At 61.6% G+C, this 57671-nt stretch carries 48 protein-coding genes and 1 riboswitch (1 of these 49 running past the window's edge); of the genes, 23 read left to right on the forward strand and 25 right to left on the reverse strand.

The annotated features are described in order from the left end of the window. Positions 1-205 (reverse strand): citrate/2-methylcitrate synthase (locus tag C9I57_RS12950; protein ID WP_440130208.1); only part of this gene is annotated, 205 nt, incomplete at its 3' end. Between the two features lie 267 nt (positions 206-472). Between C9I57_RS12950 and prpR the strand changes: the two genes are divergently transcribed. Together prpR and C9I57_RS12960 are read left to right on the forward strand one after the other, a co-directional pair. Then, the gene (prpR, locus tag C9I57_RS12955; protein ID WP_107151092.1) at positions 473-2419 is read left to right on the forward strand and encodes a propionate catabolism operon regulatory protein PrpR; all 1947 of its coding nucleotides are present in this window, start codon (positions 473-475) and stop codon (positions 2417-2419) included. Positions 2420-2510: 91 nt separating this feature from the next. Beyond that, positions 2511-4328 carry a chloride channel protein gene (locus C9I57_RS12960; protein ID WP_107151093.1) on the forward strand — a complete coding sequence of 606 codons (1818 nt, stop codon included), beginning with the start codon at positions 2511-2513 and terminating at the stop codon, positions 4326-4328. An 8-nt stretch (positions 4329-4336) separates the two neighbouring features. Here the strand turns inward: C9I57_RS12960 and C9I57_RS12965 are convergent, their stop codons facing one another. From C9I57_RS12965 to C9I57_RS12990, 6 genes are all read right to left on the reverse strand, one after another. Then, entirely contained in the window at positions 4337-5245 is a 909-nt protein-coding gene (locus tag C9I57_RS12965) for a LysR family transcriptional regulator (RefSeq protein ID WP_107151094.1), read from the reverse strand. Positions 5246-5372: 127 nt separating this feature from the next. Next, positions 5373-6062 carry a haloacid dehalogenase type II gene (locus C9I57_RS12970; RefSeq protein WP_107151095.1) on the reverse strand — a complete coding sequence of 230 codons (690 nt, stop codon included), beginning with the start codon at positions 6060-6062 and terminating at the stop codon, positions 5373-5375. A 60-nt stretch (positions 6063-6122) separates the two neighbouring features. Then, positions 6123-7070, reverse strand: coding sequence for a ketopantoate reductase family protein (locus tag C9I57_RS12975; RefSeq protein ID WP_107151096.1), 948 nt, complete (start codon positions 7068-7070; stop codon positions 6123-6125). A 95-nt stretch (positions 7071-7165) separates the two neighbouring features. Further along, positions 7166-7726: a TetR/AcrR family transcriptional regulator gene (locus C9I57_RS12980; protein ID WP_107151097.1), complete on the reverse strand. Its 561-nt coding sequence runs from the start codon at positions 7724-7726 to the stop codon at positions 7166-7168. Positions 7727-7824: 98 nt separating this feature from the next. Further along, positions 7825-9345, reverse strand: coding sequence for a trypsin-like peptidase domain-containing protein (locus C9I57_RS12985; protein WP_107151098.1), 1521 nt, complete (start codon positions 9343-9345; stop codon positions 7825-7827). Between the two features lie 286 nt (positions 9346-9631). Next, positions 9632-11110, reverse strand: a complete 1479-nt coding sequence (locus C9I57_RS12990; RefSeq protein WP_258187621.1) for a cobyric acid synthase — start codon at positions 11108-11110, stop codon at positions 9632-9634. Between the two features lie 178 nt (positions 11111-11288). Here C9I57_RS12990 and C9I57_RS12995 point away from each other — a divergent pair, with 178 nt between their 5' ends. Both C9I57_RS12995 and cobD read left to right on the forward strand, forming a co-directional pair. Beyond that, positions 11289-12257, forward strand: a complete 969-nt coding sequence (locus C9I57_RS12995; protein WP_107151100.1) for a CobD/CbiB family cobalamin biosynthesis protein — start codon at positions 11289-11291, stop codon at positions 12255-12257. Between the two features lie 5 nt (positions 12258-12262). Then, positions 12263-13345, forward strand: a complete 1083-nt coding sequence (cobD, locus tag C9I57_RS13000; RefSeq protein WP_107151382.1) for a threonine-phosphate decarboxylase CobD — start codon at positions 12263-12265, stop codon at positions 13343-13345. Positions 13346-13366: 21 nt separating this feature from the next. Here cobD and bluB read toward each other — a convergent pair whose 3' ends face one another. The 3 genes from bluB to cobO are packed head-to-tail and all read right to left on the reverse strand — an operon-like array spanning position 13367 to position 15898. Then, entirely contained in the window at positions 13367-14011 is a 645-nt protein-coding gene (gene bluB / locus C9I57_RS13005) for a 5,6-dimethylbenzimidazole synthase (protein WP_107151101.1), read from the reverse strand. Further along, positions 13995-15293 (reverse strand): cobyrinate a,c-diamide synthase, encoded by a 1299-nt coding sequence (locus tag C9I57_RS13010; protein ID WP_107151102.1) that lies wholly within the window; start codon positions 15291-15293, stop codon positions 13995-13997. The genes bluB and C9I57_RS13010 overlap by 17 nt, the downstream gene beginning before the upstream one ends. A 2-nt stretch (positions 15294-15295) precedes the next feature. After that, complete coding sequence (gene cobO, locus C9I57_RS13015; protein ID WP_107151103.1) at positions 15296-15898, reverse strand: cob(I)yrinic acid a,c-diamide adenosyltransferase; 603 nt, start codon at positions 15896-15898, stop codon at positions 15296-15298. A 91-nt stretch (positions 15899-15989) separates the two neighbouring features. After that, positions 15990-16277: riboswitch (cobalamin riboswitch) on the forward strand. 185 nt (positions 16278-16462) lie between these two features. Here cobO and cobW point away from each other — a divergent pair. From cobW to C9I57_RS13035, 4 genes are all read left to right on the forward strand, one after another. Next, complete coding sequence (gene cobW, locus C9I57_RS13020) at positions 16463-17557, forward strand: cobalamin biosynthesis protein CobW (RefSeq protein ID WP_107151104.1); 1095 nt, start codon at positions 16463-16465, stop codon at positions 17555-17557. A gap of 16 nt (positions 17558-17573) precedes the next feature. Further along, positions 17574-21401 carry a cobaltochelatase subunit CobN gene (cobN, locus tag C9I57_RS13025; protein ID WP_107151105.1) on the forward strand — a complete coding sequence of 1276 codons (3828 nt, stop codon included), beginning with the start codon at positions 17574-17576 and terminating at the stop codon, positions 21399-21401. Further along, positions 21398-22513: an ATP-binding protein gene (locus tag C9I57_RS13030; protein WP_107151106.1), complete on the forward strand. Its 1116-nt coding sequence runs from the start codon at positions 21398-21400 to the stop codon at positions 22511-22513. The genes cobN and C9I57_RS13030 overlap by 4 nt, the downstream gene beginning before the upstream one ends. An 89-nt stretch (positions 22514-22602) precedes the next feature. Then, a complete protein-coding gene (locus C9I57_RS13035) occupies positions 22603-23196 on the forward strand; it encodes a vWA domain-containing protein (RefSeq protein WP_440130202.1) in 594 nt (197 codons plus the stop codon). An 86-nt stretch (positions 23197-23282) separates the two neighbouring features. On the opposite strand, the gene C9I57_RS13040 is transcribed toward C9I57_RS13035, so the two are convergent. Next, a complete protein-coding gene (locus C9I57_RS13040) occupies positions 23283-23957 on the reverse strand; it encodes an HD domain-containing protein (RefSeq protein ID WP_107151108.1) in 675 nt (224 codons plus the stop codon). Positions 23958-24344: 387 nt separating this feature from the next. On the opposite strand from C9I57_RS13040, the gene C9I57_RS13045 reads away from it, so the two are divergent. Continuing rightward, positions 24345-24896 carry a 4-hydroxylaminobenzoate lyase gene (locus tag C9I57_RS13045; protein WP_107151383.1) on the forward strand — a complete coding sequence of 184 codons (552 nt, stop codon included), beginning with the start codon at positions 24345-24347 and terminating at the stop codon, positions 24894-24896. A gap of 112 nt (positions 24897-25008) precedes the next feature. On the opposite strand, the gene C9I57_RS13050 is transcribed toward C9I57_RS13045, so the two are convergent. The 3 genes from C9I57_RS13050 to C9I57_RS13060 form a co-directional block, all read right to left on the reverse strand. Next, positions 25009-25716 (reverse strand): nitroreductase, encoded by a 708-nt coding sequence (locus C9I57_RS13050; RefSeq protein WP_107151109.1) that lies wholly within the window; start codon positions 25714-25716, stop codon positions 25009-25011. 98 nt (positions 25717-25814) lie between these two features. Beyond that, complete coding sequence (locus tag C9I57_RS13055; protein WP_258187622.1) at positions 25815-26954, reverse strand: LysR family transcriptional regulator; 1140 nt, start codon at positions 26952-26954, stop codon at positions 25815-25817. A 145-nt stretch (positions 26955-27099) separates the two neighbouring features. Continuing rightward, entirely contained in the window at positions 27100-29415 is a 2316-nt protein-coding gene (locus C9I57_RS13060) for a sialidase family protein (RefSeq protein WP_107151384.1), read from the reverse strand. Positions 29416-30481: 1066 nt separating this feature from the next. Between C9I57_RS13060 and C9I57_RS13065 the strand changes: the two genes are divergently transcribed. The 5 genes from C9I57_RS13065 to C9I57_RS13085 all read left to right on the forward strand — a co-directional run bounded on the left by C9I57_RS13065 (position 30482) and on the right by C9I57_RS13085 (position 34091). Further along, positions 30482-30868 carry a hypothetical protein gene (locus C9I57_RS13065; RefSeq protein ID WP_107151111.1) on the forward strand — a complete coding sequence of 129 codons (387 nt, stop codon included), beginning with the start codon at positions 30482-30484 and terminating at the stop codon, positions 30866-30868. After that, positions 30832-31278 carry a GreA/GreB family elongation factor gene (locus C9I57_RS13070; protein WP_181321821.1) on the forward strand — a complete coding sequence of 149 codons (447 nt, stop codon included), beginning with the start codon at positions 30832-30834 and terminating at the stop codon, positions 31276-31278. Before C9I57_RS13065 ends, C9I57_RS13070 begins: the two co-directional genes overlap by 37 nt. Before the next feature lie 246 nt (positions 31279-31524). After that, positions 31525-32757, forward strand: coding sequence for a molybdopterin-dependent oxidoreductase (locus tag C9I57_RS13075; protein WP_107151112.1), 1233 nt, complete (start codon positions 31525-31527; stop codon positions 32755-32757). A gap of 7 nt (positions 32758-32764) precedes the next feature. Continuing rightward, positions 32765-33106, forward strand: a complete 342-nt coding sequence (locus C9I57_RS13080) for a c-type cytochrome (RefSeq protein ID WP_107151113.1) — start codon at positions 32765-32767, stop codon at positions 33104-33106. A gap of 280 nt (positions 33107-33386) precedes the next feature. Then, positions 33387-34091, forward strand: a complete 705-nt coding sequence (locus tag C9I57_RS13085; protein ID WP_107151114.1) for a LuxR C-terminal-related transcriptional regulator — start codon at positions 33387-33389, stop codon at positions 34089-34091. 43 nt (positions 34092-34134) lie between these two features. On the opposite strand, the gene C9I57_RS13090 is transcribed toward C9I57_RS13085, so the two are convergent. Both C9I57_RS13090 and C9I57_RS13095 read right to left on the reverse strand, forming a co-directional pair. Continuing rightward, positions 34135-35961, reverse strand: a complete 1827-nt coding sequence (locus tag C9I57_RS13090) for an ATP-binding response regulator (RefSeq protein WP_181321822.1) — start codon at positions 35959-35961, stop codon at positions 34135-34137. A 62-nt stretch (positions 35962-36023) separates the two neighbouring features. Beyond that, on the reverse strand, positions 36024-37973 hold the full coding sequence (locus C9I57_RS13095; RefSeq protein ID WP_181321823.1) for an ATP-binding response regulator: 1950 nt from the start codon (positions 37971-37973) through the stop codon (positions 36024-36026). A 769-nt stretch (positions 37974-38742) separates the two neighbouring features. Here C9I57_RS13095 and C9I57_RS13100 point away from each other — a divergent pair. Both C9I57_RS13100 and C9I57_RS13105 read left to right on the forward strand, forming a co-directional pair. Continuing rightward, positions 38743-39096, forward strand: a complete 354-nt coding sequence (locus C9I57_RS13100) for a DUF4148 domain-containing protein (RefSeq protein ID WP_107151117.1) — start codon at positions 38743-38745, stop codon at positions 39094-39096. Positions 39097-39309: 213 nt separating this feature from the next. Then, a complete protein-coding gene (locus tag C9I57_RS13105; protein WP_107151118.1) occupies positions 39310-40536 on the forward strand; it encodes a hypothetical protein in 1227 nt (408 codons plus the stop codon). Between the two features lie 229 nt (positions 40537-40765). Here the strand turns inward: C9I57_RS13105 and C9I57_RS13110 are convergent, their stop codons facing one another. The 3 genes from C9I57_RS13110 to C9I57_RS13130 form a co-directional block, all read right to left on the reverse strand. Beyond that, a complete protein-coding gene (locus C9I57_RS13110; protein WP_146166212.1) occupies positions 40766-41629 on the reverse strand; it encodes a hypothetical protein in 864 nt (287 codons plus the stop codon). Between the two features lie 728 nt (positions 41630-42357). After that, positions 42358-42762 carry a VOC family protein gene (locus C9I57_RS13120; protein ID WP_107151121.1) on the reverse strand — a complete coding sequence of 135 codons (405 nt, stop codon included), beginning with the start codon at positions 42760-42762 and terminating at the stop codon, positions 42358-42360. Between the two features lie 885 nt (positions 42763-43647). After that, entirely contained in the window at positions 43648-44586 is a 939-nt protein-coding gene (locus C9I57_RS13130; RefSeq protein WP_107151123.1) for a LysR family transcriptional regulator, read from the reverse strand. A 106-nt stretch (positions 44587-44692) separates the two neighbouring features. Here C9I57_RS13130 and C9I57_RS13135 point away from each other — a divergent pair, with 106 nt between their 5' ends. Together C9I57_RS13135 and C9I57_RS13140 are read left to right on the forward strand one after the other, a co-directional pair. After that, the gene (locus C9I57_RS13135; RefSeq protein ID WP_107151386.1) at positions 44693-45427 is read left to right on the forward strand and encodes an SDR family NAD(P)-dependent oxidoreductase; all 735 of its coding nucleotides are present in this window, start codon (positions 44693-44695) and stop codon (positions 45425-45427) included. Between the two features lie 35 nt (positions 45428-45462). After that, positions 45463-46062, forward strand: coding sequence for an NADPH-dependent F420 reductase (locus C9I57_RS13140; protein ID WP_107151124.1), 600 nt, complete (start codon positions 45463-45465; stop codon positions 46060-46062). A gap of 215 nt (positions 46063-46277) precedes the next feature. Here the strand turns inward: C9I57_RS13140 and C9I57_RS13145 are convergent, their stop codons facing one another. Both C9I57_RS13145 and C9I57_RS13150 read right to left on the reverse strand, forming a co-directional pair. Continuing rightward, positions 46278-48443 (reverse strand): acetate--CoA ligase family protein, encoded by a 2166-nt coding sequence (locus C9I57_RS13145; protein WP_107151125.1) that lies wholly within the window; start codon positions 48441-48443, stop codon positions 46278-46280. 2 nt (positions 48444-48445) lie between these two features. Further along, positions 48446-49228, reverse strand: a complete 783-nt coding sequence (locus C9I57_RS13150; RefSeq protein WP_181321824.1) for an enoyl-CoA hydratase/isomerase family protein — start codon at positions 49226-49228, stop codon at positions 48446-48448. 335 nt (positions 49229-49563) lie between these two features. On the opposite strand from C9I57_RS13150, the gene C9I57_RS13155 reads away from it, so the two are divergent. The 5 genes from C9I57_RS13155 to C9I57_RS13175 all read left to right on the forward strand — a co-directional run bounded on the left by C9I57_RS13155 (position 49564) and on the right by C9I57_RS13175 (position 53951). After that, positions 49564-50424, forward strand: coding sequence for a MurR/RpiR family transcriptional regulator (locus tag C9I57_RS13155; RefSeq protein WP_107151127.1), 861 nt, complete (start codon positions 49564-49566; stop codon positions 50422-50424). Between the two features lie 232 nt (positions 50425-50656). Beyond that, positions 50657-51409, forward strand: a complete 753-nt coding sequence (gene glnH / locus C9I57_RS13160) for a glutamine ABC transporter substrate-binding protein GlnH (protein ID WP_107151128.1) — start codon at positions 50657-50659, stop codon at positions 51407-51409. A gap of 67 nt (positions 51410-51476) precedes the next feature. Next, entirely contained in the window at positions 51477-52133 is a 657-nt protein-coding gene (gene glnP / locus C9I57_RS13165; protein WP_107151129.1) for a glutamine ABC transporter permease GlnP, read from the forward strand. Then, the gene (gene glnQ, locus C9I57_RS13170; protein WP_181321825.1) at positions 52130-52858 is read left to right on the forward strand and encodes a glutamine ABC transporter ATP-binding protein GlnQ; all 729 of its coding nucleotides are present in this window, start codon (positions 52130-52132) and stop codon (positions 52856-52858) included. The genes glnP and glnQ overlap by 4 nt, the downstream gene beginning before the upstream one ends. 16 nt (positions 52859-52874) lie before the next feature. After that, on the forward strand, positions 52875-53951 hold the full coding sequence (locus C9I57_RS13175) for a C45 family autoproteolytic acyltransferase/hydolase (protein ID WP_107151130.1): 1077 nt from the start codon (positions 52875-52877) through the stop codon (positions 53949-53951). Here C9I57_RS13175 and cobJ read toward each other — a convergent pair. The 4 genes from cobJ to cobG form a co-directional block, all read right to left on the reverse strand. Beyond that, positions 53924-55624, reverse strand: a complete 1701-nt coding sequence (cobJ, locus tag C9I57_RS13180) for a precorrin-3B C(17)-methyltransferase (protein WP_107151131.1) — start codon at positions 55622-55624, stop codon at positions 53924-53926. The two genes, C9I57_RS13175 and cobJ, sit on opposite strands and share 28 nt — an antisense overlap. Further along, the gene (locus C9I57_RS13185; protein WP_107151132.1) at positions 55612-56346 is read right to left on the reverse strand and encodes a precorrin-2 C(20)-methyltransferase; all 735 of its coding nucleotides are present in this window, start codon (positions 56344-56346) and stop codon (positions 55612-55614) included. The genes cobJ and C9I57_RS13185 overlap by 13 nt, the downstream gene beginning before the upstream one ends. Before the next feature lie 63 nt (positions 56347-56409). Beyond that, on the reverse strand, positions 56410-57036 hold the full coding sequence (locus C9I57_RS13190) for a precorrin-8X methylmutase (protein WP_107151133.1): 627 nt from the start codon (positions 57034-57036) through the stop codon (positions 56410-56412). Continuing rightward, positions 57029-57671: the end of a precorrin-3B synthase gene (gene cobG / locus C9I57_RS13195; RefSeq protein ID WP_107151134.1), read on the reverse strand. 893 nt of this gene lie beyond the right edge of the window; the window shows 643 of its 1536 coding nt (coding positions 894-1536); its start codon lies beyond the right edge, outside the window; its stop codon occupies positions 57029-57031. Before cobG ends, C9I57_RS13190 begins: the two co-directional genes overlap by 8 nt.

Below are 57671 nucleotides of genomic sequence, written 5' to 3' on the forward strand. Positions count from 1 at the left end.
CGTGCACGAGCAGATAGGCAATCTCCTCGAACTCGCAGGTGGTGGCGATATCGAGGATGTCGTAGCCGCGATAGTGCAGATCGTTGCCCGTGCGCCCGACCGTGCAGAGCGCCGTGTTGCCGGCCGTTACGCCCGAAAGCGCGACGGATTTCTTTGGTTTGAAAGTGGGGGCCGTCGCCGGGGCCTCCTTCGTTGCTTCCATCATTGTTCCGTCTCCGAAGTGTCGAACTTGTTTCATTGCCGTGGTCGTTGCCGCCGGTGCTGCCGCGGGCCAGCTTTGGGCTAGCGAAGTCGCTCCGGCGTACGCAAGTGCTGGGCCAGTTTGCAAAATGCGCCGCAACTCCTTGATCTATAGGAAGAACTTTGATCCGGCGGTCAGTGGTCAAATTCATCAGTGAGATTTCAAATTTCACAAATGAAATGGAACGTTCATAATGAGGCATCCTTTCCTTAGCACCGGAACGCTCCCACCTTGAACGACCCTGATCGTGACGTCCGTGCGCGGCCCGTCGTCTGGGCATTCGGCATCAGCCGTTTGCGCGACCTTTTCTTTCAAATCGCCGGCGAATACGACGGTCGAGCCGATTTGCGCATCATTTCGCGCGCCTACGACGACGCGGTTCGCGAGATCGAGGCGGCTGAGCCGCATTCGCCCGACGTCGTGGTCGCCGGCGGGTCGAACGCGGCCTACCTGAAGACGCGCGTCGCCGTACCCGTCGTACAAATCGCGCCGACGGGGCTCGACGTCATGCATTCGCTCGCTCGCGCGCGACGTCAGGCGGAATCGATCGCGTTGGTGAGCCCGGGTGACACGCCACCCGAGATTCGCAACTTCGTCGCCGCCTACGGGCTCGATATCGTTTTTGCCTCGTACCGTTCGGTGCAGGACGCCGAGGCGTGCGTGCTCGAGCTCAAGGAGCGCGGCGTCGGGGTAGTCGTCGGGCCGGGTCTCGTCACCGATCTCGCGGCCGCGGCGGGCATGGGCGCGGTATTTCTGTACTCGCATGCTTCCATCCGTTCATCGTTCGAGACAGCGCTCGAAGTGGCCGAGGCGATGCGTGGCGAAGCGAAGCGTCGGCAGCAAATCGACAATCTGCTGCAGCATTTGCGCGATGGCGTCGTCGCGCTCGACACACAAGGCCGTGTCGAGGCGATCAATCGGCGTCTCGCCGAGGCGCTGGGCCTCGATTCCGCGCGTGCCGTCGGCAGACCCCTCGTGGAGGTCGCGCCCGATCTGATCGATGCGTTATCCGATGCGGATGGCGACGCGCTCGTCGCGATTCGCGGCGTCAGCTATGTCGTTCATCGCGGCCCGCTTGCCGGCCACGAAGGCCAAGGCGGCGCGGTATTGACGTTCCAGGAGTCGCGCGCCGTCGAGCGGCTCGATCGCACGCTGCGATCGAAGCAGCTTACGCATCAGTTTTCGGCGCGCTACAGCCTCGAGGACTTGATTGGAAGCAGTGCGCCCGTGGAGCGCGTGCGTACGCTCGTGCGGCGATACGCCAAATCCGATGCGACCGTATTGGTGCTCGGCGAAAGCGGTACCGGCAAGGAGATGGTCGCGCAGAGCATGCATCGGCTGAGTGCCCGGCGCAAATTTCCGTTCGTTGCGATCAACTGCGGGGCGTTTCCCGAAGCGCTGCTCGAGAGCGAGTTGTTCGGGTACGAAGAGGGGGCATTTACCGGGGCGCGCAAAGGCGGCAAAGCAGGGCTTCTTGAAGCCGCGCATCGGGGCACGCTCTTTCTCGATGAAATCGGCGAGATGCCGTTGCCGCTGCAGAGCCGGTTGCTGCGCGTATTGCAGGAGCGCGAAGTGGTGCGGCTGGGGTCGACACAGCCGACACGGATCGACGTACGCGTGATCGCGGCGACGCACAGGGCTTTGACGGACGGCATCGCGAATGGGACGTTCCGCGCGGATCTCTATTACCGGCTGAACATTCTCACCATCGCGCTGCCGCCGTTGCGCGAACGGCCGGCCGATGTCATGCCGCTCGCCGCCGAATTGTTGCTGCAGGCGATGGATCGCGAGCCTCGCTTGGCAAAGCGTGTGCTCGACGGTGAGGCGGCGACGCGGGTGCTCGCTGAAATCGAGGGCCCGTTGCGCGCGTACCGGTGGCCCGGGAACGTGCGCGAGCTGCAGAATGTGATCGCGCGGATTGTCGTCGAATTGGCCGATGCCGAAACCGCGGGAGCGGAATTTGCGCCGGTCAGTTCCGAAGTCGTGCGTTCGATTGCGCCTGAACTCTTCGATCGATCCGCGCCTTCTCCGGAACGCCGCCAAACGCTGCGTGAACGCAGTCGCAGCGTCGAAGCCGGCGAAGTGCGCGCGGTTCTGGCGGCATGCAATGGCGATCGCGACGCTGCCTGTCAGGCGCTCGGCATCAGCAAGACGACGCTGTGGCGGAAGTTGCGGTGAACGGCACGGGATTGGATTCGCTGATTACATCATGTTGTGATATATATACACCCCGGGCGCAATAGATTGTTGGCTGCAATCAAGGGGAACCATGAGCGAGCATGAGCACAAGGGCGATTTCGCGACGGATGTCCGACTCCTGCGCATTAGTGTCATCGCGGCGGTCGGTGGCGCGCTGAGCACGGTGGCCGCCGACTTTTTGTTGCATCTCATCCGCTTCTTCACGAATCTGTTCTTCTTCCAGACGTTTTCCACGGCGAACCATTCGCCGGCGGAGAACACGCTGGGGCAACTCGTCGTTTTAGCGCCCGTGATCGGCGGCCTGCTGGTGGGATTGATCGCGCGCTTCGGCTCCGAGCAAATTCGGGGGCACGGAATACCCGAGGCCATCGAGGCGATTCTGTTCGGAAAGAGCAAGATGTCGCCGAAAGTCGCGGTGCTCAAGCCGCTCGCTTCCGCGATCGCGATCGGCAGCGGCGGACCGTTCGGTGCCGAAGGCCCGATCATCATGACGGGTGGGGCGATCGGTTCGCTCGTCGCTCAATACTTTCATTTGTCGAGCGCGGAAAGGAAAACGCTCCTGGTGGCGGGCGCGGTGGCGGGTATGACGGCGGTCTTCGGGACGCCGGTCGCTGCCGTGCTGCTCGCCATCGAGCTTTTGCTGTTCGAGTTGCGGCCTCGCAGCCTCTTGCCCGTTGCCATCGCTTGTTCCGTTGCGGGGTTCACGCGGCCGCTGCTGCTCGGCAGCGGCCCGTTGTTTCCGTTGCAGACGATGCCGCTCGGCCCCATCGGCATCGTGTCATCGGCGTTCGCGGGACTGATTGCCGGCTCGCTCTCCTGGGGATTGTCGTCGTGGCTCTACAAGGTCGAGGATGCCTTCAACAAGCTGCCGATCCATTGGATGTGGTGGCCGGCGTTGGGGGCCATCGTCGTCGGTATCGGAGGATATTGTCAGCCGCGCACGCTCGGCGTCGGCTACGACGTCATCGCGGACTTGCTGCAAGGCCACCTCGCGATGCACGCCGTGGTCTCGATCGTCCTCGTCAAGGCCATCATCTGGGTCATTGCGCTGGCCTCGGGCACTTCCGGGGGCGTGCTGGCGCCTTTGCTCATGATGGGCGCGGGCGTAGGCGCCATTGCCGGCCCGTATATGCCGGGAGGCGAGCCAGCGGTTTGGCCGCTCATCTTTATGGCTGCCGCGCTCGGCGGCATGATGCGCGCGCCCGTGATGGCGTCGGTGTTCGCGTTCGAGTTGACGGGCGACGCAAACGCCTTGCTTCCGCTGCTCGCGGCCGCCGCGGTGGCGTACGGTTTTACGGTCTTGCTCATGCGCCGCTCGATTCTGACGGAGAAGATCGCTCGCCGCGGTTATCACATCTATCGGGAATACAGCATCGACCCGCTTGAGCGGCACTACGTCGACGAAGTGATGACGCGCAATGTGCTGACGATCGACGCCAAGGCGACGGTGGCCGATGTACTCCGAAATTATTTTGGGGCGCGGCAAAAGTATCGCGCTTATCCGGTCACCGACTCCGGGGTTCTCGTCGGAATGATGGACCGGGCACTGCTCGATCGAATTCCCCATGAGCAGGCGGATGCTCCGCTCGGAACCTTCTTTACGCAAACGCGGCCTGAAGTCGCGTTGCCCGGCGAGACTTGTAGAAATGTGGCCGCGCGTCTGGCCGTGAAGGGGCTCGACCGTGTACCGGTAGTCGACGACGAGAAGACGTTCCGGCTGATCGGAATCGTATCGCGGCACGACTTGCTCAAGCCGTCCATGTCGGTGTTCACCGAGGAGCGCGAACTCGAGCAGTTCCGCCGCGTATGGATTCCGAGAAGCACGCGCTTCGCGCCGACGAACAAGCCCGGACAAACGCGGAGCGAACAAGCCGACGTCAGCCGGTGAGGAATAGCTTAAACCCGCAAGTCGGCATGCCCCTCGGCGAGCTCCGTGAGCCATTCCATGAACGCCCTAACTCGCGAACTGACGTTCTGCCGATGCGGATAGAGAATCGAGAGCGGCGTGGACGGTGTCGGATACTCGACGAGTATCTCCTGCAGCTGCCCCTCGGCGATCAAATCCGCGACCATGAACCGCGAGGGCTGAATGATGCCGTAGCCGAGCACGCCAGCGGCAATATAGGCCGAACCGTCGTTGACGGATAGCACGCCGTTCATCGGAACGGCCACGGCTTCGCCGTCCACGATGAACTCGAACGGGAAGGTTCTCCCCGTGCGTGAAGACATGTAGTTCACGCCCTGATGTTTGCTCAATTCCTCGAGCGTCGTCGGCGTGCCGTGCGCCTTCAGATAAGCGGGCGAAGCGCACGTCGTCATGCGCGCGTCGCCGATTCGTCGTGCAACGAGGCTCGATTCCTCGAGATTGCCCATCCGGATCACGCAGTCGACGCCATCCTGGATGATATCGATATTGCGGTCGGTCAGGCCGAGCCGCAAATTGATGTGCGGATATTTGCGGTAAAAATCCTCGAATGCGGGCAACAGCAATGCTTTCGCGATCGTGCCCGACGTATCGACGCGCACGGTGCCGACCGGCCCGCTGCGCTTCTCGGAGAGCAGCGACTCCGCATCCGCGATCTCCGACAAGATGCGCACGCAACGTTCATAGTACAAAGCCCCGTCGTCGGTGAGGCTGACCTGGCGCGTCGTTCGATTCAACAAGCGCGCGCCGACGTACTCCTCGAGAGAACGGACGATATTGCTGACGGACCCGCGTGGCAGCTCGAGCATATCGGCCGCTTTCGAAAAACTGTTCGTCTCGACGACGCGGGTGAACACTTCCATTGCCTGCAGGCGATCCATGGCTGGGCTCCTCGGACAGGTAGCGCCGCCGCGGCGCCGTTCAGTCCGCGTGCGAAGATCGCAACCTCTTTTCCCGGCAGAAATTTAGCATAACGAATCGTCCGGCACCCGTTCGGTGTGTTTCGCGTCAATGAGACGATCGCAGCCAGTCGGGGAGCTCGTCGAGGCCCGACACGATGTGATCGGGCTTCTGCCCCAGCTCCTCGAACGTATTGCCCGCCCGGTTGATCCAGCAGACGGGGAACCCGAAGTGGCGAGCGCCCGATGCGTCCCAGGCGTTCGACGAAACGAAAAGGATCTCCGTGCGCGGCAGGTTTAGCTTGTGTTCGGCCACCGTGTAGACGGCGGGATGCGGTTTGAAGACTTTCACCTCTTGCGCATCTTCCACGCTGAGCAGATGCGCGAATCGCGATTCAAGTCCCGAGTGGGCCACGACGCCACGGATCGATCGCGCCGATCCGTTCGACAGGATCGCGAGCGGCAAACCCATCGCTTGAAGCTCGGCAAGCGCGGCGGGTACTTCGCGAAAAGGCTTGATCCGCGAGTATTCGTCGCTGAGTTCCACGAGCTCAGCCTCGGAGAGCATCAACTGAAGGCGATTGCATGTATAGCGCAACGCATGCTCGGTGATGTCCTCGAAAGGCGCATATGCCCCCATCAAGCTGCGTAGCCAGGTGTATTCGAGCTGCTTTTGTCGCCAGACGTTGCTGATTTCCTGACCACGCCCCGGAAACAGCGCGTCGCAGCGAGCGACGACTGAGTGGACGTCATAGAGCGTGCCATAGAGGTCGAAAACAACTGCCCTGATCGGATTCATCGAGCGTCTCCTGGTTGCCGCCGCTGGCGGCGTGATTGTCCGGGCGTAATGCCGTTGCGCTTACCGGGGCGAGGCGGGCTGGGCCGTTTCGCCGCCATCCGCATAGGGGCTGAGGATGTCGGCGATCACCCTGTTGCATGGCGTAGGCACGTTTAGCGCTTCGCCGAGCGACGCGACGCCGCCGCTCAACCAGGGCAACTCGAGCCGATTGCCGCGCTGAAGGTTGCTATACATGGACGAGATCATCGACGCGGGCAACGTATCGCAGAACGACAAACGATCTTGCGCGAAGTCATCGCGCAACGCGACACCTTTCGCCTTGCCGACGGCGACGACCTCTTGCATGACGTCGAGCAGAAGTGCGCGCGTCCTGGCGTGCTCGCGAATCGCGCCGATTGACTTGCGGACCGCACTCGTCATGCCCGACAGGCCTACCAGGAAGACAAATTTCTCCCAGATGAGGCGCTCGATGTCGTCACTGATCTCCGCTTCGATGCCGGCCTTTTGACAAGCGTCATATAGCGCGCCCACGCGGGCCGAGCGGCTGCCGTCGTATTCGCCGAATACGAGCTTCTGCATGGTACCGCTATGGACGATGACGCCCGGCTCGCCGATGACCGCCGCGATATAGGACACGCCGCCGATGATCGACGCTGGCGGAAGATACTTTCTCAACGTCTCGTCCTTTTGCACGCCGTTCTGAAACGAAACGACCGAAGCCCCTCGCTCGACGAGCGGGATCAACGCTTTGGCGGCATCATCGGTATCGCAGAGCTTGACCGTCACAAAGACGAGATCGACTTCGCCGGCTTCCGAACTGGTTCCGACCACCTTTACGTCTTTCAGCAGCATCAGATTGCCGAGTGGGCTCTCGATGCGCAGGCCGCGCTCCAGCATCGCCTCCCGATGTTTGCCTCGCGCGATGAACGTCACATCGCAACCGGCCGCCGCGAGGCGAGCCCCAAAGTATCCGCCGACACCGCCGGCTCCCAAGATCGCAATTCGCATCGGATTTCCTCAACGGAAAGGCAATGACGCTGGTCGTGCTTCACTGCCGGGTTTGTCTACATACTACTAGGTACAATTCCGGTCAAAAAAATGGCTCATGTGTTCAGCGCGAGCGCAAGCAGCGATTGCAGCGCAACGCGTAAGTCCGCGGTGCGCGACGTTTTCATCGCGCGGCTCACCGCGAAACCGCCTTGCACACTGGCGATGATCAACAGCGCTATCTGTTCCGCCGGCATTTTCAGCTTGATACGCCCATCCGCCTGCTCGGCCTTCAAAATCTGAATCAGCCGTTTCTCGAGATGCTTGAAATACCGATTCATCGGCTCGCGCAGTTCGTCGCTCTCGATCGCGGCGTCCCAGACCAGCCGGCCGATGCGGCAGCCGAGCATAGGGCGCTTGTTCTGGGCGAGATAGCTGATGAGGCGCTCGCCGAAGCCCCCGGGCCGCCCCATTGCCGCTTCGAAATCGGCAATCCGTTCGTCGACCATCTCGTCGATGGCCACACGCGCAAGGGCTTGCTTGCTCGAAAAGTGATGGTAGAAGCTTCCTTGGCCGGCGTGACTTCTATCCTGAATGTCGCGCGGGCTCGTTGCTTCGTAGCCCTTTTCCCAAAGCAACACCTTGGTTGCTTCGATGATGTCTTCTCTCTTTCCCATGTAGCGTCGATCTACTGTCGCGGTAGCGATGAGAGTACATACTAGTAGGTACAGAATGCCGGGTCAAGCCAGGATCGGTCGGCTTGACGGTTCCAACCTCACTTGACCTCGACCGATATGAAGCTGCGCACGCTGTCGCGCTGAATCAGCAATGCCACGTCCTTGCCCGCTTTTTCGATCAGCGTGCCGAGTTCTTCCCGCGACGTCACGGGCGTGCCGTTGACCGACAGCAGCAGGTCGCCCGGTTGTATGCCGGCGCTTGCCGCCGGCCCAGCCGTGCCGTCGACCATGAGGCCCGCTGAATTGCCGGTTGCGCGCCGCTCCGCATCGGTGAGCGCGTGAACGGTCAAGCCCAGCTTTTCGGCGCCGCCTCCACCGCCGGGACCGGGTCTGGCAGTCGGGATTTCGTCAGACGTTCCGATCGCGATGGTCACGATCATCGGCCGCTTGTTGCGCACGAGCCTGAGCGTCGCTTTCGTTCCGGCCGGCAGGTTTGCCGCGTAGTCGAGCAGCTCGGCGGAGCGGTCGATCGCTTTCCCGTTGATCTGCGTGATGACATCGCCCGGCTTCAACCCGCTCGCGGCACCGTTCGCCGCACCACGCGAATTCGGCGAGGACTGAGCCGGCGCGACGGAGGTAACGAGTGCGCCGCCCGGGCGCGGCAAGCCAAATGCGATTGCCAGACCCGGGTCGACATCCTGCACCTCGATGCCGAGACTGCCGTGCGACGCCTTGCCCGCCCCCTGCAATTGCCTGCGGAACGCTAGCGCCGCATTGATCGGGATGGCGAACGTGATCGTCTGATATCGCTCGCTATCCGAGTAAACCTGAACGTCGATGCCCACGACCTCACCGGCTCGGTTGAAGAGAGGGCCGCCCGAGTTGTCGGGATTCACGGCGATCTCGGTCTGGAGAAACGGGAATGATGTGCCATCGGCTAGCGTCCGCGGCATCGCGCTGACAAGACCGGCGCTGACGGTGTTGTCGGGACTGTCGGGCGCCCCGATCGCGAGCAATTGCTCGCCGACGCGCACGCGCGACGAGTCGCCGAGCTTGACGACGGGCAGCTTCGTTGCTCCCTCGATCTGCAATACGGCGACGTCGGTCTGCGGATCGGTTGCGACGACCTTCGCTTTGAATTCACGACGATCGGTGAGCCTGACCGAAACCTCCTCGGCGCGATTGACCACGTGCGCGGTCGTCAGCACGATCCCATCGGGACTGACAATGAAACCTGAGCCGCTGCCCCAGGTCACTCGCGGCGACCCTGGCTGACCGTCCTGCGACTGTTGAGTCACGCGTTTGAAATACGCAAGGATGGGATCGTCAGTCGCGATGGCGTCGAGGGACGGTCCCGAAGCTTGCTGATCGGTGTCAGCCGGCGCGGCGCCGATATTGACGACAGCCGGGCCGTAGCGCTCCACGATAGTAGGGAAATCGATCGGCCCCGCGGCCGCGCTGGGCAACGGACGCGCCGTTTTGGCGGACGGCAGCGCAGTGGCCGGCGAGGTCGCGGCGATAGCCGAGGGCAGGGCGCAGAGGGTGACGGCGAGCCATAGTGTCGTCGCCGTCGCGTCGCGCGCGGCTCGCGCGAACGCGTTCGAGGGCTGAGAGATCACGGCGCGTCTCCAGATAGCCGTTGTGCGGATAGCCGGGAGGGTGCGCAGCGCCGGAGGAACGGGCGTCGCACATATCGATCACCGGCCGATCGATTCTCGGCCACGGCGGCGGGAAGTGCTGTGATGCATCGCACAGATCGAAATCGAAATGGCGGAAGGCAAGTTCGTGCTGGCCTTGCCGCCAATTAATCACAACCTGGCGAATGCATTTTGCCGCGGGTCGTCAAGGCGCGGCGCGTATAATCGCGGTCGACTTGCCGCTCCGTTTTTTATCCATGTCCAACGTCTATTCGATCAAGCGCCACAACGCGTCCATGTCGACGTTTGCCGATACCGAGTCGGCGAGTCTGTCGATCGAAGCCAGCCGGCGCGCGTCGTGATCGATCCGTTCGGCGTCGTCGAGTCCGGCCCAGCGAAGCAGCGCCTGGCATGCATCGGGAGAATCGAAGAGACCGTGCAGATACGTCGCAAGAATCTGTCCGTCTTCAGACACCACGCCCTCGGCACGCTCAGCATCGCCGTCGCGCAATTGCATCGCGGGGCGCGCGAGCGCGGGGCCATCGGTGGCCCCCATATGAATCTCGTAGCCGCGCACGGGCACGCCGCCATCCATGAGCAGCGTCCCACCGGCATTGAGCAGGCGTTTTTCCGGTTCGAGCGTCGTCACGAAGTCGAGCAGCGCGAAGCCGCGCTCGCACGCGGCATTGCTTTCGAGGCCGAGCGGATCGCGCAACTCGCGACCGAGCATCTGCATTCCGCCGCATACGCCGATCAGTTTCCCTCCGTAGCGCAAATGCCTGCGCAGGTACGGCTCCCATCCGTTTGCGCGCAGCCACGACAAGTCGCGCTGCACGCTCTTGCTGCCGGGCAGGACCACGAGGTCGGCCGCGGGCAACGGCTCGCCCGCACGCACGTAGCGGAAGTCGACTTGCGGATGCGCGCGCAGCGGATCGAAGTCGGTATGGTTGCTGATGCGCGGCAGCGCGGGCACGACGACGCGCAACATGCGTTCGCGTGCCCCGGAGGCAGTCTTCGCGGTGGGCAGCATGTCTTCTGCGTCGATCCACAAGCCCGGGACGAACGGCACCACGCCGAAAACCGTTTTCCCGGACCGGGCTTCCACCCAATCGATCCCCGGTTTCAGCAGCGCGACGTCGCCTCGGAACTTGTTGATGATCACGCCCTTTACCCGCGCACGCTCCGCATCGTCGAGGCACGCGAGCGTTCCGAGAATCTGGGCGAAGACGCCGCCGCGGTCGATATCGGCCGCGAGCACCACCGGGCAATCGACGGCCTGCGCGAAGCCCATGTTCGCGATGTCGCCTGCGCGCAGATTGACTTCTGCGGGACTGCCCGCGCCTTCCACGAGCACGAGATCCGTCTTCGCGCGCAGTCTTTCGAACGACTCGAGCACGGCACGCATCGCCACCGGTTTGTAGGCGTGATACTCCCGTGCGTCGAGGTTGCCGCGTGCTTTGCCGTGAACGATGACTTGCGCGCCGATGTCGCTGTTCGGCTTCAACAGAACAGGGTTCATGTCGATTTCGGGCGCGATTCCGGCGGCGAGCGCCTGCCATGCCTGCGCACGGCCGATTTCGCCGCCGTCGACGGTGACGGCGCTGTTCAACGACATGTTCTGCGGCTTGAACGGCGCGACGCGAAAGCCCGCGCGCGCGGCGATCGCGCAAAGGGCACCGACGAGCGTGCTCTTTCCGCAGTCGGAGCTCGTGCCTTGAATCATCAACGTGCCGGCCATGGAGGACATCCTGAGCGCATGAGAAGACGAGCGCGCGCCAATGGGCGCGGGCGCGGGCGATGGGCCAGCATTATGTCATCGACGAGCGCCTTGTTGAAGGCAGCAAGCACGTGCGTGACGGATCGAGCGCACGCTCGGTCGTCATGAAGGGGCGCGCGAATTGATAGGACACCTATCTATTGGGGCGATGTGCGTGCTCGCCGTTGTTGGCGTCGCGCTCGATGCGTTTCTCGGTGAGCCGCGCCGGGCGCATCCTCTTATCGCGTTTGGGCGCTTGGCGATACGGCTCGAGCGAGCGATGAATCCCGATCACGACGCGATGTCATCATCCGGCGACGGGATTGGGCTACGACGCCGTTTTGATGGGCTCAAGCGCCGCGGCATCGGTCTCGCCGCGTGGATGGCCGCTGTCGTTCCCCCCGTTGCGCTTGCGGTGGTGCTGACGCGCTCGCTGCCTGCCGTGCTTGCGTGGCCATTGCACGCGTTGGCGCTGTGGTTCGCGCTCGGGGGGCGCAGCCTCGCCGACCACATCGCACCCGTGGAAGACGCGCTGCGCGCGCGCGATCTGGTGCGCGCAAGAGAGCTGACGTCGCGCGTCGTCACGCGCGATTTGTCCAACGCAGATGAGCCGGCCATCGCGCGCGCCGCGATCGAGTCGGCGCTCGAAAATGGCAACGACGCGGTTTTCGGCGCGCTATTCTGGTTCGCCGTTGCCGGAGGTCCCGGCGCATTGGCGTTTCGGCTCGCCAACACACTCGATGCTATGTGGGGCTATCGAACCGCGCGCTTCATCGATTTCGGATGGGCGGCGGCGCGGCTCGACGACGTCGCCAACTACCTGCCCGCCCGGCTGACGGCGTTCACCTACGCGCTATGCGGCGACATCCGCACCGCGATCGACTGCTGGCGAACGCAGGCGCATCGATGGGAGAGTCCGAACGCGGGCCCCGTGATGGCGAGCGGCGCGGGCAGCCTCAACGTATCGTGCGGCGGCGCGGCCCGGTACCATGGCGTCGACGAGCTTCGGCCCGTGCTCGGTGCCGGCTGCCCGCCCGGTGCGCGCGATGTGGGCCGCGCACTTCGCCTCGTGCGGCGCTCGCTCGCAGTGTGGCTCGTGGTGTTCGCACTGTCAGCCTTTGTTTCGATCATCGTTTGAATCCTGTGAAGACCTCGCCCAACATATTCGATTCCGATCTGCCGCCCCTCGTGCCGCATGGCGGCAATCTTGGCGATGCCGTTCGACGATACGGCATCGCGCGCGAGCGATGGATCGATCTGTCGACGGGGATCAACCCCCACGGCTATCCGGTGCCGGCGGTCGCGCAGCAGGCGTGGCTGCGCTTGCCTGACGACGAGGACGATCTCGAGACGATCGCCGCACTTCATTACGGCTCGCCGCGCGCGCTGGCGATGGCCGGGACGCAAGCGGCGATCCGCCTGTTGCCCGAGGTGCTGCCGAAAGGCCCTGTTGGCGTGGGCTTGCTCACGTATGGCGAATATGCGCCAGCGTTCGCGAGGGCAGGTTTCGACGTCGCGCGATTCGTCACCGGGCCGTTCGCCGATAGGCAAGGTCAAGCGGCTTTCGTGCTCGAGCCAGGGCATGCATTGCCGGAAAACCTCAAGCATCTTGTGCTCGTCAACCCCAACAACCCGACTACCGAGCGCTTCTCTCCCGACGTCGTGATGGATTGGTATCGCCAGCTCGCGGCGCGCGGCGGCACGCTCGTGGTCGACGAGGCGTTCGTCGAAGCGCTGCCGGAGCTTAGCGTCGCTTCGCGCGCGGATGGAGAGGGGCTCGTCGTGCTGCGATCGATCGGCAAGTTCTTCGGGCTGGCCGGTGCGCGTGTGGGCTTTGTGCTGGCTTCGGCGCCGATCGATCGCGCGATGCGGCGTTTGCGCGGGCCCTGGAGCGTGTCGGGCCCCGCGCGCGTCGTCGTGCGAGCCGCGCTGCTCGACGCGGCCTGGCAGACCGAGACTCGCGCGCGTCTCGCTGACGCGAGCAAACGCCTCGCCGAATTGCTGGGGGCGTCCGGCCTCGAGGCGAGTCACACACCGCTGTTCGCTTGGGTGCGACAGCCCAATGCGCTGCAGTGGCAGGACTGTCTTGCTCGTCAGGGGATATGGGTGCGTCGCTTCGAGACAGTGGCTGGGTTGCGTGTCGGTCTCCCTGCCTTTGACGAAGCGGCGTGGAGCCGCCTCGAAGCAGCGTTGCGAAACGTACGTTCTGAAATCGACGGCCGCTGAATCAGCGGCGATGGCGCGCGATCATTCCTCTGTCCATCGATTCTCGAACACGCAAGTTTCCAGCGGTCTGCGCGTTGCCCAATGTTCGGTCTCGAGCATCGGCGCATCGTAGAAGCGCTCGACATGACCGAGGCAAAGGATGGCGATCGGTTTTGCCCCGGCCGGCATGCCGAGCAATGTACGCACATCGTCGGGATCGAAGATCGAGACCCAACCCATGCCGAGCCCTTCCGCGCGCGCGGCGAGCCAGAGGTTTTGGATCGCGCATGCAACCGAAGCCAGGTCCATCTCCGGCATCGTGCGGCGGCCGAATACGTGGCGCTCGCGGCCGTCCATCAAGGCCATCACGAGCAGCTCGGCGCATTCGCGCATGCCTTCCACCTTCAGCTTCATGAACTCGTCGCGGCGTTGACCGAGTGCGTCGGCCGTATTCACTCGCTCGCGTTCGACCGCCTCGTGCAGCGCGGAGCGCAGCGCGCCATCGGTAATGCGAACGATGCGCCAGGGCTGCATATAGCCGACGCTCGGCGCATGGTGCGCGGCGTCGATGAGACGTTGCAGCACCTCGGGTTCGACGGGGGCGGCGACGAAATGACGCATGTCGCGTCGTTCGTAGATGGCGCGATAAACGGCCGCGCGCTCGGCTTCGCTAAAAGGATTCGCCATGGAAGAGTGCGGCCGTCAGCACGGGATTCGAAGGCCAGTAGCTGTGCATGTAGGTTGCGGTAATCGAGCCGCGACGAAACACCGGCTCACCGGCGGCGTTGCTCTTCGGATGAGTGGCATGACGCTCGGGCGCGAGCGCGGTCGTCATGCTGGAGTAGTGGAACGTGTGACCGGTCATCGTGCCGAGTCTCGTATCGAGCTGCTGCATGCCGAGTGCCGCAAGACGCGTTTGCATCGTCGCGTGTCCGGGCAAGAGGCCGAGCATCGGCGTCGAGCCGCCGTCGGTACCGGTCAGTTCATCGAGCAGATAGACCATGCCTCCGCATTCGGCGACGATGATCTTGTTCGCCGCCGCATGCGCGCAAATCGACTTTGCGCTGCGCGTCGAGCCAGCCAGCGTGGCGGCGTGCAGCTCGGGGTAACCGCCCGGCAGATACAGTGCATCGGCCGCGTCGGGAACAGGCTCGTCCGCGAGCGGCGAAAAGAAGCTGACGCGTGCGCCGAGCGATTCCAGCAGCGCTACGTTCGCGGGATAGATGAACGAGAAGGCGGCGTCACGCGCGATCGCGACATGCAGGCCCGCTAGCAGCGACGGCATCGTTCGTGCCGAAGCGTCCGGAAACTCGACCGGGGGAGGCGGCTCGGCCAGCGCAGTGGAGGCGAGCGCGTCGGCCGCGCGTTCGATACGTGCCTCGAGGTCCCCGATTTCCTCGGCTTGATGAAGTCCGAGGTGCCGGTCCGGCAATTCGATGCCTTCAGAGGGCGCGATAGTGCCGAGCCATCGAAGGCCGGACGGCAGCGACGTTTCGAGCATCTGCGCATGACGCGCCGAGCCGACATGATTGGCGAGCACGCCGTGAAACGGCACGTCGGGCCGGTATCGCGCGAGCCCGAAAGCCAGCGCCCCGAACGTCTGCGCCATCGCTTTTGCCGAGATCACGGCCGCGACGGGCACGCGGAACGTTGCGGCGAGGTCCGCGCTGCTCGGCGTGCCGTCGAAAAGACCCATCACGCCTTCTATGAGGATGAGGTCGGCTTCCCGCGCCGCCTCCGCCAGCATACGGCGGCAATCTTCGAGACCCACCATCCAGAGATCGAGCGAGAGCACGGGGGCGCCGCTCGCATGAGCAAGGATCATCGGATCGAGAAAATCGGGCCCCGTCTTGAAGACGCGCACGCGCCGGCCCTGCCGTCGATGGAGCCGCGCGAGGCCGGCCGTGATCGTCGTCTTGCCCTCGCCCGATGCGGGCGCACTGATGAAGAGCGCGGGACACGCCGGCATCGTCAGAACTCCACGCCTCGCTGCGCCTTCACGCCTTGCTCTCGGTAGGGATGCTTGACGAGCCGCATTTCCGTGACGAGATCGGCCGCATCGATGAGCGCGTCCGGCGCATGGCGCCCCGTTACGACGACGTGCAGCATCGGTTCGCGGGCTCGCAACACGGCGAGCACTTCATCCAGCGGCAGATATTCGTACTTGAGCACGGTGTTGAGCTCGTCGAGGATGACCATGCGGTATTCGCCGCTTCCGATCATCTTGACCGCTTCGTCCCAGCCCTTACGCGCCGTCGCCATGTCGGCCTCGCGGTTCTGCGTATTCCATGTGTACCCGTCGCCCATCGTGACGAAGTCGCACGCGGGGTGGCTGCCGAGAAAATCGCGCTCGGAAGTATGCAATGCGCCCTTGATGAACTGCACGACGCCGGTGCGCTCGCCGTGCCCGAGCATTCGCACCGCCATGCCGAAAGCCGCCGTGCTCTTGCCTTTGCCGTTGCCGGTGTGGACGATCAGCAAGCCTTTTTCGACCGTGGCCGCCGCCTGTTTTTTCTCGTGGCCTTCGCGGCGACGTTGTGTCATGCGCTGATGCGATTCGGGATCCGTCTTCATCGGAATATGATTTCGTGTAGATGTGCAATAGTATGAGCCCCGCGATACACGTTGGACAAGGCCGTTTCTTGACGCGGCGGGCCAAGGAACCTACACTCGCACGCAATCTGGTGCTCGCGCGCGCAACTCCTTTGCGCGCGCGGTTAAACGGGAAACAGAGACTCCACGCGGCGAATTTCGTCCGCGGCACGAGCCAATCTGTGCTGCCCCCGCAACGGTAGGCGAACGCATCGTGCCAAACGATGCAGAGCCGGCTTCGATGCATGCGCGCAAGGCCGCGTATGCAGGCAACCACTGCGCAAGAAATGACATGACTTGCGCGGGAAGGTGAAGCGGCGCTTTCGTCAGCCCGGATACCGGCCAGAGGAGAAGGGTGGGCGCTGCGGGTAGGCGGTGTCCCGGCCAAGGCTTTGTTGCGTCTCGCCGCAACGCGCGTCGGTATTGTCGCGCCATCGCCCACCTTTCTCTTCGTTCGTCCGCCGTGCGCCTCGCGTCGTGCTCCAAGCTCGTCAGCTCGGACCGAAGGGGCACGCGGCCCACTATCGACTGCGAGCGAGGAGCCGCATGCAATCACCAATGCGCAAAATACCCGTCACGATCATCACCGGTTTTCTCGGCAGCGGCAAGACCACCCTGCTGCGACACGTGCTCGCGCAGGCGAAAGGCTTGCGTATCGCCGTCATCGTCAACGAGTTCGGCGAGCTCGGCATCGATGGCGAGATTCTCCGTGGCTGCGGGATCGGCTGCGATGAGGCGGGCAGCGAGACCGACGGCCAATTGTATGAACTGGCGAACGGCTGCCTTTGCTGCACGGTGCAAGAAGAGTTCTTCCCCGTCATGGAAGCGCTCGTCGAGCGCCGTTCGCAGATCGACCACATCCTCATCGAGACGTCGGGTCTCGCCTTACCGAAGCCGCTCGTTCAGGCGTTCAACTGGCCTTCGATCAAGAACAGCTTCACGGTCGACGCCGTGGTGACCGTCGTCGACGGGCCGGCGGCCGCGAGCGGCCAGTTCGCGGCCGACCCGGATGCCGTCGACGAGCAGCGAAAGGCCGATCCGAATCTCGATCACGAGTCGCCGCTGCACGAGCTTTTCGAGGATCAACTGAGCGCGGCCGACCTCGTCGTGCTCAACAAGACCGACCTGCTCGACGAAGCGCAACGCGTGGCGGTCGAATCGCTGATCCGCGCGGAGATCCCGCCGCACGTCAAGATCGTGCCGGCCCAGCGGGGCGCGCTCGATCTTCATGCGCTCCTCGGGCTCGAAGCGGCGTCCGAAGAGACAATCGATCAACGTCCCGATCATCACGGATCGGCCAACGATCCCGATCACCATCATCACGACGAATTCGATTCTGTCGTCGTCGCGGGCTCGCCTCTTTCGCGCGAAGCCGCGATCGCGGCGTTGCAACGGCTCGTCGAGCATCACACCATCTACCGCGCGAAAGGATTCGCCGCATTGCCCGGCACGCCGATGCGGCTCGTGATTCAGGGCGTCGGCCGCCGCTTCGACAGCTACTTCGACCGACGCTGGCGCGAGGACGAATCGCCGGCGAGCCGGTTCGTGTTGATCGGCGAGAATCTCGATCGAGACACGCTGCAGCGCGCATTCGACGAGGCGTTGAGCGCGCAGTCCGGCATGCGCGTCGCGCAGGCCTGAGCGCGGCCGCTCCGCCATGCATTTGCTGCGCACCGTACCGGGCGGCTTCGTCGACGACACGGCCGGCGTCGTCCGCATCGACCAACGTCCCGCGGACATCATCGTGCTCAGTTCCGCCGACACGACGCTGTCTTTGCTAGCGAGCGTCGTCGATCGGCTCGGCCCCGGTTACCCAAGCGTTCGCCTCGCGAACGTCACCTATCTGCGGCAGCCCGCATCGGTCGATTTCTACGTCGACGACGTGTTGCAGCACGCGCGCGTCGTCGTGGTCGACCATCTCGGCGGAGAATCGTATTGGCCGTATGGCATCGAGCGTGTCGTCGCGCTCGCGAGGCGCAATGGGCAGATGCTCGCGATGTTCTCGGGCGATTTGCAGGAGGACGCCAACCTCATTGCCAAAAGCACGGCTGACGCCGCGCTTTGCACGCGATTGTGGCGATACCTGCGCGAGGGCGGCACCGCCAACGCCGAAGCGTTCATGCGCACGATTGCCTGGCATGCGTTCGGCTGGGACCGCGAACCGCCGCCGCCCGTGCCGCTGCCGGCGGCGACGCTCTATCATCCGCAGCGCGAGACGCCTACGGTCATGGACTGGCGCAGCCGCTGGGTCGACGGTGCCCCCGTCGTTGCGATTCTCTTTTATCGCGCCCATCTGCAGGCGGCGAACACGGCAGTATTCGATGCGCTGATCGATGCGCTCGAGGCGCGGCGGATGAATCCGCTGCCGATTGCCATCACCTCGCTAAAGGATGCGGTGAGCTTGGACGTGGTCGCGCAGCTTTGCGCGGAGCACGACGTCGCCCTCGTGCTCAACACCACGGCATTCGCGGCGTCGACGCTCAACTCTTCCGACCCGGTCGCGATCGCAGGGGATGCGCCTGTGATGCAAGTCATTCTGAGCGGCGGCAACCGGGAGGACTGGGTCGAGGACGACCAAGGCCTCAACTCGCGCGACATCGCGATGCATGTCGCATTGCCCGAAGTCGACGGCCGCATCATTACGCGTGCGGTCAGCTTCAAGGGGCTCGCCTATCGTTGTCCGCACACCGAAGTCGATGTCGTCCGTTATCGGCCTGACAATGAGCGGATCGGTTTCGTCGCCGAATTGAGCCGTCGCTGGTGTCGCCTGCGCAGCCTCGGCAACGAGGACAAGCGACTCGCGCTCGTCCTCGCGAACTATCCGACGAGCGAAGGGCGGATCGGCAATGGTGTGGGGCTCGATACTCCCGCATCGGTCGTGGCGATCCTCAAAATGCTGAGCGACGAAGGCTATTGCGTCGAGGACTTGCCCGAAGACGGCGCCTCGCTCATGGATCGGCTGACGCGGGGCGTGACGAACGACCCCGATGTGCGCGACCTTCGTCCCGCTTTGCAAAGCTTCGCCCTCGGCGATTATTTGCAATGCCTTGCCGCGCTGCCTGACGAGTTGCGCGACGCGCTCAATCAGCGCTGGGGACCTCCTGAGCGCGATCCGACCGTTCGGCGCGGTCGATTCATGATTTCGGGCTGGCGCTGCGGGCGGGTCTTAGTCGGCATTCAGCCCGCGCGCTCGCGCGAAGTGAACGACTACGCGAGCTATCACAATGCGGACCTCGTGCCGCCGCATGCCTATCTCGCGTTTTATTTCTGGGTGCGCCATGTCTACGGTGCCGATGCGGTCGTGCACGTCGGCAAGCATGGGAGTCTCGAATGGCTGCCGGGCAAGAGCGTCGCGCTCAGCGGGCGCTGCTGGCCCGATGTCGCCCTTGGGCCGATGCCGCATCTCTATCCCTTCATCGTGAACGATCCGGGCGAGGGCAGTCAGGCGAAACGGCGCGCACAGGCCGTCATCATCGATCACCTGATGCCGCCGCTGACGCGGGCGGAAACCTACGGCCCGCTGCAAGATCTGGAACGGCAAGTCGATGAGTACTACGAAGCATTGATGGTCGACGCGCGACGCGCGCGGCTGCTGCGCAGGACGATCCTCGAGACCATCGTCGAGCATCGGCTTCACGAGGAATTGAGTCTGGCGCAGCCAGCGAGCCAGGATGAGGAAGACGCATTGCTTACGCGCGTCGACGCTTGGCTATGCGAATTGAAGGAGGCACAAATCCGGGATGGCTTGCATACCTTCGGCCGCTCGCCCGAGGGCATTCAGCGGCGCGATACGCTGCTCGCGCTGGCTCGCTTCCCGGTCGGTGACGGACAAGGTGCCAACGCGGGCTTGATCGATGCACTCGCGAAAGATCTGCGGATCGATCATCTGTTCGACCCGCTCACGGCTGAATGGTCGACGCCGTGGACCGGGCCGCGCCCGGCTCTCCTGGAGCAAATCAGCGATGCGCCGTGGCGTCACAACGGCGATACGCGCGAACGTCTCGAAGGCTTGGCGGCGTTGCTGCTCGACGCATTTTGCCGTGGCCGTGACGGCTGCGATGCTCGGACGACGACGGCGTTTGCAATGCCGACGGCCGGCACGTTGCCGCATACCGAGCGCGTAATCGATCGCGTGCGCGACGACGTTCTGCCGCGCCTCGACGCCTGCGGCCCGGAGGAATTGCGCCAGTTGAAGCGCGGCCTCGAAGGCCGGTTCGTGCCGCCCGGGCCGAGTGGTTCTCCGTCGCGCGGGCGTCCGGATGTTTTGCCGACCGGGCGCAACTTCTATTCGGTCGATACACGCGCCATCCCGACGCAGGCGGCGTGGGCGCTCGGCCTCAAATCCGCACGACAGTTGATCGAACGTCACCTGCAAGACAACGGCGACTATCCGCGCGCGGTGGGCTTGTCGATATGGGGGACTGCAACGATGCGAACGGGCGGCGACGATATCGCTCAAGCGTTCGCGTTGCTCGGCGTACGGCCGAAATGGGCACCCGGCAGTCATCGCGTAACCGACTTCGAGATTCTTCCAGCCGGTGTGCTCGAGCGGCCGCGCATCGATGTGACGCTGCGCGTCTCGGGTTTCTTCCGCGATGCGTTCCCGAACGTCATGCACCTATTCGACGCGGCCGTGCAGGCCGTTGCCGAACTCGACGACGAGCCCGAGGACGTCAATCCGATCCGCGCGCGAGTGCTTCGCGAGCGCGACGCCTGGGTGGCTCGTGGCCTTGATGCGCAGGAGGCGCGCAAACGGGCCGGCTGGCGCGTCTTCAGCGCCAGGCCAGGTACGTACGGCGCCGGCTTGCAGCAGATGATCGATTCGCGGCAATGGCAGACCGACGAGGACCTCGCTGAAGCGTATCGCGCCTGGGGCGGCTTCGCCTATGCGCAGACGAGCGCGGGCGAAGCGGCGCGAGGGGTGTTTGCCACGCGCCTCGCGACGATCGACGTGGTGCTGCAGAATCAGGACAACCGCGAGCACGATTTGCTCGATTCGAACGACTATTACCAGTTCCAAGGTGGGATGGCGGCAGCGGTCCGGCATTTCGCCGGCGCTCAACCGCGGATTTATCACGCCGACCATAGCAATCCGGCCGCACCGCGCGTGCGCCCGCTCACCGAGGAAATCGCGCGCGTCATACGCTCGCGTGTCGTCAATCCGAAATGGCTGGAAGGCGTCAAGCGTCACGGCTACAAAGGTGCGGCCGAAATTGCCGCGACAGTCGACTATTTGTTCGGCTATGACGCGACGGCACGCGTGGTTGCCGATCATCAATACGCGCTCGTCACCGACGCCTACTTGAACGACGGCGAGACGCGCGCGTTCTTGCAACAACACAATCCCCATGCTTTGCGTTCAGTCTGCGAGCGATTGCTCGAGGCGATCGAGCGCGGCTTGTGGCAAGCGCCGGGCGCCTATCGCGCGCAAATCGAGTCGCATCTGCTCGCCAGCGAGCAGCAGATCGAAGAGAGATCATCGTGAACGAGCATTCATCCTCCTCCGGCGTTTTGTCGAGACCCTATCCATTCAGCGCGCTAATTGGTCAGGAGTCCTTACAACGAGCCTTGTTGCTTGTCGCTGTGGACCCGGGGATAGGCGGCGTGCTCGTCAGCGGACCACGCGGCACCGCGAAATCGACGGCGGCGCGGGCGCTGGCGGAGCTGCTGCCCGAAGGCCGGCTCGTGACGTTGCCGCTCGGCGCGAGCGAGGAGCGGCTCATCGGGACGCTCGACATCGACGAGGCGCTGCGTGGCGGATCGGTCAAGTTTTCGCCGGGATTGCTGGCCCTTGCTCACAATGGCGTGCTCTACGTCGATGAGGTCAATCTGCTTGCCGACACGCTGGCCGACGCTTTGCTCGATGCCGCCGCGAGCGGTGTCAACATCGTCGAGCGCGACGGCGTATCGCATAGTCACCCCGCGCGGTTCGTGTTGATCGGCACGATGAATCCCGAAGAGGGAGAGCTCAGGCCGCAGTTGCTCGACCGGTTCGGGCTGATGGTCGAGCTCGACAACTGTTTCAATTCGGAGGTGCGGCAGCGGATCGTCAGAGCGAGGCTCGCCTTCGACGCGGACCCCGATGCGTTTCGCCAGTCGTATGCGGATGAACAACAGTCGCTCGCGCGGCGAATTCGCGAAGCGCGCGAGAGGTTGCCCGCGCTTTCGTTCGATGATGCCGTTTACGCGGATGTTAGCGCGCGGTGTATCGAGGCGACGGTCGATGGAATGCGCGCGGACCTTGTCATGTTGCGGGCCGCACGGGCGCTCGCGGCCATCGATGGAGCAGCAAAGGTTACGACGCAGCATGTTGAGCGCGTAGCCGAAGCCGTGCTGAGGCACAGGCGGCGCGAACGACCGGATGAGCGCCCGAGTGAGGCGGGCGATGAGGTGCAGCGCCCGGCGTCGAATCGTGAGAACGGCGACGCCTTCGCGAACGAAGCCGGCGATGGGCAGACGCCGCATTTGCCAATGACGGCACGATCGCCCAACGATAAGCGCGGCCGCGACAACGAGGATTGGGGCTATCTCCCTCCCGAGCCGGCTGGTATGGTCGACGTGAAAGGGGTCATCCCGCTCGCCTCAAAAAAACGCTGAGCCATCGGAAAGGCGCCACTGCTGCCGATCCGCGCAGCGGTTTTCGATGGCCTGAGGGCGCGCTCGCGACTCGCGGCATGCGGGCCGGCGTGCGGCCTCGCTCCGGCAAACGCATCGCCTGGCCGGCCACGCTCGAGAGAAAGCGGCAAGACCGGTTGCGAGCCGAGCACCTGCGCTTTGTGCGCGAAGAATCGAGAACCGGCGTACTGCATTGCTTCCTGCTCGATTGCTCCGCATCGATGCTGGGTGGCGCGCGGCTCGCGACGGCGAAGGGGTTGCTTCTCGCGTGTTTCGATCGCGCCGCATCCGAGCGAGCCGAGGTGGCGCTCATATGCTTTGGCGGCGCGCGCGCCGATCTGCGTTTCGGACCTGCCGTTCCGCGCTGGTGGAACGAACGGTGGCTGCGGCCGATCGGCGGCGGCGGCGCAACGCCGTTCCAACTTGGCATGAACACCGCTACTCGTTTGCTCGAACGCGCTGCGCGAAACAAGCCGGGACAAGAACGCGTGCTTTGGGTGGTGACCGATGGCCGAAGCGGCGACTGCCCTGTGAAACCGTCTGCAGCCGATCGGGTTGTGCTCGTCGATTGCGAGAACGTCGCGCCTGCGCTCGGCCGCTGCCTTCAATTAGCGCGAGAATGGGACGCGATGTACGTGCGGGCGGAAGAAATCGCTGCTCGGTAGGACTTGCACTGTTTGCACCCCCGCGTTGAGGTTGTGGCGGAGAGATACTTCGAGATCGTCGAAACCGATCGGATGAGCCCGCGGGGCTAACGCCGGGAACTCTCAGCCCAGCTTGAGTTCAGCATGATGCTGCACACATTTACCCTGACGAAACCCGGGTCCTTGTGCGCAAGGAAGTCATCGTTGAACGTGCCGAACGTAGTCCCCGGGCGATGCTTCATGCCATCGTAAAAGGCATCGATCATCTTGCTGGCGAAATCGGGGCCGCGCGGATATGCCTCGATCACCGCGGCGCGTTGTTCGTCCGTGAACTCTTCAAAGCCGCGTCCCGCCACGTCCATTCCCGCTCCGGCTTGCACCAGCGCGATTTCGCCGTGCATATGCTCGGGAATGCCTGGCGTCGTATGGAGCGCAACGGCCGTCCAAACCTTTGGTACGTCTGCCTCGTCGATATGATGGCTCCGGAGAAAATCGCGCGCGGCGTTTGCGCCGTCCACTTCGAAGCGCAGGTGGCTTTCGCGAAAGACAGAGGTGAGGCCGATATCGTGGAACATGGCCGCGATGTAGAGCAGTTCGGGATCGAAGACGAGGTTCTGTTGTTTGCCGAGCAGCGCACCCCAAAGGTACACGCGCGTGGAGTGGTTGAACAGCAGTTCGCTTTCCGTGTCGCGAATGAGCTGGGTCGCCTCACGCGCCAGTTGGCTGTCGGGAATCACGATGCCGAGCATTCCGTTTGTCGGCACAGCTTTATCTTCAGTCATTTGGTAACTCGGTCTTCAGAGCGCTTACGTCCGATACGGTGCTGTTCGACCCAGAACCGCTTCGCGGCGTGACGGGATGTGCGCCAGCACTGATTGGGCACATTGCACCGAGGAGGTTACCTCTCTCACGGATCATGCAACAGGCCCAAGATCGGACAATCTGAATGTACCAGCGCGCATAGGGCGACTCTCGCTATGTGCCGATCGCTCCAGTCTTCGATGGAATCGATCGGGCGTCGCCGGCAATGCATGAGATGCATTTTGCTGCTGCAATACATTCGCTTCATCAAACAGTTTCAATATGGCATCCTGGAAATCGGTCAAGCACGCCGACCGTACGCAGCTGACAACGGTCGTCTGAACGGCGTCAAATCAAGGAGAAAGCAAATGTCCGAAGTCCAAGCTCTAACCTCAAAAGACCAACTGATCGCGCGTTGTCTGCCGTTTCTGAATGAAGTAAAGGACATGACGGCGGGTACGCAGGCTGAACAATGTCTTAATAAACACTACGGCATCGATAGCGAGCTATATAGGGACCTCGCACGTCTGATTAAGCTGGGCGTTGAAGAGGGCTGGGCCGCTGACGTCGAAATCGCCGGGCCGAAGTATCGCCGTGCGCGACTTGTCGCGCCAACCGCTGAAACGTTCTTTTTCAGCATCACCGCCGTGCTGATGGACAGCACAGGCAACAGGCAGGGCAATCCGGAAGGCGCGTTCCGGGGCGATTACCACTCGCATCCTTACGGCGAGTTCAATCTTGTCGTGCCGCTCAATGAGGGCGCGGCACTAGCGGGTCCGAACGGTTGGTGCTACGGTGGCTGGACCGCGCCCGCGCCGGGAAGTCATCATTTCCCGGAAGCGAAAGGCGGCGCGGTGATTGCATTGTTCTTCTTGCCCGCAGGGCGAATTGCCTACAACGTTAAGCCCTCCGCTCACTGAATTTCTGAGCACCGCAGGCCTCGCACGAGGCCCGCGGCAATCGACGCAGGGGCAACAAGCGCGCTAGCGCCGTTACGCCCCGGCAGTTCGCGAACCTCTTTCCGGCGCCGATTCAAAATCCGTGGAACGACGCGAACTCTTCGACGGGTGCCTTTGGCATTTGCGGGCGTCGCCGGGCCCAGTCCGGATCGCCATAACCCATCGCCATCGTGCATACCACCAATTCCTCAGGCCCGAGGGGCAGATTGGCGCGAATGACAGCGTGGTAGCGCGAAAGGAACTCTTGCGTACACGTGTCCAGGCCACGCGCCTTTGCCGCAAGCATGATGTTCTGAATGAACATCCCCAGGTCCAGCCAGCTGCCTTTCTCGAGGCGCCGATCGATCGTGAAGATCAGGGCGACTGGCGCGTCGAAGAAACGGCAATTTCGCGCGGTATTTGCTGCTCGGGCTGCAACGTCTTCCCGGGCGATACCCAGGGATCCGAAGAAAACCGCGCCGAACTCCCGTAGACGCGCGGCGAACGGTTCGGGCAAAGTCTCCGGAAAGTAGCGATACTCGGACGAGTGATCGCCTGCCGAAGTTTCGTGCGCCGCACTGAGCGCACTGATTAGCCGCTCTTTTGCGTCGCCCGTCGTGACGTGGACGCGCCAAGGTTGCACGTTCGCACCCGTCGCCGCATAACGTGCGGAATTAAGAATTCCCCGAACGACTGCAAGGTCGACTTCGCGATTCAAGTAAAACCGATTGGCAAATCGACTCATCATGATTTTTTCGAGTTCGGTCAATTCATGGGTCGTTTCGATATCGTCGATGAACATATTGGTAGCCCTTCAATGGATTGTTGGTGAAAGGCTACATCGGCGGTTCGCGTTCAGGAAGTGCATTTTTCGGACGAGCCAAATGCACGATATGCAGTTTAGTGTGCCCGCCTGCTTCCCATCCACTCCGCGCTTGCGGTCGCTAGATCCCGCGCGGCATCGGCCAGCATCGTCCGCAGCCATATATGGCCTTGATCGTGGGTGTGCCGCTCGTGCCAGATCATCTGCAGGGCGCGGGCCGGGGCCTTCCATGGCAATTCCGCCGCGTAGACTACGCCCGACTGGCTGAAAAGCCGTGCGAGAGATGCCGGCACAATCGCAGCCGTTTGCGTCCCGGCTAGCAGACTCGGGATGGCCAGGAAATGAGGTTGGACGATCCTGAACTCCGGCCTCTTGCCAATCGATTCCAATGCAGCCACCAGATGAGCGCGGTCGAACATCTCGGTCCTGCGCGTCAGCCCTCGCTCGGATAGGAAGCCATCCTCGGCCCCTCCCGTAGACACAACCAGCAGCGGCAAAGATGCGAACTCGGTCAAGCCGATTTTCCGCCGTGCGAGCGGGTGATTGGAAGCGATAACCATCATGTCCTGCTCTTCGAACAACGTCTGCTCGTGAATACGGGGCGGCACGTTAGAAAACGACCCGAGCGCAATCTCGACCCGGCCGACATCGATCTGTGTGGTCAAGTCGATCCTGCTCGCAGGTAATAGCGTGACACTGGCTCCCGGCGCTGCGATCGAAGTTGCACGGAAGAACTGCGGTAGCACGACGGCGGTCATGTAATCCGTCGCCGCGATGCAGAATTGCCGCTCCGCGCTGCCCGGGTCGAATTGCTTCGGTCCGATCGCACGGTCGATGATGACGAGCGCATCTCGTACGAGCGGCGCCATCTCCAGTGCTCGGGCCGTGGGCTCCATTCCGCTGACCGTTCGCACAAACAAGTCATCATTGAGAAACGCTCGCAGTCGCGACAGCGCATGACTGACTGCCGACGGGCTTAGGTTGATCGCCTCGCTTGCACGAAGAACGTTCCGCTCTCGGAGGATCGCGTCAAACACACGCAGCAAATTCAAATCGAGATTACTCATCGCAACCTTGCGCGTGCAATTTACTAGTATTGGATCGCCGATGTCATGAAGATCAGCGAGGTAAAGCTCGCAAATTGTGGACGATCTGGGGGCTACTGTCGAGCGGATGTCTGCTCGCCACTCCAATCGGCGCCTGTGGCGGAGCGCCATTCCCGCTCGGCATCAGCACGGCCGCTCGTGTGCTTGAACGCGCTTCGTCACGCTGTCCGCTCGCTGAAACTTGAGCACCGCAGACCTCGCACGAGGCCCACGGCAATCGACGCAGGGGCAAAAAGCGCGCTAGAACCGTTACGCCTCAATTGGTGAAGATCAGACCGCGGCCCTCACCGTTGACATAGATGCGTCCATAGGTGTTCCAATCGGCCGCGATGTGGTGGATGCCGCCGAACTGATGAGCGTCATCGTTGAAGCGCGACCAGGTCACACCGCCATCGTCGGAGCGATATACGCCCCACACGCCGTTCATCGCACCCACCACATAGATGGCGGCCGAGTATGAGCTGCCGTCCACCGCTTTGCCCAAGGCGATCAGGCTGGCTCCCGGTGCGCCGTTGGCGGACGCAAACCCGTTGAGCTTCGTCCAGGTCGCCCCCGAGTTCACCGAGTGATACACGCTGTTGCCGTCGGCCAGCCAGATGTCTCCTTCGGCGTTGGGGTTGACCACCATCGAGGTGTCCGCCCAGTCGTTCGGGGCCAGGTTCGCCGATACGGAGCCCTGACTCAGCGTGAACGTATGGCCGCCATCCGTCGAGACGTAGACCCTACCCGGCGAGGCCCATGATGCGCCGCCCGAATCGTAGGCGTAGACCTTGTTCGAATTCTGGCGATCAGCCGCCAGACGATAGCCGCGAGGCCAGCCTTGGCCGACGACGGCGAGCGTCGGCAGGTTGGTCGAGGTCCAGGTCGCGCCATTGTCCGTGGTGTACGACGGGACCGTGTTAGGCGGCGCCCAGACCACGTTGTTACGGGACGTAGCGACAAGGTTCCCTGTGTTCGCCGTGTTCGCTTGGGCCCCGGCCGGAAGCGTCGCGAAGTTCGCCCACGTGTTGCCGCCATCGCCGGACCAGAAGCCGAAGCCGCCGGCACCGGACCAGTTCGCGACACCGGCACCGACGATGTAGAGCGGATCTGACCAAGCCATATCAGCCGAGTTGCCGCTGCTCCAATTCGTGGTGGGCCCCAAGACCGGCTTCGTCGAGAGATCCGTAATGACCCACGTGCCGATATCGCCCGCGCTGTTGATCAGCTTGTATGGCGCACCGGCCGGCGGCGTGACGACGGACAACGTCGCGGTTTCCTCCAGGTTGTTCAGCTTGAGGTTCCAGGTCGGCGTGGCTGAGGAGGCGTTCGTGGTTTCCCAGATGCCGCCGCCGTAGATGTGCATGATGTGGTCGCGGTTGGCCGGATCGATCACGGTGTCTTCGTTCCAGCCCGAGTAGCTGTTGCCTGTCGTACCTGTGTGCGTCATATTGGCCTCGATCTCGCGCCAGGTAATGCCGCCGTCGTCGGATAGTTGGGTGACCTGGCCAGGGTTGTCGCCCCAGGTGCCGGTCACACCCAGCGCGATGCGGGCACTTGAGCCGACGCCGGAGACGGACAAGCCTCCATAGCCCCCGACGGTGCTGCTGCTGAGCAAGGTCCACGTGTTGTTGTCGCTCGCACCGAATCGATAGAGATAGCCAGGACCACCGGCGCCTTGGCCGGCGTTCTGGTTGAACAACACGTAAAACATGCCGTCGCCGGTACGCACAATGTGTGGGATGTAGTAGCCCGACACGCCAGCCGGGACCGGAACCGGAGCCCACGTCGCCCCGCCGTTGAAGGACTTATACAGCGTCGACGTCAGGCCCGCCGCGTTGGCGTAGTCCGGCGCGATGGAGGCCCACATGATCCAGGTTGGCTGGCCGCTACCCACGCTCGAGGTGTCGAATATGACCTGCTCGACACCGATCGGGGTGCCGGTCATCGTGGCGGACGACAGCCCCGTTACTTGGTACCAGGTATGGCCCGAATCCGAGCTCTTCCATAGGCCGGCCGTACGCGAGGCGTAGAACAGCGTCGACGGATTGTTGGGGTCGACCGCCAGGCGTTCGCCGACGGCCCGGCCGTTATCGTTGCCGCCTACCGGGAACGGCAGGGTGTACCACGACCAGGTGTTGCCGCGATCACTGGAGATGTAGATGCGACCATTGTTGCCCCAGTACGTGGTGTCGCCGGTGGCCATGTAGACGAGCTGGTCGTTGGTCGGGTCGAGGGCGAGGCTTTCGACACCGTGGTATCGGCTCTCGGTCGCGCCGAAACCCGGACCGTCGGTGAGCGGGATCCACGAGGATGTCGTCGGGTCCCAGCGGTAGGCGCCGCCGACGTCGGTGCGTGCATAAAGCAGGCTTGCGTTGGTCGGATGGTAGATCAGGCCGGTGACATAGCCGCCGCCGCCCCACTTGACGCTGGTCCAGCTCGTGGCCGGAACCGCCGCGGCCGCAATCGTTTGCGCGGACACGTGCGGTGCGCTGCCAGCCGTGCCGGACGATCCTCCGCCGCTGCACGAAACGAGTGGCAACACCGCAACGGTGGCCCAGAACCCTCGGTGAATTCGACCTTTCATCTTCATCTTGTTTCCTGTTCGGTCATACTGCGTTCGGCAGCCTGTTTCGACGCAATGCATCCCTTCTTGCGTCGATAGTGCAGCGCCCGGAGTCGATAGATTTAATTGGAGCAACGTCACAGGTATGTCATCGGCCACCTCGGTCAGCAGCGGGCCGGAAAGCGAGCGTGCGCGCGCTTTTCGGCTGACCTGCATCAGCGTAAGAAGCCTATTCAATTAGCAGTCCTAACCGGGTGGCCGCGCTAATCTTAATTGCCTTATTGTGAAAAAGCAGCGACTGCGGGGCGAAAAAAAGCGTAAGGAAATCCGTATTTTTTTGGGCGATTTCCTGGAATATGCGTAAGCGGGTAGGTAACGTCTTGACGCCGCCGTTGTTGCTTGGATCTGCCGATTGGCGCGCCGCGAAAGTTCGAAACCTAGGCTACCGAATGATGCACATACGCGATTCATCATCGCGGGATCGAAGCACCAGCTTGTCGGCCCCGGCTGCAAGCCAAGTGAAGGAACGATAGTGCTGCCTACCTTGGCGACGTCATCACGAGCAAATGGAAGTCGGAAGTCGCCGCGGCGCTGGCTCGCAACCGAGGATGATAGGGACAGTTGCGTCAAAGCTTGCAAATTGCTGACAATGAAGCTTTAATAAGGCTGTCTGCATCCCGAGTCGCTCATCGAGCCGCCCGATTGAGGCCATAGCCGTGCATTTCGTCCCGAATCCTCCTGTCCCTGCGTGTTTTCTTTTTCGGTGCTTGGCCGAAAAGAACGGCTGTGGGGTTCGAATTCCGGGGACTGAGAAACGCACACGGAGCCGCGCTATTCCCGCGGACAAGTCAGCACTTCCCTTTGCCCGGTTCTTCGCCTAACAGCGAAGAGCCGGGCCTCCCACCAGACCTGACGACCCACGACGACACGCTGTCGCGCCTCTCCTGAAGACGCGCGATGCAAACGTCGCGCGTGAGATGCGCGCGCTCGTCTGTCGCATACAACAGGATCCCCGTTGCGCTGCTGATGCGCGGCCATCTGCCGCGCTTGAAAAGCGGCGGGGCTGACTACGTGTACGGAAAACGGGAATGCCATGGCAACACAAGCGAAACATCCATTTGAGGCGCTGCCAGCCGAGCGGCGTCTGCGCTTCATCGTGCGGGATGCGACTCACTCAACGGCAGCATTGCTTTACTGGCTAGGGGCGGACAAACCATCGACGGACGCGAGCTTTGCTGAAGCCACGCAACGCTTTGCTCCGCTGATGCAGGTCGTCTTTGCCGAGGAGCGTCCCGGCGCGTTCGTCAACCGGTATGCCGTGCGGGAAGCGCATCGCTCCGGCACGGCCACGCGATTGATCTTTCTCGACGGGTCCTGGCTGGATGTATGGGATGACAGCCATTGCGCGGACATCTGCAATCTCTATCCTTGCCGGAGGCAATCATGCTGCGCTCGCAAATTCAATCTTCCCTGGATGTGAAGCGGCTCACGGAGGCCGAACGCATCGTGTCCGAAAGCGACTTGACTCAACTGAAGGCCTGTTTATCTCTGCCGACGGTGACGCCACAGCAGCGAGCGATGGTGGAAAATCTCGAAGCCACCGCTGTATTGGTCGACCCGGAGCAGATTCCGCCGGACGTTGTCACGATGAACACGACCATTGAGTGCACGGTCGTCGGCAGCGCCAACACGTATCATTGGACGCTGGTTTATCCCGATAAGGCGGACTATCTGATGGGGCGTCTGTCAGTCCTGTCGCCCGCAGGCATTTCGCTTTTGGGCGCGCGGTGTGGTCAGACGGTGGTATGCCGGCCGCCAAGCGGCGCGCAGATCCGTTACTTCATCAATGCAATACTGCTGCAGCCGGAGAGTCGCCACCTGGCGCTGTGACGTCGTGGGCTACCACCTGACTCGCGAGGTGGTAGCCAGACAACTGCGCCATTACGCGCGGCTTCTTGATACGGCGGCGCGTCATCGCGCGGTCGTGCGACGAATCAACTGTTCAAACGTGTCGGTCTCGCTCCCCGGGGCGTTTCCGGATAGAGCGCCCGCGGTCGGCGACCTATATTGAAAGCTGCCTCGCATCAACGCAGCGCAGCATTCATCAAAGGATTGGCCGACTCCGGGGGGACCACGATGAACGACGAATGCGGCCTCATGCGACGGCGTGTGCTTCATGCGCTCGCGGCAAGCGGCGTCGCGAGCGCCGCCGGCGGCTGGGCGAGCCTGACGCTCGCAGCCGACGCGATCACCTTTCCGTTCGAAAACGGCCTGCGGGAACTCACGTCAGCCTTCCCGCAAAAAGGCGAAATGGTACTCGTACGCAGCCGGCCACCGTTGCTCGAGACACCGTTTTCGGTCTTTGACGACGGCGTATTCACGCCGAACGACCGTTTTTTCGTGCGATGGCACCTCCCCAGCATTCCCGTCAGCGTCGATGCTCGCACTTTCCGGTTGAAGATTCACGGCTCAGTCTCGCGCGAACTGGATCTCGGACTCGCGGACATCATCAACGGCTTCGAGCACATAGAAGTCGCCGCCGTCAATCAGTGCGCGGGCAATTCGCGCGGCTTCTTCAAGCCGCGTGTCGCGGGCGGGGAGTGGGGCAATGGCGCGATGGGCAACGCGCTTTGGACGGGCGTTCGCCTCAAGGACGTCCTTGATCGCGCAGGCGTCAAGGCCGGCGCCGTGCAGGTCCGCTACCGGGGTCTCGACAAAGGGCTGCTGCCGGCTACGCCGGACTTTGTCAAGGCGCTCGACATCGATCACGCGCGCAATGGCGAAGTCATGCTCGCGTTCGGCATGAACGGCCAGCCTCTGCCGCTGTTGAATGGCTTCCCGCTGCGGCTCGTCGTGCCGGGATGGTACTCGACGTACTGGGTAAAGATGCTGAACGATATCGAGGTCATCGATACGCCCGATCAGAATTTCTGGATGGCAAAGGCTTATCAAATTCCCGATACGCCGGGTGCGAACATGTCGCCGCAGCAGACCGGCGTGAAGACGGTCGCGATCAATCGGATGGTGCCAAGATCATTCATCACCGATCTGAGCGACGGCTCGGTGCTCGACGCCGGCGCGCCGCGCCGGGTGCGCGGCATTGCGTTCGGCGGCGATACGGGGGTGAGCAAGGTGCTTTTTTCCGCGGACGGCGGCACGTCATGGACGCCGGCCCGCCTCGACCGCGATGTCGGCAGGTACAGTTTCCGCCGCTGGGAAGCGCGCTTTGTGCCACGGCACGCCGGTGAGTATGTGCTGAAGGTCAAGGCGATCAACGACAGAGGCGAAGCGCAGCCAAGCGAGCCGAATTGGAATCCTGGGGGGTATATGCGCAATGTCGTCGAATCGCTGAAGGTTGTCGCGGCGTGAGAGAGCCATGAGAGTCCCAGCGATCGTTCTGGCCTTGTCTGCTGCGATGGGCGGCACCGCATCGATCGCAGCGAATTCCGGCCAGCCAACGGCGAATACGGTCATGCGCGCAGTCGAGGTTTCGCTGCCGGCCGGCGCGTCGACGTTTCCGCCCGGACGAGGTGCCGATCTCGCCAATCAGCAGTGCGTGATGTGCCATTCGGTCGACATGGTGATGCGCCAACCGCCGCTTTCATTTGACACCTGGAAAGCGGAAGTTGCGAAGATGCGCACGGTTTACGGCGCGCCGCTACCGCCCGAACAGATTGACGACATTGCACGCTATCTGACGACGATCAATGGAAAATAGCCGGCTTTCCAGCATGCTGAACAATCGATGTGGCCGACGAAAGCGGAAGCTTTTCGTCGGACGATCGATCGATCTTCCCGATTCCGCCTCGAACTACCGTAGGCGACCCTAAGCGGCCTCCCGCGCTAGTGCAAGAACAGCCCCAGCAAAAGCAAAGCTGGCTATCCGTCTTTCAAGGTGCTGTGGCCTCGCCCGACCTGCTAAGCTGTCAAGCAGTGCTGCGCGCAAATTAGCGTGCGATCGATTGCTTTTCTCGGATGCGTGAGGAGGAGAGGCGACCATGAAAATTCTATGGGTCGATGACCACGAAATCCTTTGCGTTGCTCTTGCCGAATATGTCCAGACACACGCGTCCGAGCTGAGCGCAACTCCAATCGAGATCACGCCCGTCTTTACGCTCGCCAGCGCGCTCGAAGAAGTCAACAAGACACCTCCCCCGGACCTCGTATTCCTGGATCTTAATTTGGATGGTGAGAACCGCGGTGCGGCGACGCTCGAGCATTTCCAGGCCGGGAATCCATCCAATGTTCCCGTGGTCATCTGCACAGGACTTGCGCCTGGAAACGATCACGAAGTCGAAATTTTGCGAATGTGCATGCGTGACTACGCCGCTCGAGGAATCCTCTTGAAAGGAGGCGCGCACAAAAAAATGTTCATTGGACTGAGCAGGATCTTGGGAGGTGAGCTCTGGATTCCAGAAGAAGTCTTGCTCCGCTTTGCCTGCGCGACACACGCGCCCTCTGCTAGCCGCAATCAGCATCATCTTGGGCTCTCTCCGCGAGAGTGGGACTTGGCGCGTTGTATTGCACGTGGCCTATCAGGGAAGCAAATCGCAAGAGAGCTTGGCGTCTCCGAAGGGCATGTCAGACAGGTTTCTTGTGTTATTTACGACAAACTTCAAGTCAGAAACCGCGTTGAAGCTGCACTTCGAGTCAGTGCCGAACTGTCCCTTGGAAGGGGCGAAGCAGATCCGCGTCTGTCGTGAAGATCCCCGCTACATCGGTCTTCATGTTTCCCAGCCATCAAATTCAACCGCTTTCGGTCGAGGTTTTTGGCTTATGTTTTGCAAGTGCGCTCAATAACGTTCGTTCCGAAACCGGTTTCGATAAAAACTTCAGGCCACTGACAGCTACTTTTTTGAGCACCGCTGACGAGGTGTCCCCGGACCACAGGATTGCGGGGATCGAAGCGTCGGTAGCAGCGCGGACCGCCGCAATCGCGGCAATACCGTCTTCGTTTTCCAGCCGGTAGTCGGAGAGGATGAAGTGCGGACCGCTTGCCAAAGCTTCAATGCGCAACTGCTCGATGACGTCGGATGACGATTCACCCGCCACGACGTAGCAGCCATGCTCGATCAGGCGCATTGATATTTCGATTCTTAAGTCGCTATTGTCCTCGATGATCGCCACGACCATATTGGTCAGGTCCGGGTCGCCGTATTCAACCGTTTGCACCTCGAGCAACTCCGGCGGTATGTGTCCCATAAAGGGAACCGAAACGGAAAAACGCGATCCCCGTCCTGGTGTCGAGTCCACGTCGAGTTTGTGACCCAGAAGGTTCGCGAGACCCTGGACAATGGACAGACCCAGACCGAAGCCTTTTTCGCGATTCCTCTCGGGATTATCGACCTGGACATAGCTTTTGAAGATATCCGCCTGTCGATCTTCCGGGATACCGATCCCGTTGTCCCAGACGCTTATCTTGATGCGGCTGCCTCGCCTCTGGCAGCTCAGCAGAACATGTCCCTGCTTTCCTCCCTGCCCGGAAGGCGTGTAACGAAGCGCATTGAGAACCATATTCCGGACGATCCGGTCCAACGCATGTCGATCCGTACGGACCAGATAGGGGCGACTATGGAGCCTTAACTTCAGCCCCTTCGCCTCAGCCAGCGGCTGCATATCCACGACTATGCTGCGTAAAAGGGAAGGCAGCGCCACCTCCTGAACTTCTACGTTCCAGGTGCCGGATTCGAGGCGGCAGATATCCAGTGCCCCGTTAATCATGCCTTCCATCGCATCGACTTGCCTTTGCGCAATCGAGACGTCTTCCAACAGGCTGGTCGATTCAATGCTCCTCTCCATAAAATTCAACTTCAGGCCGAGCGTTGTGAGCGGTTGGCGCAAATCATGGCTTATCGCAGCGATAAGCAGGTTCTTCTCCGCTTTTGCCGCCTCAGCGCGCTCTCGTGCCTCATCGAGAATAATCTCTTTAATATATCCTCGTTTCTGACTGTAAAAAATAAACCACGCGAGGAAGCAATAGCCAATTAATTGAGCCGTATAAAAACCGAGCATTGCTGGTCGGTAAATAAACAGGGGTGGTCCCAGGCTAAATCCGAAGGGGATAGCGCCGAGCAAGAATGAACCTAAATTAGCACGAAGACTGGGTGCGAGCAGCAACAACGTAAATGTATGGCTAATCAGCGTGTACTCGAGAAAGCCAGAACTGGCCAATTTGACGTACGGAGCATGGCCTGAGAAATCCGGTGGCGTCAGCCCAAGGCTACCCGCCGCCCACCAGAACGATGTCAGTGTGACGGCTGCAGCCCATGCCCAATGCAACCGCTCGACCGCGTTGACGCTGGCGTGCTTCGGAAGCGCCATCGTCTTTCTCAGTAAGTATGCTGCCAAGGGAGCGGCAATCCCCCACAGTCCCAAGACCCAGAAGACGCGGAACAAAACATAGCTATCCGACGTTTTAATCCACGATCCATATATGCACAATAGCGAGGCTCCGACCGACACTAACGCGGTCCAGCATACCGCTCGACGGGACAGCGATTGCAATAACTCGCGCTTGATAAAGAGATTCTGCTCGGCGCTGAGTGATGCAACCGGCCCCAGAAAAGGATTCATAAACTCAGCGAATCTGCGGCGCGCGATTATGTAAGCAGCTACGTGTACACGTGCCATCTCGTTCACCCACCTGCGGTCAATGTTTTTGGCTTATGTTCAGCAAGTATGGTCAATAACGTTTGTTCCGAATCAGGTCTCGGCAAAAGCTTAATTCCACTGACGGCTACGTTTTTGAGCACCGCTGACGAGGTGTCCTCCGACCACAGGATTGCGGGGATCGAAGCGTCGGTAGCAGCGCGGACCGCCGCAATCGCGGCAATACCGTCTTCGTTTTCCAGCCGGTAGTCGGAGAGGATGAAGTGCGGACCGCTTGCCAAAGCTTCAATGCGCAACTGCTCGATGACATCGGATGACGATTCACCCGCCACGACGTAGCAGCCATGCTCGATCAGGCGCATTGATATTTCGATTCTTAAGTCGCTGTTGTCCTCGATGATCGCCACGACCATATTGGTCAGGTCCGGGTCGCCGTATTCAACCGTTTGCACCTCGAGCAACTCCGGCGGTATGTGTCCCATAAAGGGAACCGAAACGGAAAAACGCGATCCACGTCCTGGTGTCGATTCCACGTCGAGTTTGTGGCCCAGAAGGTTCGCGAGACCCTGGACAATGGACAGACCCAGACCGAAGCCTTTTTCGCGATTCCTCTCGGGATTATCGACCTGGACATAGCTTTTGAAGATATCCGCCTGTCGATCTTCAGGGATACCGATCCCGTTGTCCCAGACGCTTATCTTGATGCGGCTGCCTCGCCTCTGGCAGCTCAGCAGAACATGTCCCTGCTTTCCTCCCTGCCCGGAAGGCGTGTAACGGAGCGCATTGAGAACCATATTCCGGACGATCCGGTCCAACGCATGTCGATCCGTACGGACCAGATAGGGGCGACTATGGAGCCTTAACTTCAGCCCCTTCGCCTCAGCCAGCGGCTGCATATCCACGACTATGCTGCGTAAAAGGGAAGGCAGCGCCACCTCCTGAACTTCTACGTTCCAGGTGCCGGATTCGAGGCGGCAGATATCCAGTGCCCCGTTAATCATCCCTTCCATCGCATCGACTTGCCTTTGCGCAATCGAGACGTCTTCCAACAGGTTGGTCGATTCAATGCTCCTCTCCAGAAAATTCAACTTCAGGTCGAGCGTTGTGAGCGGTTGGCGCAAGTCATGGCTTATCGCAGCGATAAATTGGTTCTTCTCCGCCGTTGCTGCTACAGCCTGAGACCGCGCCTCCTCGAGAACAACTTCTTTTGCGCATGTGCGTTGCTGATCGTTGCAAATAAACCAAGCGATGACACAATAACCAATTATTTGAGCCGAATACCAGTCAAACATTCCCGGTCGGTAAATAAAAAACAGTGGCGCGATGTTGAATCCGAATGGGATAGTGCCGATCACGAGTGCACCTAAAGCCGCACGAAAACTGGGTGCTAGCAGCAGCAAGGTAAATGCCTGGCCGATCATCGTCAGTTCCAGGAAGCCATACCTGGCAAATCTAAAGTAATAGCCATGGAGGACCGTGAAGTTTGGTGGGGTTAGCCCAAAGCTGGCCGCCGCCCACCAGAAGGATGTCAGCATGATCAATGCAGCCCACGCCCAGTGCATCCGCTCAAGCGCGCTGACGCCGGCATGCTTGGGGAGCGTCACAGTCTTTTTCAGTAAGTATGCTGCCAAGGGAGCGGCCATCCCCCACAGCCCCAGGATCCAGGCGGCGCGAAACGAAAGATAGCTATCCGACGTTTTAATCCACGATCCCAATACGAACCAGAACGGGCTTCCGACCAACAGTAGCGCGATCCAATATACCGATCGGCGGGACAGCGATTGCAATAGGTCGCGCTTGACGAGGAGCTTCTGCTCAGTACTGAGCCCTGCAACCGGTCCCACCAATACATTCATAAATTCAGCGAATTTGCGGCGCTCGATTGTGTGAGCTGGTTCACCCATGCACAGTGATGTTCTGGCCCCGGGCGTTTCGCCGGCGTCGGAATCAAGTGGTGTTCGGGTAGAGGACGCCATAACAGGCCTCCGGGAGTCCGGTACAGCTACACGCCATTGTGCTAGCGGTCCGCCAGCAAGTCGATGGACAAGTGTTCTGTTTTTTTGCCGAACAAAAGTTCGTGATCCAGGCCGGGGGGTGCCCACCTGAGATTTGCTCGCGCTGCGCCGAGCATTGTATGAAAAACCGTCAAAGCTCCTGAACGCGCAAGCATGAAGCATGATTTCCCGCGCTGCGCAGTACCTTAACTCGAAGTTATCCTGATCGAGCTCGGCTCGCCAATTGCATGTTGGGTGCTGGCTGCGTGTTTGCCGCGTCCAACTGCATCCGGTCTTGTAACCAGGCGTGCGCCGTTCTCCCAAAGTCACCGTAACGATTAGTCGTAAAGCGAGACCGAACATTTATTCGCCCGCAAGGGAACATTTAATGCCGAACATCAAATTATCGGCGCAACTACAACTGACACGGTTACACGGCGTAATAGTGCACCATAATTCGACACAAGGAGGGCATCAATAACCGCACAATGGCTCGCGTTCTTATCTTGTCGAGTGCCTGCTACGTAAGGCTCCATAACCGGCCGATGCGGAAAGCGCAGTGCGTACAGCGCGACGTTTCCCCTTTCTCAGGGTGAATGACATGACGCGCAATTCGCCTCCGAGTTAAGCCAACTGAATCGCGGACGAATCCATATTCATATCGACCAAATTCCAATTTGTCTGCATAGATGGCTTCAGTTCGCTATCAGGTTCTGATCGCAAAGTTAGCCATATATCAAGGAGCGCCGTTATGAAAACCCTTGCATGCGTAGTCCTCGCCAGCTGTGCGCTTGCCAGCCCAGTCGTCAGTTTCGCTCAGAGCACCGCGCCCGTTACCCGTGCGCAAGTGCGTGCGGAACTGATCCGTCTCGAGCAGGCGGGCTATCGCATGGGCGACGGCGATCAAACGAAGTATCCCGAGCAAATTCAGGCTGCCGAAGCGAAGATCGCCGCACAGGACAGCCAGCAGGCGGGCAACAGTGGCGTTGGCGGCACGACGACCAGCGGCGTCTCAGCTTCCGGCACTATCCCGCATGTGTCGAATCCCTCGCCATCGTCGTGCGTCGGCCCCGCAAGTTACTGCGACCTTTTCTTCGGCCATTGACAGCCGCTGCTCGCCCGACACTGACCCGACCATCCGGCTAACGTGCCTGGATCGTCTGAAGGCGTCCACAACGGAGGCATTCGGATCTTCGGAGTCTCCGCAACGAACAGCCAGTGACATGATGAACCGGCGGCCGATAGGCGTTGCCTGCGACATGGTGTTGACCTTGTTGACACCTTTCAAAACCAATCGCTTATTGTGACGAGGTAGGAAATGAGAAACAAACTTTTATGGCTTCCTGCCGCGGCGGCGGTCACCCTTCTATCCCTCAGTAGCACGGCCTGGGCGGGCAACGCCTGCTCAGCGCTCACTACGCTTTATACGTCGGCGCCACGCGCAATCACGAAGGCGCAGTCAGGAGCGAAATCGCTTCACGAGGCCATGCGAGCTTGCCGTTCGCAGCTGAATGCGCCATCAGCGTCGCCTGACGTGCAAGCCGCGGCGCCTGCCGCTGGCGGGGAGTTTGCCATCTTCGACATACCAGGCAACCCTGATGGCCCGGTTCCGGTAGCCATCAACAATGCCGGCGCGGTCGCCGGGTACTACTTCGATACGAGCGGCCTGCAGCACAGCTTCCTGCGTGCGCCCGACGGTAACGTCATCGCGTTCGATCCGCCAGGAACCGTGTGCAACCCTGCGGTGTCATCTTTCTGCAGCGGGGCTGCGGGCATCACGGCAGGCGGCGTGATCATAGGATCGTACGTTGACGTGGCTGGGGGACACGGCTACCTGCGAACCCCGGATGGAAAGTTTCAGACATGGGACGTTCCTGGCTCGAACAACAGCACCAGCCCAACCGCCAGCAATCCGTCGGGCGCGGTCACCGGGCAGTACACCGGAGGCGACGGCCTCTTTCACGGATTCGTGTTGCAAACAAACGGTATCTACACGACCTTTGACCCACCCGCTTCGGCTTACACATTGCCCACCGATGTCAATTCCCCGGGGGTGATCGTCGGCGCTTTCTTCGAGTCGGTTCCGGGCGTTCCCGTCGGATTCATCCGCGCAAAAAATGGATCAATGACGCCGTTTAACGCGCCCGCCAGCGGAGTCATCAATACCTACCCGACAATCGCCCTGAATGCGCAGGGAACGGCTGCCGGAAGCTTCTGCAGCGATGCGCAATGTGACGCGGTCCACGGGTTCCTGCGTGCGGCCGATGGCACGATGACCGTCGTCGATGCCCCGGGCGATAACTACGCGACCCAACTCGATGCGATCAATGAAACCGGTGATACCACCGGGTCGACCATCCCCTCGGATTTCTCGGCGCAACACGGTTTTGTGCGCACACAACAGGGGACGTTTGGCACCATCGACCCGCCAGGGTCGGGATTTACGTCTCCATTTGCGATCAACGATCCGGGCGCAGTTGCGGGCAACTTCTGCGATCCGACGGTTGCGTCGTGTCATGGCTTCGTATGGATTCCGCACCGTTAATTAACCCTGCACAAGCCTGCTCACGTGGCAAGGTGAGCAGGTTTTTGACCCACGGTCTGTCAACAGCAAATCAAACCGGAACCCGCGATGCTTGGCCAGGGCACGCGAGGTGTGCTGTCGGCCGAAGTCGGCCGTTTTCCGCCGGCAATCGTACAAGGTATGGAGCACACCGTGGAACGGACTGGGTGCGAACGCGCTGTCGCGAGTCATGTTGTAGTCATGGGGACGCTTATGCCTGCGCCCACGTCGAGCTGCCATGACGAAGCACGAGGCTCTGCAGCCATTGCGAGGGCTCTTCGCAGTCGCCCAGGTCGATAACGAACTCCTGCCCCTTGCAAACCGTTTGCACGATGGCGCATTCGTCGTCGATACGCCACCGGGCAGGATCGCGGTGGTAGCTGAGAGTCGGCTGATCGGGGTTTTTCAGCAGCCAGCGTGGCACACGCCAGACGGAACGGGAACAACCGGGCGCAGTAAGCTGCAAGTCAGCACCCCAGCCCCGGAATGCGCCGGCCGCCGGTACTCGATGGCGCACACCTACCAGACGCTCGCCGGCGACATAAATAGTGTTGTCCATGCCGATGCGGGCGGCGTGCTGTACGTGCGGATGATCTTCAAGCCACGCCGGGCATCCAGCTGCACCCACCTTGTGTACGTGTCCGACCTGAAGCCAGCCGAAGAGGGCGTGGACATTCGGCGCACCGGGTACGTACCGCCACCGCCCCGCGAAGCGCTCAGCTTGACGGAACCACCCGAAGAATAGGAAAACGTCCCCTGGCCCCACGCCCTGTTTGGCGAGGTGCTTCTGCGCTGATCCGACCTGCCCGAGCGACGCACGCCACCCAGGTCGGCGCGCCACACTGCCATCACTCAGATCAGGATCGAGATGAACAGAAGTGCGCGCAGTGATCGCGCCTTCCGTCAGGTCGCTGGCGAGATTGTGCAAAGGGCCCATAGGGCCCCTGATGTCGCCGAGCGGCCGGCCGTAACGCGATGGGATAGGCAAGGTCTGGAGCGACCCGTCCGAGAGGATCGGGCTCGGCACCCGGCCATACTGGGAATCAAATCCTTTGCGGCTAAAGATGATTTTCAAACATCGCTCCCGCCAGTCGCTCGCACCATGCTGGCGAGTATATTCAAATCCGGCAGGCTTGATGTCCGCTTTTGGGCCGCAATGTGATCGCCGACGCCGTCTCGCCGGGGCTGGATCGGCGGACAGCATGCGTTGACCCAGGGCGGCGAGTCTGATGCATCCGACAACGAACATTCAGAACGTTGACTACTGCAACGCCCATCGCCAGTTGCCCGCATAGTCTCGCTCCACGGTTTCCAGCGACTGGAAACTGAACACGAGACGTTGGACGATTGCATCTGGGCACCTGCGCGCCCTAAACACCGCCTTCAATTCCATAAGGAGCGTTTCGTTTTCTCTCAGCAGGTCGCGCTCCGCATCTGTCTTTGTTTCGAAAAGGAACCATGGCCGCATTGGCTCAAGGTCAAGCGCAGTTACAACACAATCCGCTACGTATCGCCGAGCACGTGCGCGCATTTCAGCTTCGGCATATATGGCTATGAGGCGAAAACTGTTTGTCATTGGCATCTACCTATCAACGATGACATTTAGCCGACGTGAGCGCGCGATTAATCAATAACTGTGCGCCGTCAGGCCATCGATCTCATTAGCGTCAGTGTAAGCCCGGACCGCTCGCAGTTCGTCGTTCGTTGAACGCACCCCAGATTCGTCACAGACGAGCCCCAGTGTCCGTCGAATTGAACGTCCCTTGACGACCCGGTGCGGACCGTCAGTGTGGCCGAAAGCGGTCATGCGTCATCGAGCGCCGGGACATGGCTGGCAACGCAGAGTTTATTTCCGTCAGGGTCGCGAAAGTACGCGCCGTAGTAGTTCTCGTGATATTGCGGACGTAGCCCCGGCGGGCCGTCGCAGGTTCCGCCGCTGTTCAACGCAATCTGGTAGGACGCACGGACGGCCGCCCTAGAGGCTGCCGCGAAGGCAACCATTTGCCCATTGCCCGGATGATGCGGTTGTCCGTTAAACGGCTTGCAGATGACGAAAAAGGGGCGCGTTTCGCCCGGACTGTGCCAACCCGCCCATGGCCTCTCTCGGTCACAGAATCGCAACTCAATCCCTAGACTGCCCATCACGGCATCGTAAAAGCGCAAGGCGCGCTCGAAATCGTTAACGCTGACAAAGACATGGGAAAACACATTTACTCCTCAGGCGGTTTCGACTAACACTTCAGCCGTCCGGTATTGGCCGCGCTCGGAATACTGCCCCGAACATCGAAGGCCCCCAGGTTTCGGCTGCGGTGTCACGAATGTCTGGCGCCTATATGGTGCTACCAAGACTGAGGGCAACAAGCAGAAAAATCACGACAGGAAGAATCAGTAGCAAGCTCAGAAACCCAATCACCAAGACGCGCAGCTCAATTCGCACTGAACGTCCGGGCAACAGCGACGCCAACGCTAGGGCGGACAGAATCAGGACCCCTATAGCGAGCTGTCTCTGCCAAGAGTCCACAGGGCCGGTCCATTGAGAGTTATGTTGAGCATTACTTCGCCCGACTGACAGTGGGGGTGACACGCGTCAAACCGCACCCGCTACCGGCCGCGCGACTTGCTTCAACCGTCGTGGGGCATCGATTGTCGACGATCTTCCACCACCTGCTGTCGACTGTCTGATTGTGGCCGACTACTGCCCGACGTGGCTGCCCGGTACCGACCCACTTCGGCCAGGTGAAGCATATCGATGCCAATGGCCGCGTTTCCGATCGAAGCAGCCCTTTGCATAGGCTTCGATGACTGCGTCACCGCCTCTGTTCCGGGAACACGCGTCGAGACGCGATCGCGGGGAACCTAGGGCGAACGCTGGAAGTGGTTGATGGCAGTGAGCGGGGCAGTTGAAGCAGCCCCAACGCGAGGGCCGAGGGGCACTCGTCCTTTCGTGCTAACGCCGTGGCCTATCGCTTCGGCTGAGCAGAAAGGCCACCAGAGTGCCGCGCGCCGCGGCGTGCAAGCCGAGTTTTCCAGCAGAATCGGCCGGACTCGGCCGGTGCCCGCATCACGGTTGGACAACGTCTCCGAGCAAACCCATCAGCGAGCGCGCACTACGCTGGCCTTAGTCTTCCCACCCTTTGAAGGATGACAATTGCCAAGGAGCTCGACCAGCCGTGTCTCGCATTCGGAAAACGAGTACCCGCGCCGGTGCGAGATCATGAACGTGAGGGGACGCATGTGCCATGCGCGCCGTTGGAGTTCGACAAGTGTTCCCTTCGCGAGATCGTCCTCAACCATATGGCGCGGCATGTGCCCCCAGCATAAGCCTCCCCTAAGCAGATCATGCTTCGCGCCGAGGTCATTCACCCACCACTGGCGTTCGCTGGCGACCCCCTGTTGTGTCTTTTCGGCATCGGGCTGATTGTCGGTTACGACGAGCTGTATGTGCCGGCCAAATTCTTCCCGCGGGATCTGCCCCGCGATCGCGGCCAGCGGATGCGATGCCGCACAGACGGTCACCATGTGGGCGTCACATAAATGCTGCCTTTCTATGGTGCCTGGGCTCACCTCCGGCACGTCCGTGATCGTCACCGCCAATGCGCAAGTGCCTTCGAGAACCAAACGCTCTCCGCCCTGCATGGTCGTCATGCGCAGATTGATTGCGACCGTTGGAAAGCCCGCCTGCACGTTGCGCAGGCATTCAATCAGGTGCGCACGAGGAAAGTAGGTATCCACGGCAAGCGAAACTTGTGGAACCCCGGCTTCAGCAATCGCAACCGCGCGCATCTTCATTTCCTCGGTTCGCGAGATCACCCCGCGCGCGTCAGGCAGGAGGCTGCGACCCGCGGCCGTGAGTGTCGCTTTGCGAGTGTTGCGCTCGAACAGCACCACGTCGAATGCGCTCTCGAGCGAGTTGATCGCGTGGCTGATCGCCGACTGTGCACGCCTCAACTCCTGTGCAGCCCCGGAAAAGCTTCCCTGGTCACAGACGGCGACGAAGGCCCGCAGTTGATTGATGGTGACGTTGTCCAGCATATGTATCTAAAAAGTAGATGGCACTTATAGATATTCAGTCAATTGGCTTCATGAATCAAGAGGCCCAGAATCGTGTTTGTCGCTTTTGTTTCGAAGGATGCACGACATGAACAGATTGAATGGAAAGACCGCCGTGATCACCGGTGGCGGCACCGGTATCGGCCGCGCCGCAGCTAAGCGCTTCATAGAGGAGGGCGCAGTCGTCTTCATCTTCGGCCGCCGCCAGGAAGCGCTCGACGCCGGAGTGGCCGACCTTGGGCCGAATGCGCGCGCGGTGAACGGCTCGGTCTCCAACCTGGCCGACCTCGACCGGCTCTACGCTGCGGTGAAGGCGGAGCACGAAACCCTCGATATCGTCTTCGCCAACGCTGGGGCGGGAAGCCCGCTTCCGCTCGGCCAGATCACCGCCGAGCACATTGACGACACCTTCGACACCAATGTGAAGGGGACGATCTTTACGGTCCAGAAGGCGCTGCCGCTGATGGGCGCAGGCGGTTCGATCATCCTGACCGGATCGAGCGCCGGCACCACCGGAGCCCCAGGATTCACGGCCTACAGCGCGAGCAAGGCAGCGGTGCGCAACCTCGCCCGCACTTGGGCGGAGGAACTGAAGGGCACCGGCATCCGAGTAAATGTGCTGTCTCCCGGGGCGACGGCGACCGAACTAGCCAAAGAGGCGCTGGGCGAAGAGGGCCAGAAGGCCTACGGTGCGATGACGCCGCTCCAGCGCATGGCCAATCCGGCGGAGATCGGGGCGGTGGCCGCCTTTCTTGCGTCATCGGACAGCAGCTTCATGACCGCCAGCGAGGTAGCCGTTGACGGGGGCTTGGCACAACTCTGATGAGTGAACGCGCCGAGAAACGAAGGAGAAAACATATGAGTTACGCCATCATTGGCTTCGGCAAGATCGGCCACGCACTTGCCAAGGCGTTCGCCCGCAACGGCATCGAAGTGGCCGTTGCAACGACGCGCGACCCCGAAAGCTTTGCAGCCGATGCGGCCGCGATCGGACCCACGATTATTCCCCAAACCCTGGCGGAAGCCGTCAAGGCGGACATCATCTTTTTGGCAGTCCGTTTTGAGGCGCATTCGGAGGTCGCAAAAGCACTGTCCAACTGGAAGGGGAAGACCGTCATCGACGCGATGAACACGCAAGCCCCGCTTGAGCAATTGGGCGGTCTCCCGTCCTCTGCTTTCATCGCGAAGGTGTTCACCGGCGCCAGGGTGGTGAAAGGCTTCAACCATCTGGTCGGTGCCGACCTTGACCAGGACCCGGCCGTACACGGTGGCAGGAGGGTCGTGTTCCTCGCGAGCGATGATGACGACGCTGCAGCGGAGATTGGTGCGCTTGCGGAAGAGCTCGGTTTCGCGCCCGTCCAACTCGGCGAGCTTTCTGAAGGCGGACTTCTTGTTCATGCGCGCGGGAAACGCTGGGGTCATCTCATCTTCAAGGACTTGATCGCGTTCGACCGATGAACAACCGTTTCCCGATATTTCGCTGATTCGGGGGCCGCTTGCGCGCGAAGCGGCTGTCCTCGAAGTACGCATGCAGCGGCACCCCGCCATACTGGGAATCAAATCCTTTTTTGGGCTACCACCTGACCTGCGAGGTGGTAGCCAGGCCAACCGCATTTAGCAACTCCGGGGCCGGTTGCGCGAGCGCGAGCGGGCCTCGCTAGAAGGGAGCGTAGCTACTGACTTTTCAAATCCTCGAGCAGGATGCGAGCGTCAAGGATTGCCACCCCGCTGGAATAGGCAAGCACTGGATTGAGGTCCAGCTCGGCGATTTCCGGAAATGCCGAGCAAAGCGCCGAGATGCCCATCATGAGTTTGACCAGCGCATCCTTGTCCGTCGGGGCACCTCCGCGTACTCCGTTCAGAATCGCACTGGCCCGAATCTCGGCGAGCATCCGGTGCGCATCGTCCTCGGAGAGGGGGAGCGAGCGGAACACGACATCTCGAAGTACCTCGACCAGGATACCGCCGAGACCAAACATCATGACGGGCCCGTAGGTCGGGTCACGCACGACACCAATGATGATCTCGACGCCACCTTTGGGTGCCATTGGTGTCACGAGGACGCCGGTAATGTCCGGGTCTTGCACATGTTTCCGGCCGTTGGCCACAATGTTTTCGAAAGCGTGCCTAACCTCATCGTAGCTTCCGACGTTGAGCTTTACCCCACCGGCGTCCGATTTATGGATGATGTCGCGTGACACGATCTTCATCGCGACTGGCACGGAACCAAGGCGCTCGAACGCAGCAACTGCCTCATCCAGCGACGTGGCCAGAATCGCGGGAGCCGGCATCGGGACGCCTGCATCCGCGAGCGCCTGCCGGGCCTCGTGCTCGAGCACGACGGTCCGGTGTTCGCTGCGACAGCACGACAGGACTTTCTCGAATGCTGGAGAGCGCACCGGGCGGTCCTCTTCTTCAGCAGGTGGTCGTCTCTGCGCCTCACCAAATTCCGCGAGGCCCTGCATGCAGCGGACTGCCAGCTCCAGCGAGTCGTACACCGGTACACCGGCTTCACGGATACACGTCAGAGGGGCCGGCCGCAGGTCCGAATACAAACTCCCATAGAGGCTGTGCACAATGATTGGCTTGCCACGCGCTTCCAGCATCGCGGCAATGCGCGTCGACGTCTGCATCTCAATGGGCGTCAGCGATTGCGAAAACCTCACGCCATATCCGCCATAGAGCCCCGTGATGAGTAGCCCATCCACCTGAGGGTCATCGAGCAGAATGCGGGCACAGTCGGCAAATACCGCCGGGTTGGAATCCGTTCCCCCTGCAACGTCCACGGGGTTCACAATCGTGGCCGACGGCGGCAGGATCGCAGACAGGCGCTGGCGCGTTTCATGGCTCAGAGGGGCCAGCGTCAGACCATGTTCACTCAAGGCGTCCGCAGCAATCGTCGCGTGCCCGCCACCATCAGCGAGCACCGCCACGCGGCGCGACGCGAGCGGCTGAAGCAGCGAAAGCGCTTCGGCGAGCGAGAGAATCTCGTCGGACTTGCGAGCGAGCACCGCACCCGCCTGACGCAGAACGCCCTCGCTCACCGCGTAGTCTCCGGCCAACGCACCCGTGTGCGACTTTGCTGAACTACGTCCAGCGCTGGTGCGGCCTGACTTGTAGAGTACGACAGGCTTCCTACGTGTGATGCGACGCAGGGCGTCCAGGAACACCTGCCCATTTTTCATCCCCTCGACATACGCGACAACGGCCTTGGTGTTCTCGTCTTCCGCAAAGTAGTCGAGGTACTCGTTGAACTGAATGTCCGATTCATTGCCAATGCCCACGTACGTTGACAGCCCGATGTGTCCGTTGGCCTCGGCCTCCGTCACGAGAGATAGCGCCATGTTTCCGGACTGGGACAGCAATCCGATACCGCCTTTCTTCAGATTGCTAAAGCCGACAATATTGCAAGCCTTGTGGGTATTGAACACACCGGACGTGTTCGGCCCGACGATACGCACGTTATAGGCGCGAGCGACTCGCACCATTTCGTCCTGCAGGCGCCGCCCGTCATCGCCCGCTTCGGCAAATCCGCCCGCCAGGACGACCGCGCCTTTCGCGCCTTTTTTGCCACATTGCTCGATGACCTGCGGAAGGGTGGTTGCCGGTGTGCAGACCAGAGCGAGGTCGATGTTGCCGGGTATGTCGCCAAGACTCGCATAACACTTTAGCCCGAGGATTTCAGGTTCTTTGAGGTTTATGGGGTATATCGCCCCGGCGTATCCGTCCTCCAGCAGCTTTTGAATCGAACGGAAACCCCGCTTCGTCTGGTCTCTTGACGCGCCAACGACGGCAATCGAGTCGGGATAGAAAAGGTCGCGAATAGAGTGGCCGCTCATCCTTATTCTCCCTTGAACACCGGTTCACGCTTCTCGGCGAAGGCGTCGATGCCTTCCTGCCAGTCTTTCGTCGTTGAGCAGAACATCATGCCTTCCAGCTCTGCAGTCAGCGCTGCGTCAAGGGTTCGCTCGCCAGCGAAGTTCAATTGTTCCTTCGCCAGCCGCATCGAGAACGGAGCCTTGCTGGCGACCTTCTGTGCGAACGCGCGTGCGCTCTGAAGAAACCCCTCATCGGGATACACGCGGTTTGCGAGCCCAATGCGGACAGCTTCTTGCCCATCAATGCGCTCACCGAGGAAAACGAGCTCGCGGGCCTTTGCCAGGCCGACCAACCGAGGGAGGAGATACGTGATTCCGCCGCCGAGAAAATTGCCGATGCTTATTTCGGGCAATCCAATCTTCGCGCTCTCGGCCATCACGACGAAGTCGGAGGCTATCGCGATTTCCGCACCGGCTCCCAGCGCGAAGCCGTTGACAGCCGCGATCACAGGCTTGCCCAGCGTCAGCAGTCGCTTGCACACCACCTGCTCGCCCCGCAGGTATTCGCGGCGCTCGAAGGCTGTGCGGCCCGTCTTGTGTTCCTTGAGGTCCGCTCCGACGCAGAATGCGCGTCCCTCTCCCGTGATGAGAACTACCCGCGTGGCTCGGTCCGCCTCAGCCAGGCTCAATGCTTCGCTGAACTCATCGTAAAGCTGCCGGACAACAGCGTTCAGCCGGTGCGGTCTGTTGAGCCTGACCTCGGCGATCCCATCCCGCACATCGTAAATTATCGTTTCGAAAACCATGAACGTCTCCGTCATTGCACCTTGATGGGCTCGCTTACGGGGTGGGGCGTACATCACGGGGCGTGGCGTCTCGGGCAAACATCTCGGACAAACACAGCTATAAACGTATGTTGCATTAACTGTACACGAACGCAACATTTGTTGCAATGAGGCGTTTACCCGCACTCGCGCCTTTACCGTGTCAGCGTCACCCGCGCTCGCAGGCCATCACCTCTTCGGACGAATCCGCACTCGCGCGGGATTCACGCCCCCAATCGCCGGTAGCCGACCGGCGGGCCTTGCCTATTTGGGTGCGGCTCCGTAACATTTGTTGTCGTCTCATCGAGATCCGCGCTGTGACTCCCAGTTTTGAAGACCTAGCAGCTCTCATCCGCGCCAAATTTCCGGAGCTGAGTCCCCAATTTCAGGCAGGGGCGGCCTACCTGTTGAATTTCCCGGATGAGGTTGCGGTATCGTCGATGCGGAAGGTCGCCGAAAACGCAAACGTACAACCGGCGGCCCTCGTGCGCCTCTCTCAACAACTCGGTTTCCCGGGCTGGAACGAGTTTCGGGAAATCTTTGTCGCCCGTCTTCGAACACGCCCGGAACCGCTGAGCAGCAAGGCGCGAACGCTCGTGAAAGGCGGTCACCAAGAAGCCCTCGCCCACGACATGGAGGCGGCGCAGCAACACAATCTCGCAACCGCTTTTGCGCAGAATGGCGCTCGCATCGTGGATGTGGCGAAGCTGCTCAGAAAGGCTCCGCATGTTCATATAGCCGGCTTCCGTTCATGCTTCCCCATTGCGTTCAGTCTCCTTTACGGGTACCGGCTCTTCCGCTCCTCGGTGAGCCTCGTCTCCGGGGAAGCGGGCACGCTCGAAATGCAGTTGCGCAGCATCGCGAAGGGGCATGCGACCGTCGTTATCAGCTTCGCACCGTATTCCCGCGAAGCCGCACGAGTCGCGGAAGCCGCCAAGGAACAGGGCGGCAAGCTCGTCGCCATCACCGACAGCGCAGTTTCTCCCATTGCGCTGAGCGCCGATGAGGTGCTGCTCTTCACGCACGATAGTCCGTCGTTTTTTCCTTCCCTCGTCGCGGCTTCCGCGATCGCCGAGTCGCTGGTCGCGCATTTGCTCGCGCTGGAGGGAAATGCGGCCATCCAGCAATTGTCCGAGGCGGAAGACGCGCTGCATGCGAAGGGTGCATACGTAAGCTGATTCCGGTCAGTAGCGCCGCCATCTGTCACGTTGTCACGCCGCCGGGACTACGTGTTTTCCCTCCCGCAATTTTTATTGACGTTCCTTTTTGGCCGAGTACTATTCGCAGTGACAACAAACGTTGCGTGCAGTTAGCGATCATACATCGCATGTTGCTTAGCACGTAGTGTTGCTGTCATTGGTCCCTCCCCACATCGTGGAGGTGACGTCGCCAATCACTGCGGAGAGAATCATGAGTCGCCGTTCCTTCCTGAAGTCCGTCATTGCTGTCGCGATGCTCGGCGCGAGCATCGCGCACGCGCAGAACAAAGAACTCGTCGTCGGCACCGACACTTCCTTCATGCCGTTCGAATTCAAGCAGGGGAACAAGTACGTCGGCTTCGACCTTGACCTGTGGGCGGAGATCGCGAAGGACCAAGGCTGGAAGTACAAGATTCAGCCGATGGACTTCGCCGGTCTGATTCCGGCTCTCCAAACCCAAAACATCGATGTCGCGCTTTCCGGCATGACGATCAAGGAGGAGCGCAAGAAGGCTATCGATTTCTCGGACCCGTATTACGACAGCGGACTCGCGGCGATGGTCCAAGTCGGGAACACGAGCATCAAGTCCATTGACGACCTCAACGGCAAGGTCATCGGCGCAAAAACGGGCACGGCCACGATCGACTGGATCAAGGCACACCTCAAGCCGAAGGAAATCCGCCAGTTCCCCAACATCGACGAGGCCTATCTGGCCCTGGAAGCCGGCCGTGTCGACGCGGCCATGCACGATACGCCGAACGTCCTCTATTTCGTCAGCACGGAAGGCAAAGGCAAGGTGAAGGTTGCAGGCGCCCCCGTGAGCGGCGACAAGTACGGGATCGGGTTTCCGAAGGGAAGTCCGCTGGTACCCAAGGTCAACGAAGAGTTGACCAAAATCAAGGCGGATGGGCGCTACGCCAAGCTGTACAAGAAGTGGTTCGGCTCAGAGCCCCCGAAGTCGTAATCGCTCGGAAATGAGTGCGCGGCGGTGACGGCCATCGCGCGGGCTACGAAACAACCAGGAGCGGTCTGTGGAATTCGATTGGTCAGCTATTGCGGCGGCGCTTCCGGACTTGCTCGACGGCGTGAAGCTCACGGTCTTCATTGCATTCGTCGGGCTCGTCGGCGGTTTCATCGTCGGCATGATTGCCGGGATGTTCCGAGCGTATGGACCCACGGTGCTAAACGTTCTGGCTCAGGTCTATATCGAGCTGATCCGGGGTACGCCAATTGTCGTGCAGGTCATGTTTTTATACTTCGCGCTGCCGGTGCTTGCGCATCTCCGGATCGATGGCCTGACAGCCGCGATCATCGCTATAACGATCAATTCGGGCGCCTATCTCGCCGAAGTGGTGCGCGGCGCACTGTTGTCCATCTCCAAGGGCCTCACCGAAGCCGGTCTTGCGATGGGTCTCTCGATGCCACGTGTCCTCGCGAAAATCGTCGGGCCGCTCGCCTTTCGCCGGCTGATTCCGCCGCTCGGCAACCAGTGCATCGTGAGCCTGAAGGATACGTCGCTATTCATTGTCATCGGGGTGGGCGAACTGACACGAAAGGGACAAGAAATCATCGCGGGGAACTTCCGCGCCGTCGAGATCTGGACTGCGGTCGCCATCATCTATCTGGTTTTGACCGGCGTGATGACGCTCACATTGCGTCTCGTTGAAAAGAGGATGAGCATTCTATGAACATGGTCGAATTCAAGGGGGTCTCCAAGAGCTTCGGCCATGTGCCGGTGCTCAAGGACATCAGCCTGCGCATCGAAAGTGGGGAAGTCGTGGTTGTCGTGGGGCCGTCAGGCTCGGGAAAGTCCACGATGCTTCGCTGTATCAACGTATTGGAAAAGATCTCTGGCGGGGACTTGCTGGTCGACGGGCAAAGCGTCAGAGGCAGCGCATCCGTGATTCGGAACATCCGCCTCGAGGCCGGCATGGTCTTCCAGCAGTTCAACCTGTTCCCCCAGATGACAGCGCTGGAGAATGTCATGTTCGGCCCAATCCAGGTGCGCGGAGCCTCGAGAGCCGAAGCACGCGACCAGGCAATGGCATTACTGGACAAGGTGGGCCTCGAAGCGCGCGCCAATCATTACCCGTCCGAGTTGTCCGGAGGGCAACAGCAGCGTGTCGCGATTGCTCGTGCCTTGGCCATCAAGCCCAAGTTGATGCTGTTTGACGAGCCTACCTCGGCGCTGGACCCGGAACTCCGTCACGAAGTCCTCAAGGTCATGCGGGATCTTGCCAACGAGGGGATGACGATGATTGTCGTAACGCATGAAATCGGGTTCGCAAAGCATGTCGGCACGCGGCTGTTGTTCATGGACCAGGGCTGCATCGCCGAGGACGGGCACCCCGCCGCGCTCATCCACACCCCGCCGACGCAGCGACTGAAAGACTTTTTGCAGCACGTGTCTTGAGCGAGGTCAGGTTTTTATGCAGGTTCTAACTCCCTCTGTCATTTGCGGCTCTGCATACGACATCGGATATGAGCTCGGTTCGCTGGCCAGGCCCGTGATGAGTGCATATATGGGTCAGAGCGCGGCGTGGCAAGCGGTCAGCAGATGGCGCGGACACTCGTTTGTTGCAGAGCTGCGCCAAGCTGCCCAAACTGTATTCCCCGACTATGTGGCGGAGATCGAAGGCATGGCGGCCGGTATGGGATGGCCCGCCGAGGACATCTTCCTGTGGAACTGCCGGGGGGAGTTGATTCACAACGCGCCGGACGGTTGCACGACGCTCGCTGCCAAGTCAGCTAATGAGCGGCTCATTGCGCACAATGAAGATGGCGACCCCTATCTGCGCGACCAATGCGCAATCGTGGACGTTCGCCCAGCCGGAAAGCCCGGATTCGTGAGCTTCTACTACCCAGGCTCTCTGCCGGGGCATACCTTCGCGGTGAACCGCGCCGGACTGGTGCAGGCGATCAACAACCTGCGAATCAGGCATCCTGCGGTCGGCGTACCCCGCATGGTGCTTGCCCGCGCGGTGCTCGACGCCGCTTCACTCGATGCCGCGCTCGAGGTTCTCAACGCCGTACCGCGCGCAAGCGGCTTTCACCACACACTAGGTTGTGCAGGGGACCCGCGGCTCTTCAGCATCGAAGCAACGGTACGTCGCTGCTCGGTTATGGAGGTGACGCGCCTGTCCGGGCACGCCAATCACCTCATCCACGATGGCTTTGGCGGCGAGGAGCAGATTGTCACCGCCTCGTCCCGCGACCGGCAGACCCGACTCGACGAGCTTCTTCCGAGTCTCCCCGGCGTTGGCGAGTCGAATCTCTTGCAGGTACTTTTCGATCAGGCGTCGAAAGGTCTGCCGATTTACCGCGATGACCCTGCGGACCCGGACGACGAGAACACACTCGCGACTGCTCTATTCGTCATTCAGGAAACCGGCGTGGAATTCGAAGTGCGCCAGCAAGGCGAACTTCGATTCAAGAGATTTGTGCCACGGGAATCGCACGCACCGGAAGGTGAGGCGCGTCAAGCCTCATACCACCGTGGCGTATAGATCCACTCGCCATGCGGCCCACCGGGTATGCCGCGTGTCGTCGATGAGCCGACGATGACCATCGTTCGCATATCGACGCGATCCGACCGCAGTGCGCCGAGCGTCGTTGTGACGAGCGACGCACCGGCCCGGCCGACGTCGCGCCCGAGCACGACGCGGGTCTCCGCCTTTCGGTACTCGCGGACGATCTCGAGCGCCTTGTCGAGTTGCCACGGACGCGCGCGTGATATCGGGTTGTAGAAGGCCATGACGAGATCGGCTTCGGCCGCATGGCGCAGTCGTTTTTCGATGATGCTCCACGGCTTCAGATTGTCGGAAAGCGATAACACGCAGAAGTCATGACCGAGGGGCGCACCCGCTACCGCGGCCGTCGCCATTGCCGCCGATACGCCGGGCACGATGTGCAGCTCTATGGTCGCCCAACGCGGATCGTCGGCTGTATCGAGTGCTTCGAGCACCGCGGCAGCCATCGCGAACACCCCGGGATCGCCTGACGAGACAACGGCGACATTCCGCCCTTCGCTCGCGAGTTCAAACGCATGTCGCGATCGCTGCAGCTCCTCGCGATTGTCGCTGCCATGCACGTGTTGGTCGTCGCGGAATGGACCGGCCATTCTGAGGTAAGTCTCATAGCCGAGTATGTCGCTCGCTTCGCTCAACGCCGTGCGCGCGGCCGGCACCGTCAACTCAGCGCAACCAGGGCCGAGGCCCACGACTGTCAGCCGGCCGCGCGCTCGACCGAGCGCGGAAACATCGATCGGCGTCGATGCGAGGCCGAGCGCAATGCGGCTACGATCGAGCAATACATCATGACCGACGCGCAGTGCGACGCTCAGCAATTGCGCCGCGCCACTTTGATCGGCATCGACGAAACGAAGAGGAACGCCAAGCGTTCGCGCGGCCTCCTCGAGACCGCGTTCTCCGATTCGATCAGCGCGCGCAAGCAACGCGGCAAGCGAAAGCTGCGCCAACCGATGCTCGCGCAGCGCTTCGAGAATCTCGTCTGCCGATGGCGTGGCCTCGTCCCCAATGGCCGCCACCACGCAGCGTGGATGGATCACGAGTTCGTCTTCACGTTCCTCTGACTCCTGAGCTGTCACGCGAATCGTCAGGCGTGACGAGGAGGCGAGGGGAACGTCCACATCGTCGAGCCAGGGGGCATCCCCTTCGATGCGTGCCGTTTCGCCTGCCAGCAGGTCGGACACGAAGCGCTTACCTTGCGCGAGGCTCGCGAGCGCATAACCTTCCGGGGGATCGAGCAGGCAGGTGCCGAAGCGCAGCTCGCCGCTCGTCGTAATGGCTGGCGCTACGTCGAGCACCCGCGCGATATCGCGCGCCATCGCGTTCACGCCGGCTAAGCCGCCAAGCAGCGGCACGACCGCACTACCGTCCTCCGCGACGGCGACCACCGGTGGCTCGACGCCCTTATTCGCGAGCATCGGCGCGACGCATCGAATCACGATGCCCGCGGCGCAAAGCGCGACGATCGGTGTACCTTGACCGTAGAGATCGCGCAGATGCGGACCGAGTTCGGTGTAGGCCACATCGGCGTCAACGCGCGTGCGCAGGCCATGCACTTGCGAGCCTGGGTAGCATTGCTGCACACGGCGTGCCGTTGCCAGCGCGCTATGCCCGAGCACGACGATGGCGGGCGCGGCGGTTATCCTCGCCATTTTTCCCCCGGCACGACCAGCAGAGAAAAATAGGGCGACGCCATCGGGTCGACTTCGTCGAGCGCCACGATCCGCTGATTGGTCATCGTCGCACGCTCGACGTAAAGGGCTCGCCGGGCGAGGCCGAGGTCGTCGAGCACGCGCCGCACTTTGTCGAAGTTGCGACCGAGCTTCATCACCACGGCGGCGTCCGCGTCAGCGAGCCGCCGACGCAGTTCGTCCTCCGGCAGTACGCCCGAGAGCACCGATAGCGTCTGGTTGCGATAAACAAGAGGCGCGCCGAGCACGGCCGTGCCGCCCAGCATCGAGCAGACGCCGGGTACCACCTCGACGTCGAAGCGCGGCGAAAGGCGGTCGTGCAGGTACATGTAGGAGCCGTAGAAAAACGGATCGCCCTCGCAAATGACGGCCACGTCGCGCCCCGCGCCGAGATGCTCGGCGATCAGCGCGGAAGCCGTGTCATAGAAGTCGGCGATGATCGTCTCATACGAGAGGGGCGGCTCGAGCGCTTCGGTGGTCACCGGGTAGACGAGAGGCAGCCGTGTTTGGCTGTCGGACAAATGCGTTTCGACGATGCTGAAGGCATTGCCTTTCTTCCCCTTGGCGACGAAATAGGCGACGACGGGTGCGGCCTTCAGCAGCCGCAAGGCCTTGAGCGTCAGCAGCTCGGGATCGCCAGGGCCAACGCCGATACCATAGAGACGCCCTTGGCTACCGATCATCGTGCCTCCTGCGTGCCCGGCGATGAGGCGACGAAACTATGCGAGCGCGAGAGTTCGGGTTGTTCATTCTTTCTCAGTTGCGAGTGCATTGACGGCGGCTGCAGCCATCGCGCTGCCGCCTCGCCGGCCATCGACGACGACGAACGGCACGTCGAAGCTGCCGCTCGCGAGCATCGCCTTGGACTCCGCCGCGCCGATGAATCCGACGGGAAAGCCGAGGATCAGTGCAGGCCGAGGCGCCCCGTCGGCGAGCATTTCGAGCAAATGGAAAAGCGCGGTCGGTGCGTTGCCGATGGCGACGACGCTCGAATCGAGGTATGGTCGCCAAAGCTCGACCGCCGCTGCCGAGCGCGTGTTGCCTAGCTCGCGAGCGCGTTCGGGGACGCTCGGCTCGCCTAGCGTGCAGATGACACGATTACCGGCAGGCAGCCGCGCCCGGGTGATACCGTCTGCGACCATGCGCGAGTCGCAAAGAATCGGCGCACCGCTCGCGAGCGCGCGTCGGCCAGCCTCACCGGCCCCGGCGGAAAAGCGCAGGTCCTCGACGATGTCGGTCATCCCGCAGGCATGGATGACGCGTACCGCGAGCTTCTCGAGATCGGGCGGAATTCGGGAGAGATCGGCTTCGGCGCGAATCGTCGCGAAAGATTCGCGGTAGATGGCCTGGCCGTCGCGAACATAGTCAAGCATGAGTTTGGCTCCGGGCCGCCGCCTCGCCGAGCAGGCGGGCGGCTTCTTCGATGGTCAGGCGAGCGGCAATGCGCTCGCCGAATCGCTGTGAGGCAACGTCTTTCTCTTGGGGCTCAGCAATTGAAGCGACTTGACCGATGCAATTGTCGCTGCGCTGAGACGCGTGATCGGACGCGGTGGTTTTCCGATCCGATACGGCGGATTGCCGATAAACGTCATAGCAGCCCGGCTCGACGGCGAGAAGTGTGTACGGCATGCAATGAGCGGCTGCGCACGATCGCATGCAGCCGCTGAGATGGACTTCGATACCCACCGGCAATCGCGGTGCGAGCGCAGTCGCATCCGCTTTCGTATCGGCAATACCCTTGGCGCACCCAGCTGAGCCCGCGCACGCGACTAACCGCGCGAACGGCTCGCTCGCATCGCGAACAAGACCTAGTGCATCGAGGCCCGCTTCGACGCTTGGTATTGAGGACTCCCTAACATCGGTCAGCAGCACGCTTTGCCAAGGCGTCACCGTCAGTGACCCATTGCCTTGCCCGAGCGCGAGTTGAGCGAGGCCGCGCAGTGTCGAGCTGTCGATGCGGCCGAGCGGCGGTTGCGCGCCGACATGCCACAAGCCGGTATCCCGCTGC

Origin of the sequence: Trinickia symbiotica (assembly GCF_003028655.1) — a bacterium.
Lineage (GTDB): Bacteria > Pseudomonadota > Gammaproteobacteria > Burkholderiales > Burkholderiaceae > Trinickia > Trinickia symbiotica_A.

Bases quoted from the DNA above. Each gene is read 5' to 3' on its own strand.
- C9I57_RS13090 (WP_181321822.1), bottom strand. From the start codon at position 35,961: ATGAATCCTTTTCTGGGGCCGGTTGCATCACTCAGCGCCGAGCAGAAT.
- C9I57_RS12965 (WP_107151094.1), bottom strand. From the start codon at position 5,245: ATGGATCGCCTGCAGGCAATGGAAGTGTTCACCCGCGTCGTCGAGACG.
- C9I57_RS13070 (WP_181321821.1), top strand. From the start codon at position 30,832: ATGCTGCGCTCGCAAATTCAATCTTCCCTGGATGTGAAGCGGCTCACG.
- C9I57_RS13100 (WP_107151117.1), top strand. From the start codon at position 38,743: ATGAAAACCCTTGCATGCGTAGTCCTCGCCAGCTGTGCGCTTGCCAGC.
- glnH (WP_107151128.1), top strand. From the start codon at position 50,657: ATGAGTCGCCGTTCCTTCCTGAAGTCCGTCATTGCTGTCGCGATGCTC.
- C9I57_RS13050 (WP_107151109.1), bottom strand. From the start codon at position 25,716: ATGTTCATCGACGATATCGAAACGACCCATGAATTGACCGAACTCGAA.
- glnQ (WP_181321825.1), top strand. From the start codon at position 52,130: ATGAACATGGTCGAATTCAAGGGGGTCTCCAAGAGCTTCGGCCATGTG.
- C9I57_RS13010 (WP_107151102.1), bottom strand. From the start codon at position 15,293: ATGCCGGCGTGTCCCGCGCTCTTCATCAGTGCGCCCGCATCGGGCGAG.
- C9I57_RS13095 (WP_181321823.1), bottom strand. From the start codon at position 37,973: ATGGCGTCCTCTACCCGAACACCACTTGATTCCGACGCCGGCGAAACG.
- C9I57_RS12960 (WP_107151093.1), top strand. From the start codon at position 2,511: ATGAGCGAGCATGAGCACAAGGGCGATTTCGCGACGGATGTCCGACTC.
- C9I57_RS12970 (WP_107151095.1), bottom strand. From the start codon at position 6,062: ATGAATCCGATCAGGGCAGTTGTTTTCGACCTCTATGGCACGCTCTAT.
- C9I57_RS12975 (WP_107151096.1), bottom strand. From the start codon at position 7,070: ATGCGAATTGCGATCTTGGGAGCCGGCGGTGTCGGCGGATACTTTGGG.
- C9I57_RS13080 (WP_107151113.1), top strand. From the start codon at position 32,765: ATGAGAGTCCCAGCGATCGTTCTGGCCTTGTCTGCTGCGATGGGCGGC.
- C9I57_RS13135 (WP_107151386.1), top strand. From the start codon at position 44,693: ATGAACAGATTGAATGGAAAGACCGCCGTGATCACCGGTGGCGGCACC.
- C9I57_RS12980 (WP_107151097.1), bottom strand. From the start codon at position 7,726: ATGGGAAAGAGAGAAGACATCATCGAAGCAACCAAGGTGTTGCTTTGG.
- C9I57_RS13175 (WP_107151130.1), top strand. From the start codon at position 52,875: ATGCAGGTTCTAACTCCCTCTGTCATTTGCGGCTCTGCATACGACATC.
- C9I57_RS12995 (WP_107151100.1), top strand. From the start codon at position 11,289: ATGTGCGTGCTCGCCGTTGTTGGCGTCGCGCTCGATGCGTTTCTCGGT.
- C9I57_RS13145 (WP_107151125.1), bottom strand. From the start codon at position 48,443: ATGAGCGGCCACTCTATTCGCGACCTTTTCTATCCCGACTCGATTGCC.
- C9I57_RS13085 (WP_107151114.1), top strand. From the start codon at position 33,387: ATGAAAATTCTATGGGTCGATGACCACGAAATCCTTTGCGTTGCTCTT.
- C9I57_RS13045 (WP_107151383.1), top strand. From the start codon at position 24,345: ATGTCCGAAGTCCAAGCTCTAACCTCAAAAGACCAACTGATCGCGCGT.
- C9I57_RS13055 (WP_258187622.1), bottom strand. From the start codon at position 26,954: ATGGCGCTCCGCCACAGGCGCCGATTGGAGTGGCGAGCAGACATCCGC.
- C9I57_RS13190 (WP_107151133.1), bottom strand. From the start codon at position 57,036: ATGCTTGACTATGTTCGCGACGGCCAGGCCATCTACCGCGAATCTTTC.
- C9I57_RS13185 (WP_107151132.1), bottom strand. From the start codon at position 56,346: ATGATCGGTAGCCAAGGGCGTCTCTATGGTATCGGCGTTGGCCCTGGC.
- C9I57_RS13140 (WP_107151124.1), top strand. From the start codon at position 45,463: ATGAGTTACGCCATCATTGGCTTCGGCAAGATCGGCCACGCACTTGCC.
- C9I57_RS13065 (WP_107151111.1), top strand. From the start codon at position 30,482: ATGGCAACACAAGCGAAACATCCATTTGAGGCGCTGCCAGCCGAGCGG.
- C9I57_RS13040 (WP_107151108.1), bottom strand. From the start codon at position 23,957: ATGACTGAAGATAAAGCTGTGCCGACAAACGGAATGCTCGGCATCGTG.
- cobN (WP_107151105.1), top strand. From the start codon at position 17,574: ATGCATTTGCTGCGCACCGTACCGGGCGGCTTCGTCGACGACACGGCC.
- bluB (WP_107151101.1), bottom strand. From the start codon at position 14,011: ATGGCGAATCCTTTTAGCGAAGCCGAGCGCGCGGCCGTTTATCGCGCC.
- C9I57_RS13150 (WP_181321824.1), bottom strand. From the start codon at position 49,228: ATGGTTTTCGAAACGATAATTTACGATGTGCGGGATGGGATCGCCGAG.
- C9I57_RS13060 (WP_107151384.1), bottom strand. From the start codon at position 29,415: ATGAAGATGAAAGGTCGAATTCACCGAGGGTTCTGGGCCACCGTTGCG.
- C9I57_RS12990 (WP_258187621.1), bottom strand. From the start codon at position 11,110: ATGTCCTCCATGGCCGGCACGTTGATGATTCAAGGCACGAGCTCCGAC.
- C9I57_RS13130 (WP_107151123.1), bottom strand. From the start codon at position 44,586: ATGCTGGACAACGTCACCATCAATCAACTGCGGGCCTTCGTCGCCGTC.
- cobW (WP_107151104.1), top strand. From the start codon at position 16,463: ATGCAATCACCAATGCGCAAAATACCCGTCACGATCATCACCGGTTTT.
- cobO (WP_107151103.1), bottom strand. From the start codon at position 15,898: ATGAAGACGGATCCCGAATCGCATCAGCGCATGACACAACGTCGCCGC.
- C9I57_RS13075 (WP_107151112.1), top strand. From the start codon at position 31,525: ATGAACGACGAATGCGGCCTCATGCGACGGCGTGTGCTTCATGCGCTC.
- C9I57_RS13105 (WP_107151118.1), top strand. From the start codon at position 39,310: ATGAGAAACAAACTTTTATGGCTTCCTGCCGCGGCGGCGGTCACCCTT.
- cobJ (WP_107151131.1), bottom strand. From the start codon at position 55,624: ATGGCGAGGATAACCGCCGCGCCCGCCATCGTCGTGCTCGGGCATAGC.